This window comes from Sphingobium sp. C100, assembly GCF_000508185.1.
In the GTDB taxonomy this organism is placed as follows: domain Bacteria; phylum Pseudomonadota; class Alphaproteobacteria; order Sphingomonadales; family Sphingomonadaceae; genus Sphingobium.
This window is the reverse complement of record NZ_AYOY01000113.1, coordinates 1-57,671: the sequence shown is the minus strand read 5'-3', so window position 1 is coordinate 57,671 and position 57,671 is coordinate 1. Positions and strand designations below refer to the sequence as shown.

The window sequence follows — 57,671 nt, the reverse complement described above, 5'->3', positions numbered from 1 at the left end:
TGCCGGTGAAGTCATACACGCCCTGTTTCGGGCTGTGATAGCCCCAGTCGAAATAAAGGGCGACGGTGTTGAAGCCGCTGGCCTTCATCTTTTGCAGGATGTCGCGCCACAGGTCGGGCGAGGGCAGGCGGAAGGGGTGAAATTCGCCGCCCCAGATGATCATCCGCTTGCCGTCGATCATCAGTGAGCGGGCGTCATAGGAGACGCGGCCGAATGTCTTGACCGGGGCGGAGAGGTTGGCGGTGGGCTTGGCCTCCTGCGCGAGGAGGGGCGGGGCCAGCATGGTGCCCAGCGCCAGAGCGGCGATGAAGGAGCGCATGGGAAGCCAGCTCAATCCATGTGGAACAGCAGCGGAAGCGGCCATTCCTTCGGCTGGTTGCCGGGCTGCACCTCCATCAAGGGGGCCATATGGTCCCACCAGCGCTTCATCACGGGATGATCGGGCAGGGCGTCGCGGCGATTGTCATCGCGCAGCTTGAGCACCGCGAACAGGCTCAGCGTGTCCTCGTCCAGGAAGATCGAATAATCGTAAATGCCCGAATCGGACAGCAAAGCCGACAGCTCCGGCCAGATGTCATCATGCCGCTTACGATATTCCTCGATCACGCCGGGCTTGAGCTGCATCTTGAAGGCGTGGATCGTCATGACTTCCTCCCGTGGACCATATTATGGAACGTTAGACCTATATTTGGTAACAGTGTCCCATATGTTCGTCAATTGCCCAGTGGCGCATCGCGGCGGCTCATCCGCATCGGCTCAACTGCCGGCGGGGCGCTCATCGCTGTGTATCAGGCTGGGGACGATCGCGACGGTGGCGGCCGAGGGCGGATGGTTCGGGTCGAAGGCGGGGGCAGTCACATGGCGTGCCAGATCCGGCACAGCCGCCCCGATCCGCTGCGCCACCGCGCGGGCCAGCAGCCATGCGCCATAGTCATTATGATGGGTCTTGTCCCGGCCACCATCGTTGAAGGCGGTGGGCGCGACTTCGGGGCCAAGCGCTTCATAGATGGCGCGGCTGTCGGCGTTGAGGTCGATCAGCGGCACATTATCTTCCCGCGCCACCTGGCGCACGGCGTCCGCATAGGCGCCCAGCGTATCCTCTATCCTGCCGCGCGTTTCGAAATTGCGCCGTTCGGGCGATGTCACCAGCACCGGATGTGCGCCGCGTCGCCGCGCTTCGGCGATGTAGGTCCGTAGCCAGGCGGGATAGGTCGTCGCCGGATCGACATAGGTTTGCGGCCATTCCCGCTTCTGGTCGTTATGGCCGAACTGAATGAACAGCCAGTCGCCCGGCTTCATGCCCGACAGCAGCTTGGCCAGGCGCAGGTCGGTGGCGAAGGATTTGAGTGTCGCGCCCGACTTGGCATGGTTGGCGACGGCGACAGCATCGTCCAGCATCGCGGGCAGCATCTGGCCCCAACTGGCCGCCGGCTCGGCGAACTGGTCGGTGACGGTGGAATCCCCAGCCAGATAGAGGGTGGGCGCATGGACGGGTGCGATGGTGATTGACGCGACCTGTGGCTGGCCCAGAAATTCCAGCGTCAGCTTGTCATCCCATGTATATTCCGCCCGGTCGCGCGGCGACAGGCGCACCTGGGCTCCGCCCGGCGCATTGGGCGGCGGTGGCGGCAAGGCGGGCGTGCGGATATTGACCAGGAAGCTGCGTTCGATGAACTGGCCCCGGCGCGTAGAGATGTTGCGCAGCATCAGCCGCCGTGCTTCGGCCTTGACCGTCGTGTTGCCGGCGGAGCGTGGGTTGCCCAGACGCACGCTTACGCGATAATTTCCCTCCGGCAGGGCGATGGAAAAGAGAAAATCCGACGCGGTGCCGCCTGGTTCCATGCCGGAGTGCCCGGTCCGATAGACATGATCGCGATCGCGCGATCCGGCGCTCAGGTCGTAAGTCATGGGAGTCGGCGCCGCAGCAGCGGCAGCCAACAGGACCAGCAGGTTGCTCAGCGGCATCAAGCGACGCGGCGGTTGATGGAGAAAATGGGGGAACGCGCCGGGACCGGCACATTCCCCCAAGCCCGCCGCCCGTGCAGAGGCAGCGATTCCGGCGGCCCACATCGAACCGGACCAAGCGGGGCCACATAATACAAGGGATTCTCCGTCCCGTTAATTAGACTTCTAATCCATATATCGGGATTGACTTGTCGGCAACCCTTTTTGCCCCCCATATTCGATCTTGCTGCCCAGCGGCCCTGCGGACGGGGAAAATGTCCCGGCGGTGCGCCGAGATTGCAGGATGCCCGCGGTCAGGCCCGACGCGGTCCGCTATAGCCGACCGCGCCGCTGATCTGCTCGGCGGCTCGCACCACCTGTTCGGCGAGGCCCGGACGCAGCGCGTCGGTCAGATAATGGGCCGCGCTGGCGATCGAGATGGCGATGCAGATATTGCCCTTGGCGTCGCGGATCGGCACCGCGATGGAACGCACGCCATCGCCCAGTTCGCTGTCGTGCAGCACTGTGCCGCGCGCCTTGTGCTCGCGCATGTCCTTCAGATAGGCATCGATCTGCGCGCGTGAGGGCTTGCCGCCCCTGGCTTCGATATAGAGCCGTTCCCAGCCCGCCTCATCCTCGTCCAGCAACAACGCCTTGCCTAGCCCCGTTTCCGCGATAGGGCGACGGTCGCCGGGCGCGGTGGCGACGCGCAGCCGCTGCGTGCCGGTGACGCGGTCGAGATGACGCGAATATTCGCCTTCGCGCTTGCCGACAAAGACGCAGAAGCCGGTGCGGTCCGACAGCAATTCCATGAAGGGCCGGGCGACGCGCACATAGTCGATCTGTTCGGTCGCCAGCACGCCCAGTTGCAGCAGCTTGGGACCGAGCGCAAAGCCCTCGCGCGTGACCGACAGATAATTGCGCGAACGCAGCGCCTGCACCAGCCGGTGCGCCGTGGTCTTGCTCATGCCCAGCTTCCGGGCGAGGTCCGCAGCGCGGATCGGGCCGTCGATCACCTCGTCCATGATGTCGAGCGCGCGCATCAGCGTCTGCGTGCCCTTGACCCCCTGCTCCTGTTTCTCGTCGCTATCCGCCATCGTCATTCCGTTCATCTGGCGTCCCACATATCGGACGCGTCCCATATATCGGAAACATATCGACCAATTCGGCGGACTTGTCAGCCGCTTTGTTGCGCGCAAGAAAAACCCCGCCGGTCGCTGGGACCGGCGGGGTTTTCCTGACCGCGCAGGCGCGGGATCAATATTGAACGGTCACCGTCACCGCGCGGCGATTCTGCGCCCAGGCGGCTTCGTCGGAACCCAGCGCGGCCGGACGTTCCTTGCCATAACTGACAGTGGTGATGCGGCCGGGATCGATACCGAGCGAGGCGAGATAGTTTTTCGCCGCATTGGCGCGGCGCTCGCCGAGCGCGATATTATAGTCGCGGGTGCCGCGTTCGTCGGCATGACCTTCGATCGTGACGCGGACCGACGGATTTTGTTGCAGCCAGGCAGCCTGGCTCTGCAAGGTCGCCTGATCCTGCGCATCGACATCATATTGGTCGAGGCCGAAGAAGATGCGATCCGACGCGACCGAGGCGAGGAAGTCTTCCTGGCTGCCCTTGCGCGGGCCGGTGGGCGTCATGGGGCCAGTGGGGACGCCGCCGGTGTCGGCGCCGCCCGGCGCGGGGGGGAGTTCGGCCGGCGGCTTCTTTGAACAAGCGGCGAGCGCGACAATCGCGGTTGCCGCCAGCAACGTCCGGGACAATTTCATTGAAGGTCTCCTTGTTGCGCTGTCTGCCGCATGGGAACGGCCACAGGGTCTGTAAACTTCGTTACGCTGTCAAGACGATTGAGTTCCGCCAGGCGCGGGATTCCTCGGCCACCATTACGGGAGCAGCGGACCCCAGGCCGGGTCGGAGCCGCTGAGCGGGGTTGGAATCCGCCGTTCGTTCACGCCGGTCAGATCGACTTGCCACACCTGGCTGGAGCCTTGGCGGCCGGGCGTGGTGCGGAAAAATTGCAGCACGCGGCCATTGGGCGACCAGGTGGGCTGCTCGTCCTGCCAGCCATTGGTGAGGATGCGTTCATTGTCGCCATTGGGCGTCATCACCGCGATCTTGAAATCGCCCGACAATTTGGTGAAGGCGATCAGGTCGCCGCGCGGGCTCCATTCGGGCGTCGCATAGCGGCCGCCGCCATGGCTGATGCGGCGCTGGTTCGACCCGTCGGCATTCATCACATAAAGCTGCTGCCCGCCCGACCGGTCGCTTTCGAACACGATGCGGCTGCCGTCGGGCGAATAGCTGCCGCCCACGTCGATGCCGGGCGAATTGGTGAGGCGGACCGGTGTGCCGCCATTGGCCGAGACGCGATAAATGTCGGTATTGCCCGCGGACGCCATCGAAAAGAGGATGTTGCGGCCGTCGGGCGACCAGCGCGGCGCGAAGGTCGGGTTGTTGCTTTCCGTCACCAGTCGCTGCTGCCCGGTGCCGATGTCATAGATGTAGAGCCGCACCCGGCTGCCCAGATAGCTGACATAGACGATCGACTTGTAATCGGGCGAAAAGCGCGGGGTGAGCGCGATCGATTGGCCGTTGGTGATGAAGCGGTGGTTGGCGCCGTCCGAATCCATGATGGCGAGCCGCTTGGTGCGGTTCCCCTTGGGGCCGCTTTCGGCGATATAGGCGATGCGGCTGTCGAAGAAGGGGCTTTCGCCCGACAGGCGCGCATAGATGGCGTCCGCGCATTTATGGGCGGCCCGGCGCCAGTCGCGCGGGGCGACGACAAAGCCCTGGCGCGTCAGTTCCTGTTTCAACGCGACGTCATAAAGGTAGCAGCCGACCGTAATGTCCGATTCGCCGCCGCTGGTGCGGACGAAACCTTGCACCAGCGCCTGATAGGCGCCCCATTTTTCATATTGGGGGAAGGTGACTTCCGGGAAGGGAATGGCGGGCAGGCCATTGGGACCGGAGGGGTCGAACAGGCCGGAGCCCTTGAGATCCGACGATATGACCTCGGCGATCTTGCGGCCAAGGTCGCTCGCCGATCCGGCGGGGGTGGTCGCCTCCTGCTGCGCGGGCATGGGGGGCACCGCGATCTTGAGATTGCTGTCGATGTCGCCGGTCACATCGACCGACAATTGCGCCATGGCGGGCGCGGACAGGATGGCGGCAAGCGCGACAGTCGCCAGCGACAATGTGCGCAGGAAGTTGGTCTTCATCGGTTCAGCCTCGCGTCAAAGCGGAGTGGCCGGAGCCATTTCCATTGGTCATAATATTCGGCGGGTAAATTCCTGAACGGCGCGGCGAGTTTCACCGCCTGGATCGCGCGTTCGGCGTGGAGCTTGGCCTGCGGCCGGTTGCTGGCGGTGACGCCCAATTGGTCGATCACCTCGGGCGTGCCGACCAGCGCGCCATTCCTGTCAAGCCGCACTTCCAGCAAGGTGACCAGCTGGTCCGCGTCCGCGCCCGAGGGCGGACGCCAATGCGGTTTCAACTGACGGCGTATTTCGGCGTCCAGCGCGGATTTCTGGGCCGGCCCCATGGCGGCGGCCGGCGGCGGAGCGGGCTTGCGCGGTGCATCGGCGTTGGTGTCGATGCCCTTGAGGAAATCCTTGCCCAGCAGCGAACCGCGCGGCTTGTCCGCCTTGCCCGCGCCCGACGCCTTGGCGGGGGCATCGGCCTTCTTCGCGTTCTTGCTGGCGGACTTGGCCGGGGCGGCGGCTGCCTTGGGCTTTTCGGGCCGGGGCTTTGCCTTGGCCGCGGGCTTTTCCGCAGCCGGCTTTGGCTTGGCCGGTGTCTTGGCGACGGCTTTCTTGGCCGGGGCGGGTTTTTCCCTGGCCTTGGCAGGGCTTTCCTTTGGCGCCGGCCGGGGCGGTGTCGGGACGGGTTCGGGCGGCGCGGGCGTGGGTTCAGGCTGCGCGGCAGGCTCCGGCGCGGGCGCCGCATCCTGCGTCGGGCCGGCTTCCGGCGCGACGCTGGGCGGGGGCGGCTGGGTCGATATCTGCGGCGCCATCGATTTCAGCGCCACTTCGTCGACCAGGCTCACATCCATCGGCGGGCTGTTGAGCTTGAGCGGGTTGGGGGTCGAGAGGAAACCGGCCGACAGCAAGCCGAACAGCAGGACATGTCCTGCCGTCGCGACGCCAAGGCCGATCTTTTCCGCGCGCTCCATATGAACGACCTATGGCCCCTATTCTGAACCGTCGCTGGCTGCGCCGGCATCCGCGCCGGTGCTGACCAGTGCAACCTTGTTCAGGCCCGCCCGGTTCAGCTCGCCCATGACCCGCATTACCCGGCCATAGTCGAGCGCGGTGTCGGCGCGAAGAAAGATCTGCGGCGGCTCTGCCTTGCCGGCATTGGCCGAGACGATTTCGGCCAGCCGGTCGGGGAGTTCCGCGTCGCTGATCTGGACGTCATCGATGAACAGGCCGCCATCGCGGTCGATCGACACGATGGTCGGCTTGGCGTCCTGGTCCAGCCCCTTGGCGCGGGTCTCGGGCAGGTTGACCGGCACGCCCGTCACCAGCAGCGGCGCCGTCACCATGAAGATGATGAGCAGCACCAGCATGACGTCGACCAGCGGGGTGACGTTGATGTCGGCCATCGGCGGGCGCGCGCGCCCGCGACGGCCGGAGGGAGGGCCGGACATCGCCATCAGCCAAGGCCCCTTTTTTGGCGGTGCAATGTCATCAACGCTGCGCCTCGAGTTCGCGGCTGAGCGTCGAATAAAAGCCGTCGGCGAAGCGCGTCAGCCCCGATTCCAGCCGGTTGATGCCGTGGCTGAAGCGGTTATAGGCGATAACCGCCGGGATCGCCGCGAACAGGCCGATGGCGGTGGCGAACAGCGCTTCGGCAATGCCCGGCGCGACGACGGCGAGCGAGCTGTTCTGCTCCGCCGCGATCGAGGTGAAGGCGCGCATGATGCCCCACACCGTGCCGAACAGGCCGACGAAGGGTGCGACCGATCCGATGGTGGCCAATATGTTGAGCCGGTCGGACAGGCGGTCGATTTCGGCCGCGATGGTGCTGGACATGACCGTGGACAGCCGATCGCGCGTGCCGTCGCGGTCGATCACTTTCTGCGCAGTCGACCGGCGCCATTCGGTGACGCCCGCGGACATCACCCGGGCGGCGGGAAATTCGGCCTTGCCGCGCGCTTCGTAAAAGCGGTCAATATCTTCCGCCTTCCAGAAGTCCGCTTCGAACTTGCGGCTTTCCTTGCTGGCCTTGCGCAAGGTGAAGCTGAAACCGATGATCATCGCCCAGGTCCAGATACTGGCCAGCAACAGGCCGACCATGACCCCTTTCACGACGATGTCGGCCTGCAGGAACAGGGCGAGCGGGGAAATGGTGGCGGCGTCGGTTATCGCGCCGGCGGGCAGGTTGAGGGTCATGGGTGGATGTCTTCCCCTTGGCAAAGGCGAGTGAAAATGGCGGTCCAGGCCTTGGGCTGCCGCTGCGGACGGCCTTGCGGCGTCAGCCAGGCGACGGTGATGGTGGCGTCGGTCAACTCTTCCCCGACGCGCATGACTGACTGATGAATGGAACAGCTTGCCGCGCGCACGTCGGTGACGCGGCTCACCACCATCAGGTCGTCGTCCAGCCGAGCCGGGCGGCGATACCGGATATTGAGATCGGTGACGGCATAGACACCGCCGCCGCTTTCATGATTTTCGCGCTGGTCGATGCCGGCGATGCGCAGCATGTCGGACCGGGCGCGCTCCATATAGCGCAGATAATTGGCATGGTAGACGAGGCCGGACAGATCGGTGTCCTCAAAATAGATGCGCAGCGGGAAATGATGCACGGCGGCGACGAAGCGTCCGGTCGCCGGCGCTGGCATCAATTCGGAAACGGACATGGCGGGCTTTTAACCATGGCGTCGGCGCCACGCAAAGCAGGAAAATCACGGTGCGCCTTCAATCGACGGTTCGGGAGTCTCATTTCATCGGCCGGATGATTTGACGGAGCAGCCTACTGGCCGCCGCGCGGCAGCGAAGCTAAGGGGGAGGCGACGATTCAAGAGGGAGACGGTTCGACATGACGGACATTCGCACGGTGGGCGTGATCGGCGCGGGGCAGATGGGCATCGGTATCGCCCAGGTCGCGGCGCAGGCGGGCTATGACGTGATTCTCTCCGACATCGACCTGCCTCGCGCCGAAAAGGGGCTGGCGGGCATCGCCAAGCTGCTGTCCCGCGCGGTCGAGAAGGAAAAGATCAGCCAGGCCGACGCCGATGCGACGCTGGCGCGGATCAGGCCGGCCGGCGAGATCGCGCCTTTGGCCGAGGCGCAGCTGGTGATCGAGGCGGCGACCGAGCGTGAAGAGGTGAAGCGCGCCATCTTCGCCAATGTCGGCAAGATATTGGCGGACGACGCCATCCTGGCGACCAACACCTCCTCCATCCCGATCACCCGCCTGGCCCAGGCCGCGCCCGACGCGGGCCGGTTCGTCGGTGTCCATTTCTTCAACCCCGTGCCGGTGATGGTGCTGGTCGAGGTCATTCGCGGCCTTGCCACCACGCCCGAAACCGTTGCGGCGGTGGAAGGCTTTGCGGAGAAAATCGGCAAGACGGTGGTCCACGCCTTTGACGCGCCCGGCTTTGTGGTGAACCGCATCCTGCTGCCGATGCTCAACGAGGCGGTATTCGTGCTGGGCGAGGGCGTGGGCAGCGTGACCGACATCGACCAGGGCTGCAAGCTGGGGCTCAACCATCCGATGGGGCCGCTGACCCTGCTGGATTTCGTCGGCCTCGACACCGCGCTGGAGATTCTCAACGTGTTCCTCAGCACCACGGGCGATCCCAAATATCGGCCCGCGCCGTTGCTGGTCAAATATGTCGAAGCGGGCTGGTACGGGCGCAAGACCGGACGCGGCTTCTACGATTATTCGGGCGCAGAGCCGGTGCCGACCCGCTGAAGCGGGGCGGACGGCTTGCCTTTCTCTTCGCGCCCGCCTAGAGGCTGACGCGTCATCTGGGGAGTAGCCAGCCGTTCGCGCGATGCGAGCGGGCCATATGTCAACATATTTGGCCGAGAGGCCGTGGCATATGGGACGCGGATCAAGCTGTCCGCGTCGGGCGAGACCAATGGCATCGGCGCTTTTCTGTCCGGCCGGGCGGGAAGCAACGATGGCATTGCGTCTGTTCACTTCCGCCCGGCCCCGGACATGATGATGGAAGCCCTGCTCACCTCCTCCGCGCTCGTCGCGCTCGCCGAAATGGGCGACAAGACGCAATTGCTCGCCATGTTGCTCGCCACCCGGTTCAGGAAGCCGGTGCCGATCATCCTGGGCATCCTGTTCGCGACGCTGGCCAATCATTTCCTCGCCGCGCTGGTCGGTCATTCGATCGCGGGCGTGCTGACCCAGGGCTGGTTCCGCTATGCCGTGGCCGCGTCCTTCATCGCCATGGCCGCGTGGACGTTGATCCCCGACAAGATCGACGAGGACGCGCCGCTGAAAGCGCCATCGCGCGCGGGCGTGTTCGTGACCACGCTGATCGCCTTTTTTCTGGTCGAGATGGGCGACAAGACGCAGGTGGCGACGGTGGCGCTGGGTGCGCGTTTCGACAATCTGCTGGCGGTGACGGCCGGCACGACGCTGGGCATGATGGCGGCCAACGTCCCCGCCGTGCTGTTCGGCGAGGCGCTGGCCAGCAAGGTGCCGATGCGCGCGTTGCAGGTCGGCGCGGCGCTGCTGTTCCTGGCGCTGGGCCTATGGATGCTGGCTGACTTGCAGGGCTGGATCGGGTAAAAAAGGAACGGCCGCAGCGTCGGGCGGTTGTCAGCGCGCGGCGGCTGTTGCAAGGGGATCGACAGAGTCATTCCCCCTTGACGAAAGATATGGGACGCGCGTGATGAAGGACAGTCTGGTTACGATCTTCGGCGGCGGCGGCTTTCTTGGCCGACAGGTCGCTCAGGCGCTGATGGCGCGGGGCGCGCGCGTGCGGATCGCGCAGCGCGATCTGGCGACCGCCGTGAAGGTGAAGCCGCTGGGCGCGCTGGGCCAGACCCAGTTCGTCGCGGCCGACATCCGCAAGCCCGAAACGGTGGTCCGCGCGATTGTCGGCAGCCATGCCGTCATCAATCTGGTCGGCATCCTGGCCGGTGACTTCGAGGCGTTCCACCATCAGGGTGCGGCCAATGTCGCCCAGGCCGCCGCAACCGCCAATGTGCAGGCGCTGGTCCATGTGTCGGCGATCGGCGCCGACGCCGAGAGCCCGTCCGCCTATGGCCGGTCCAAGGCGGCCGGCGAGGCTGCGGTCAAAGCAGCCTTCCCTGGCGCGACCATCATCCGCCCCTCGATCATCTTCGGACCGGAAGACCAGTTCCTCAACCGCTTCGCCGACCTCATCCGCAGCGCGCCGGTCATCCCGGTGATCAGCGGGGCGACGAAGTTCCAGCCCGTCTATGTCGCCGATGTCGCTGACGCCATCGCCAACGCGGTCGCGCAACCGGATGTCCATGGCGGCAAGACCTATGAGGTCGCAGGCCCGCAAATCCTGTCGATGAAGGAGATCAACGCCTGGATCGCCAGGGCGATCGGCCGCCATCAGCCGATGATCGACGTGCCGGGCGGTATGGCTTCGCTGCTGGCGATGCTGCCGGGCGGACCGATCACGCGCGATCAGCTCGCGATGCTGGGGCGCGACAATGTCGCAGCGCCGGACGCGGAAGGGCTGGCGGCGCTGGGCGTCGCGCCCACGCCGATGGGCGCGGTCGCCGACAAGTGGATGGTGCGTTATCGCAAGCATGGCCGCTTCGCCGGCCGGATCAGCGCCTGACGCCATTGCAGGATGCAGGCGGGGCGCATCATCAGTCGTCCCGCCTTTCATGCCCCTCCCCGCATCCGGGGAGGATTTTTTATGCCAAGCAATTAGGGTTTCGCCATGGACCTCCATTATCTGACCGTCATCCTGCTCGGCATTGTCGAAGGGCTGACGGAGTTCCTGCCGGTTTCGTCCACGGGGCATCTGATCCTGGCGAGCGAACTGCTGGGCTATGACGCCGCGACCTGGGCGATGTTCAACGTGGTCATCCAGCTGGGGGCGATCCTGGCGGTCGTGGTTCTTTACTGGCGGACTTTCTGGGCGGTCGGCATGGGGTTGCTGCGGGGAGAGGCGGTCAGTTGGCGCTTCCTGCGCAATCTGGTGGTCGCCTTCATTCCCGCCGCGGTCATCGGCCTGGCGCTGCATGACTATATCGAGATATTGCTGGGCGAACCGCAGGTCGTCGCCTGGGCGCTGATCGTCGGCGGCATCGCGATCCTGGCAATCGAGCGGATGGTCAAGCAGGATCTGTTCCACGGTATTGCCGACATCCCGCTGGTGCGCGTCATTGCTATCGGTTTCATTCAATGTCTGGCGATGGTGCCGGGCGTCAGCCGGTCGGGCGCGACGATCATGGGCGCGCTGACCCTGGGCGTGGAGCGGCGCACCGCCGCGGAGTTCAGCTTCTTCCTCGCCATCCCGACCATGTTGGGCGCGACGACGCTGGAACTGCTCAAAAAAGGCGACCAGATCACCAGCGCGACGGTGGGTTGGGACAGTATCGCGCTTGGCCTGCTGGTGTCCTTCATCGTCGCCTTGCTGGTTATCAAATGGTTTGTCGGCCTGGTGTCGAAACATGGATTCGCGCCCTTTGCCTGGTATCGAATCGTGGCTGGCGTCTCGGCGCTCATCTGGTTGGCGATGAGATAGGGCCGAAGCGGACGTTGTATGCGGCGCATGGTTGCGAGGCGTTCGCAAACAAGTGCAAGAATGTGATGTATTAGGTAATACATACTGACCTAAATGGCGAAATCCGCGTGACTCTGCGGGTTTTTATGCTATGGGGCGCCCTGCAAACATAATCAGGGACCGAGTCATGGCCGAAAATCCGATGCTGAAATTTGTGGGCCTGGGCCAGGCCTACCCCGAAAAGCGGCCGGCGGACGATCGCGCCGACGATTTTGCCGAGATCAGCCGCAGCTTTCTGCTGGAGCGCGCGGAGGAGCAGGCGTCGCGCTGTTCGCAATGTGGGGTGCCTTATTGCTCGACGCATTGCCCCCTTCACAATCATATCCCCGACTGGCTGCGTCTGACTGCCGAGGGGCGGTTGCGCGAAGCCTATGAGCTTTCCAACCTGACCAGCACCATGCCGGAAATTTGCGGCCGCATCTGCCCGCAGGACCGCCTGTGCGAAGGCAATTGCGTCATCGAATTTTCCGGCCATGGCGCCGTCACCATCGGCTCGGTCGAAAAATACATCACCGACACCGCCTGGAAGGAAGGCTGGGTCGAACCGCTCGTCCCCGGCGCGGCCACCGGCCAGTCGGTCGGCGTGATCGGCGCGGGTCCGGCGGGCCTCACCACGGCCGAATATCTGCGCGTCGCGGGCTATGAGGTGCATGTCTACGACCGGCACGATCGCGCCGGCGGCCTGCTGACCTATGGCATCCCCGGCTTCAAGCTGGAGAAGGACGTGGTCATGCGCCGCATCCAGCGCCTGAAGGACGGCGGCATCATTTTTCACGAGAGCTTCGAGGTCGGCCGCGATGCCAGCATGGAGCAACTGCGCGAGAAGCATGACGCCATCCTGGTCGCCACCGGCGTCTACAAGCCCCGCGACATCCGCGCGCCGGGCGTCGGCGCGCCCGGCGTGGTCAAGGCGCTGGACTATCTCACCGCCTCCAACAAGGCGGGTTTCGGCGACGCGGTTCCCGAACATGACGACGGATCGCTGCTGGCGACGGGCAAGAATGTCGTCGTCATCGGCGGCGGCGACACCGCGATGGATTGCGTGCGCACCGCCATTCGCCAGGGCGCCAAGTCGGTAAAGTGCCTCTATCGCCGCGACCGCGACAATATGCCGGGATCGCAGCGCGAAGTCGCCAATGCCGAGGAGGAAGGTGTCGAGTTCGTCTGGCTGACCGCACCGATCGCGTTCGAGGGCACGGAGCATGTAACGGGCGTCAAGGTGACGAAGATGCGCCTTGGCCAGCCAGATGCATCCGGCCGCCGCGCGCCCGAACCCGATCCGGGCAGCGAGCACAGCCTGGAGGCCGACCTGGTTATCAAGGCGTTGGGCTACGACCCGGAAGAACTGCCCAAGCTGTTCGGCGCGGAAGATCTGTCGGTCACGCGCTGGGGCACGTTGCGCGTGGATCACAAGACGATGATGACGAGCATGGACGGCGTGTTCGCGGCGGGCGACATCGTGCGCGGCGCTTCGCTGGTGGTGTGGGCGATACGCGATGGCCGCGATGTGACCGAGCATATGCACCGCTATCTGAAGGCGAAGGCCAAGGTGGGCGAGCGAGTAGCTGCCTGATCCATATTTCCCTCCGTTCGGTTCGAGCTTGTCGAGAACGGGGGACAGGTTCTCGACAAGCTCGAACCGAACGGTTTCAAGAGGAAGCGCCGATGACTCACATCAACTTCACCGCCAGCCCCGAAGAGCGCGCACGGATCGCAGCCGAGGGCATGTATCATCCCGATCTTGAATCCGACGCCTGTGGCGTGGGCCTGGTCGCCGCGACGGACGGCCGCCCCTCGCGCCGCGTCGTCGCCTCCGCGATCGATGCGCTGAAAGCCGTGTGGCACCGTGGCGCGGTGGACGCCGACGGCAAGACCGGCGACGGCGCGGGCATCCATGTCGACCTGCCGGTCCGCTTCTTTGATGATGCGATCGCCGATGGCGGGCACAAACCGCTGCCCAACCGGCTGGCGGTCGGCATGATCTTCCTGCCGCGCACGGACCTTAGCGCCCAGGAAACCTGTCGCACCATCGTCGAGAGCGAGATCATCGAGGCGGGCTACACCATCTATGGCTGGCGCCAGGTGCCGGTGGACGTGTCCGTCATCGGGGAGAAGGCGCAACGCACCCGGCCCGAGATCGAGCAGATCATGATTGCCGGGCCGATGCCCGAGGAACGGGACACCGCCGAGTTCGAAAAGGATCTCTACCTCATCCGCCGCCGGATCGAGCGGCAGGTGATCGCCGCCCAGATCAACGACTTCTATATCTGTAGCCTGTCCTGCCGCTCGATCATCTACAAGGGGCTGTTCCTCGCCGAATCGCTGTCGGTCTTTTACCCCGATCTGCAGGATGAGCGGTTCGAAAGCCGCGTCGCTATTTTCCACCAGCGCTATTCGACCAACACTTTTCCGCAATGGTGGCTGGCCCAGCCGTTCCGCACGCTCGCCCATAATGGTGAGATCAATACGATTCGCGGCAACAAGAACTGGATGAAGAGCCATGAGATCAAGATGGCGAGCCTCGCGTTCGGTGAACAGTCGGAGGATATCAAGCCGGTGATCCCGGCGGGCGCGTCCGACACTGCCGCGCTGGACGCGGTGTTCGAGGCGATCTGCCGGTCTGGCCGCGATGCGCCCACGGCCAAGCTGATGCTGGTCCCCGAAGCCTGGCAGGCGGACAGCGCCGAGCTGCCTAAGGCTCATGCCGACATGTATGAATATCTTGCGTCGGTGATGGAGCCGTGGGACGGGCCGGCCGCGCTCGCCATGACGGACGGCCGCTGGGTCGTCGCTGGCGTTGACCGCAATGCGCTGCGCCCGCTGCGCTATACGCTGACCGGCGACAATCTGCTGATCGTCGGCTCCGAAACCGGCATGGTCGTGGTGCCCGAAACGACGATCGTGCGGAAGGGCCGCATGGGGCCGGGGCAGATGATCGCCGTCGATTTGCAGGAGGGCGAAATCTATGACGACCGCGCGATCAAGGACCAGATCGCCGGCGAGCGCCCTTATGGCGAGCTGATCAAGGATTTTCTGATGGTCGAAGACCTGGCCGAAGCGCCGAGCGCGCTGCCGGCCTGGGACAAGGCGGAGCTGACCCGCCGCCAGGTCGCGGCCAACCTGACGCTGGAGGATATGGAGCTGATCCTCAGCCCGATGGTCGAGGATGCGAAGGAAGCCATCGGTTCGATGGGGGACGACACGCCGCTGGCGGTCATTTCCGACAAGCCGCGCACGATCAGCCATTTCTTCCGCCAGAATTTCAGCCAGGTCACCAACCCGCCGATCGACAGTTTGCGCGAACGGCATGTGATGAGCCTGAAGACGCGCTTTTCCAATCTGCACAACATATTGGAGGAAGGGGCGCAGAACAGCCATGTGCTGGTGCTGGAATCGCCGGTCGTCACCAGCGCGGAATGGGCGCGGCTGAAGGCCTATTTCGGGGCCGCCGTGGCCGAGATTGATTGCACCTTCCCAGCCGAGGGTGGGCAGGAACAGCTGCGCGCCGCGATCGCCCGCATCCGCGAGGAAGCCGAGCAGGCGGTGCGCGAGGGGCGCACCGAAATCTTCCTGACCGACGAGCGCGTCGCGACCGACCGCATCGCCATCCAGGGCGTGCTGGCCGCGGCCGCCGTTCACACCCACCTCGTCCGCAAGGGCCTGCGCAGCTATGCGTCAATCAACGTGCGCTGTGCCGAGGCGCTGGACACCCATTATTTCGCAGTGCTGATCGGCGTGGGGGCGACCACCGTGAACGCCTATCTGGCCGAAGCCAGCATCGCCGACCGTCATGCACGCGGCCTGTTCAGCGACCTCAGCTTCGACCAGTGCGTCGAACGCTATCGCGTGGCGATCAACGAAGGGCTGCTCAAGATCATGTCCAAAATGGGCATCGCGGTCATCAGCTCCTATCGTGGCGGCTATAATTTCGAGGCGGTCGGCCTGTCGCGCGCGCTGGTCAACGACCTTTTCCCCGGTATGCCGGCGAAGATTTCGGGCGAAGGCTATCAGTCGCTGCACTATAGCGCGATGCTGCGGCACGAAGCGGCCTATGACAAGGCAGTGGTCCGCCTGCCGGTGGGGGGCTTCTATCGCCAGCGCGACGGGGGCGAGAGCCATGCCTATTCGGCGCAGCTCATGCACCTGCTGCAAAGCTCGGTCGCGACCGACAGCTATTCGACCTATCTGCAATTTTCGCGCGGGGTGCGCGATTTGCCGCCGGTCTATCTGCGCGACCTGATGGAGTTCAACTTCGCCCGAGAAGCGGTGCCGATCGACGAGGTGGAAGCCACGACGGAGATCCGCAAGCGCTTCGTGACGCCGGGCATGAGCCTGGGCGCGCTCAGCCCCGAGGCGCATGAGACTCTGGCGATCGCGATGAACCGCATCGGCGCCAAGGCGGTGTCGGGCGAGGGCGGCGAAGATGCCGCGCGCTTCAAGCCCTATGAAAATGGCGACAACGCCAACAGCGTCATCAAGCAGATCGCATCCGGCCGCTTCGGCGTCCATGCCGAATATCTGGGGTCGGCCGAGGAGATCGAAATCAAGGTGGCGCAGGGCGCCAAGCCCGGCGAGGGCGGGCAGCTGCCCGGCTTCAAGGTGACCGAGTTCATCGCCAAGCTGCGCCATTCGACGCCCGGCGTGACGCTGATTTCGCCGCCGCCGCATCATGACATCTACTCGATCGAGGATCTGGCGCAGCTCATCTACGACTGCAAGATGATCAACCCGCGCGCGCGGGTGTGCGTCAAGCTGGTCAGCCAGGCCGGCATCGGCACGGTCGCGGCGGGCGTGGCAAAGGCCCATGCCGACGTCATCCTGGTCGCCGGCCATGTCGGCGGCACCGGCGCTTCGCCCCAGACCAGCATCAAATATGCCGGCACGCCCTGGGAAATGGGCCTGTCGGAAACCAATCAGGTGCTGACGCTCAATGGCCTGCGTCACCGGGTGAAGCTGCGCACCGACGGCGGCCTGAAGACCGGGCGGGACATCGTCATCGCCGCGATTCTGGGCGCCGAAGAGTTTGGCATCGGCACCTTGTCGCTGGTGGCCATGGGCTGCATCATGGTGCGTCAGTGCCATAGCAATACCTGCCCGGTCGGCGTCTGCGTGCAGGATGAGAAGCTGCGGCAGAAGTTCACCGGCACGCCGGAAAAGGTCATCAACCTCATGACCTTCATCGCCGAGGAAGTGCGCGAGATATTGGCGCGGCTGGGCTATCGCAGCCTGGACGAGGTGATCGGCCGCACCGAGTTGCTCAAGCAGGTCAATCGCGGCGCCGAGCATCTCGACGACCTCGACCTCAACCCGATCCTGGCCAAGGTCGATGCGCCCGACGAGCAACGCCGTTTCTCGCTGAAGGAATGGCGCAACGAAGTGCCCGACAGCCTCGACGCGCAAATGATGAAGGATGCGCGCGCGGTGTTCGAGCGCGGCGAGAAGATGCAGCTCACCTACACGGTGCGCAACACGCATCGCGCCGTGGGCACGCGGCTGTCGTCCGCAGTGACCGAGAAGTTCGGCATGTCGAGCCTGGCGGACGGGCATCTGACCGTGCGGCTGCGCGGTTCGGCCGGCCAGTCGCTGGGCGCCTTCCTATGCAAGGGCATTACGCTCGAAGTGTTCGGCGACGCCAACGACTATGTCGGCAAAGGCCTGTCGGGCGGCATCATCAAGGTGCGCACGACCGTTTCCAGTCCGCTCTCTTCGAAGGACAATACGATCCTGGGCAACACCGTCCTCTATGGCGCTACCAGCGGCAAGCTGTTCGCGGCGGGCCAGGCCGGCGAGCGCTTCGCCGTCCGCAATTCCGGCGCGCAGGTTGTGGTCGAAGGCTGCGGCGCCAATGGCTGCGAATATATGACCGGCGGCACGGCGGTGATCCTGGGGCGCACCGGCGCCAATTTTGGCGCGGGCATGACCGGGGGCATGGCCTTCATCCTAGACGAGGATGGCAGCTTCCCGACCCGCGCCAATCCCGAGAGCATCGTCTGGCAGCGGCTGGAAAGCGCCCATTGGGAAGCCCAGCTCCGGGCGCTGATCGCCGAACATGCGGTGGCGACCGACAGCAAATGGTCGAACACCATTCTCGACGACTGGGATCGCTGGCGCCGCTATTTCTGGCAGGTCTGCCCGAAGGAAATGGTCAATCGCCTGGTCCATCCTTTGAGCGACGCGACGGCAGAGGTCGTCGCGGCGGAATAAGCCGCATCGGGCGTTTCATGCCGCGCCGGATCAATAGGGGCTGGCCGGGCTTTCGGAGGGTGGCGCCCCGGAGGCTTGGCCGGCCCCTTCGTCCGTCATCACGACCCGCATCGGGATCGCCCCTTCGGCTGGCTGGGCCGGAGCAGGCGCGGTAACGGGCCTGGACGCCGGCGAGGGGCCGCGGGCAAATCTGACGATGTTGGGCGGCAATTGGCGGATGACCGGAACCGGCGCTTCGACCGGGGGGAGAGGGTCTGCTTCGGCCAGATAGTCCTGCACCACCGGGTCGCGACTGCCGCTGATCATGCCGTCGCTGTCATAGCCCGTCATGGCCGCCATGCGGCGATCCGCGAGGGTGGGGCCGCAGCCGATGCAGTGGATGGTGCGCGGTCCCCTGTCCGCAGGGCCGGGCACAGGCGTGTCGGTCTGCGCATAATCATAGGGTTCGGGCGGATTTTCCAGCGGCGGGCGCTGCGGACTGGTGGCATAGCCGCCCAGCGCCACCCCCATCGCAATCGCGGTGGTGACTGTCGCTGCCGACAGCATCCAGATTCGCATCGCTCCATTCCTCTCGCCCTGCCCATATTGCACAATCATAACGCTAAGTCAGATCGGTTGTTGCATGGGGCAAAAGCCTTTGCTAAGGGCCGCCTCCTACCAAGGCACCGGCCCCGCCGGTTTCCCTGTTGATGTGCGGTCGTGGCGGAATTGGTAGACGCGCAACGTTGAGGTCGTTGTGGCCGAAAGGCCGTGGAAGTTCGAGTCTTCTCGACCGCACCAATATCCTTTGAGATCAAGGAATAGTTCCAGGGTTTGGCGCCATTTGGCATATTGCCATTCCCCGAAGATGCTGTGAACGGTGCAAAATGCGCGATTGTCTTGGGGTGTCTTAGCGGACGCCTCCACCGCCCGGTGTTCGGAACAAATATACCGGCTCGTCCGCAAAGCGCGTTCATCGTCACGAACTGCTTGGATGTTGATGGCTTTCCATCAGGGGGGCATTCTCGTCACTGAGCCGTCTTCAAGCTCCAGTTCAAGCGCGCCGCATATAACAATGCCATAGTCCAGCGAGTTGGTGCGGTGCATAGGGGAGGCGCTGCCGGGCAGCAGGTCGACCATGCGCAGCACCGTGCACTGGCGGCGTCTGAGACCTGACGGTGTGTCCGCCGCATCGACATGGAGCCAACGGTGGTCGACGGGCATCCCCCGACTGGTCCAAACCAGCGCGAAGCCCGCATCGCCGGACGGAATGAGGGCCGGCACGATATCATCGGCGGCCATGACGCGCGACAGGCCCGCATCGTCATGGCCGGTGACGATCCTCTGAAAAGGCGCGAACATCGCCATTGGGCGTGTCCATTATCGAGCATCTCGATGCCGCGCCGTTCGGCAATGCAACTCGACCCGAACAGGCGAAAATCATCGTTGGAGACCGTGCCCGATCCGATGATGGTGCCGGCGCAGAGCGAACGTGTGCTGGCGGCATGGGCATCAGTTCGTGAAAGCCGAAATCACGGCAAGAAAATGGCGCCCACCTCTCATGCACGCGCGGGCGACGGCGGCCTGCAATGGATGCTCAAGCGCCTTTTGGAGCAGGCTGCCCTCGATCCCTTGCAACGAACGGAGTTGGATGGCTCCGCCGATCCAAGACGTTCTGAAGTATGAACGAATGGCCGATATGCGTGCAGCTTTCCATCATGATGCTCCGACTGAAAACGGGTCAGGCGCGCCCCTCGGGTTCTTTCGTTCGCGTCAGCGCCAGTGCGAACATTTCGACGTGTGGCCGATGCCGGGGTTGAAGGCGTTGCAGGGGTCGAGTTCGCGATAATGATCAACCAGCGCCGGCTTGGCATGGTAGAGATGGCCGACATTATGCTCGGCGGGATATTCGGCCCCGCGATCGTCGAGCAACGTCCACATCCGCTCCTCGAGCGCCACGCAGTCAGTGCCTTTCACCACGATATAATCCTGGTGAAAGACGTGGCAGAAGAAATGGCCGTAATAGAGTGTGTGAAGGATCGGCTTCTCGACATCGGTCGGCAGCGTCTCGAACCATTGCCGGTCGTTGCGGCGCAGCGCGATGTCGAGCGCGACGATATCCTCGACCTCGCGTTCATGGACATTGCGATAGCGGATTGCGGCGCCTGCGGCGGCAAAGCGATGGAGGAAGGCCTTTTCGCCCTCTTGCGGCGTGCATTCGAAGAAGTCGCCCGTGCGCGAGGGGAACATCGCCGACAGATAGTCCCGCGCTTCCCCGATACCGTCGCCGGCCATCTTGAGGATCAGATGATGCTCGAACCGGTCGCGATATGCTCGCATCCGCTTGGGCAGATGCCGGGGAAACAGTCGGCTTCCCGCCTGCATCAGCTTGTCGCTCATATGTTTCGGCAGGAAGGGAATGCGATCGCAAAAGGCATCGACCTTCGCCTTCATCGCGAACATCGCCGGCAGCCGGTCGGTGCCGAGATACTGGATCGCGAGGAACATGTCCTTGCCATAATCTTCGGCGATGTCGAACGCCGTGCGGTGCATATATTCGCCCGACACCGGCAATGAGGCGAACGTGCCGAGAATGTGGCGGCGGATGTCCGCCAGCTCGTCGGGATCGTTAGTGCCGATATAGAAGGTGCCGGTGCGGTCGTCCTTCGCAAAGGTGTCGAGCCGGACGGCGAGCAGCATCACCTTGCCCGCGCTGCCCGATGCTTCGAACAGCCGGTGCGGATCGGCGTTGAAGCGGGCGGGCGTGTCGGCGTCGATCTCGCGAACATGGCTGGCATAGCCATGGTCCGACGCGGCACGTTCCTGGCCGTCGCGCACGTCCGCCTCGCTGAACTCGCCCCGGTCGAGCCGGCCGAGGATCTCGCTCGGATCGCCGCCGAGATCGATGCCCAGATGATTGACCAGGTGGAGCTCGCCGGCGGCGTCGAGCCGGGCATAAAGCGCCATCTGCGTATAGGCCGGCCCGCGCCGGACCAGCGCGCCGCCCGAATTGTTGCAGATGCCGCCGAACACCGACGCGCCGATACATGACGAGCCGATCACCGAATGCGGCTCGCGGCCGATCGGGCGCAGCGCCTTTTCGAGCTGGTACAAGGTCGCGCCGGGCAGGCACACCACCTGCCGCCCGTCGCGGATCAGATGCACGCCTTCGACGCGCATCGTGTTGATGATCACGATGCCGCGATCATAATCCTCGCCATGGGGCGTCGAACCGCCGGTGAGGCCGGTATTGGCCGCCTGCACGATCACGATGCGGCCCGCGGCGAGGGCGGCGCGCAGCACCGCCCATTGTTCGACCAGCGATCCTGGGCGAACCACCGCCACGACCGGGCCGCAGCCGAAGCGGAAGCCGGTGCGATACGGACGCGTGACTGCCGGATCGGTCAGCACATGCGCCTTGCCGACGATGCCGGCCAGCGCCGCGACCAGTTCGGTATCGGTAGACTGCGGCGCGCCTGCTGGTGCGATTCTGTCGACGGGTACATTCTCCATGAGCGTTGGTCCTATGAACAGTCCGTATTCGCCGTTGCCGCGCCCCGAACGACCGCATGTGGCGGGCCGTGACGTTGAGCCTGATGATGTCGGCCAGTTCGCACGATATCGGCAAGCATGCGCTGCTCCGATCAGGCGGTGGCGCGCGTGGTGCGGTTGCGCCTGGTCTGGACGGTGCGGCGCGCTTCCTCCACCGCCCTTTCTTCGGTGGCGAAGAGCAGGCTGTCGAGCACCGCCGACAGATGCGCCCGCATCGCCGCGCGCGCGGCCGCCGGGTCGCGATCCTTCAGCGCCTGCAATATGGCGCTATGTTCATCCACCACCGGCTTGATGTTCGCGGTTCGCGCCTTCTGGTGGAGCAGGGCCGCTTCCGGCGAACTGTCGCGCAACCGCCAGAGTTGTTCGACCGCGTCATAGACCGCCTGATTGCGCGTCGCCCGTGCGATCGCCAGATGGAAGGCGCGGTCGGCTTCCACCGAACCGGCCGGATCGAGATTGTCGCGCGCGATCTGGGCGACCAGCGACTCGATCGCCTCCAGTTCCTGGTCCATGACCTGGGTTGCGGCCAGTGCCGCCGCCTCGCCCTCGAACAATAGGCGCGCTTCGGTCAGTTCGATCGCGGAAATGGCGAAACCGGGGACATCTTCCTTGCCTGGCAGGCGCACGACATAGGCGCCGGACCCGACCCGCACCTCGACCAGGCCCTGCACCTCCAGAGCGATGATCGCTTCGCGCACGGTCGGTCGGCTGACGCCATGCTGCTGCGCCAGTTCACGCTCGGCCGGCAGCCGCGCGCCCACGGGATAATGACCCGCCGCCAATGCCTCCAGCAGGGCGCGCGCCAGATCCTGATAGAGCCGTTCCTGTCCCCGCGCGGTCATCGTCTTTCCTTCCGTGCCGTTTTTTTTGGCATTACCACATGGATGATGCTGCCTTACCAAAAAGCCGGTCAGCGCGCCAATCGTCGCACGATCGCTCTCGCCGCGGCGGTGACATCGGCCCAGGTGACGTCGAAGCCGGCATCCTCGCCAAAATAGGGGTCGGTGACGCCGGTCCCCTCCCGCCCCGGCACCATGTCCATCAACAATTGCAAGTTGGCGGCGCCGTCGGCCGGGCGGATGCGTCGCAGGTCGCGCAGATTGTCCGCGTCCAGCGCGAAGACATGGGTGAAGCGGCGGAAATCTTGCACATGCACCTGCCGTCCGCGATAGCCCGCAATGTCGATCCCCTGCCGCAGGGCGACCGCCTGCGCGCGCGGATCGGGCGGGCTGCCGACATGCCAGTCGCCAGTGCCGGCGGAATCGACGACGAGGTCCAGCCCCGCCCCGGCCGCTTGCGCCCGCAGCGCCGCTTCGGCCAGCGGCGAGCGGCAGATATTGCCAAGGCAGACGAACAGGATGGCGGGCGCGCTCATCCGTCCGCCGCCGCAGTGGAGAGGCCCAGGCCCGGCACGCCGATCGAGCGCTTGCCCGAAAAATCGGTGCGCGCCACGATCACGCCCAGTTTTTCCATATAGTCGATCAGCCGCCGCACGCGGCCGGGCGAACTGGTGCCATAGGCGCGGGCCAATGCGCCATCGTCGGGGTAGGGACGTCCGTCGAGCGCGGCGCGCGCGATCAGCAGGAAGGGGGCCAGCATATCCTCCGGCAACGGCTCGGCCGCGCGGATCGCATCCTGCCAGCGCACATCGTCGGCGTCGGCCATCCCGGCCTGCGCCATGGCGAAGCGCTTGCGGAAGGCGGGCAGGTCGAGCGGCGGTTTTTTCAGCCCCTTCATCCGGCAGCGCACGCCGAAATCCTGATAGAGGGCGGACACCGACGGCTGCGCATCGCCCAGATCGGCGACGATATCTTCCAGCACGGCGATGACGACCGGCTCATTTTCGCCGAAATCCAGTTCCGGCGCGGCCGGCCTGGCCGATGGCGCGTCGGCAAGCTGGCGCATGATGTCCTCGGCCGGGCGCGGCGGCGGATCGGCGCGGGGCGGGGGCGGCGGCGCATCCTCCGGCGCCTTGGCGAAGAGCAGTTCCTGGAAATCCTCCCCGGTGGTGACGGGCGGGGGCATCAGCTTGTGCGTGCCGCCGCGCGTGCCGGTGGTCACCGCGCCGATCTTCACCGCCACCGGCCGCCGCGCGATGGCGGGGCCAAGGCCGAGGAAACGGCCCCGCTCCAGATCGCGAATCTGTTCCGCCTGCCGCCGTTCCATGCCCAGCAGGTCGGCCGCGCGCGCCATGTCGATGTCGAGGAAGGTGCGGCCCATGAGGAAATTCGACGCCTCCGCCGCGACATTCTTGGCGAGCTTGGCCAGCCGCTGGGTCGCGATGACGCCGGCCAGACCGCGCTTGCGCCCGCGGCACATGAGGTTGGTCATGGCCGCCAGCGACAGCCGCCGCGCCTCGTCGGACACATCGCCCGCCGCGACCGGAGCGAACATCTGCGCCTCGTCCACCACCACCAGCGCGGGATACCAATGGTCGCGCGGCGCGTCGAACAGGGTAGACAGAAAGCTTGCGGCGCATTTCATCTGCGCTTCGAGTTCCAGCGCGTCGAGGCTGAGCACCACAGACGCCCGATGTTCGCGGATGCGCGCCGCCATGGTGACGATCTCGCGCTCATTATAGTCGCCCGCATCGATCACCACATGGCCATATTCGTCGGCCAGCGTCACGAAGTCGCCTTCGGGATCGATCACCACCTGCTGCACCATGGCGGCGCTTTCTTCCAGCAGGCGGCGCAGCAGATGCGATTTGCCCGACCCCGAATTGCCCTGAACGAGCAGCCGGGTGGCGAGCAATTCCTCGACATCGACCAGCACGTCCTTGCCGTGATGATCGGTTCCTATGCTGATGCTGGCGGTCACGGGGCGCTTTTGGCGCAGGGGGTGGGGGAGCGCAAGGGTGGTTGCAGCGTCGACGCAAGGGGCAGGAGGATCAGGCATCGGGCGAAGTTCACACCGTTGTCGGGCAAATCGGGCCAATAGTCACGGTGAAGCCCCTGCGACGCTATCGCCAAGTGCGGGCATGGCGACAGCGACGCGCCGATCAGGTCATGGTCGGGCCACGCCGACGCGGCGGTCGGGTCACGCCCAAGCCATGGCGACGCGCCGGGCAGGTAAGGGTCGGGCGACGGAGCAGGCGCGGGGGCAGGCGGGGGCGAGCGGTCGGCAGGCGCTTGCATGGGCTTTAGCGGCGGGCTTGCGGGGTGGGCGAGGCGGCGGGCGAGGCGGCGGGCGGTCCGGCAGGCGGAGCGGGCAGCGGCCGGTCGGGCGCGAACGGATCGGCCATGCGCCTTGCATGATGCGCCAGCGCCCAGTCCCAGCTCCGGTCGAACATCGTGCCCGCCAGGCGACGGCGCAGGCGATGCGCGCTGGTGGGCGACATGCCGACGCTGCGCGCGGCGGCGGCCACCTTGCCGGTGTCGAGCAGGGCGATGAGGAAAAGTCGCTGTTTGGCGGGGGTCCAATGGGCGCGGTCGGGCGCGGCAGGCGACGGCGGCGCGGGCGGTTGGGGTGGGGGCTGTTCTTCCATCCGACAGGATAAACCAGATGAAATCCTATTTTGAAAGGGGTGTGTTGGGGGTGGGTCCGGAGGTGTGATGCTCGGCCGTGCGACACGGGGAGGGAGCCGTGGTGGAAGGACATGGGCCGGCTTGCGCCATCGCCCCTCCACCATGCTGCGCATGGTCCCCCTCCCCACGCCTGCGGCGCAGGGAGGATTTTGAGGGGGGGCTTGGGACCGCTGCCGACTTGCTCCTATTTCCAGGTCGTGCCGGCGCGGGCCGGCACCGCCCATGTTTTTCGACGCTGCGCCGGCAGCAGCGAGATCCCGGCCGACGCTGAGATGACGAAGCGGGTGGTTTGGGGCGGATTCCGCGCAAACCTCGTCACCCCTCCACCGTCATGCCAGCGAAGGCTGGCATCCCGCTTCTTCATCTGCCGCGCGACAGGAAAAGAGATCCCAGCTTTCGCTGGATGACGAAAATGGGTGGTTAGGCGACAGTCATTTTTTGGGAAGAATTCGTCGATAGCAGACGTTACCCACTTATTCGGAAGGGATGCTGGGGATTGCGCCGGATGAAATCCTCAACGTCGCGCAGGCGCTCCGGCATAGCCTCGATATCTCGCCATCGCGTATGATTGATGAAGCGAAATCCCGCATTCCAGAGCGCTCGAACCTTGGCCCATTGCTCAACGTCTGATTTTTGAGGCACCTTAAACGCACGTCCCATCCAATGGAGATCAGCCTTGCATTCAGGGCATATGGCGCTCGCTTCCTCAGCCAGCTTCCACGACTTCCGGCATTCGAAGCAAGCATGTGGCCAGAGGCATTCTGGGCCACGATGCCGAGGCGGCACATATGGCTCATGCACGGCTCGGTTTCCCGACGCTCGCCGCAACTCCATGCGTTCAGATTTGGACAGATCAGCCATGCTCTGAATTTGAACCATGCAAGGAACATCGGCAATCAAGAATTACGGCGCACGGGACAACTGGCAAGAAATGGTCGCAACCGGCTACTCACTATTACCAACGTCATGTCGGCGCGCGCTGGCATCTCAGGCGGAGACGAACGGCAGCAGGGGGGCAGCTTTCCAGCGCCATCCCGCTTTGCCCGAGACCCGTCTTCGTGGGGGGGCAAAAGCGGGGGTGGCCGCGTTCAAGCGATCTTGCACCCCGCTCAACGGTCCGCTCCTGTTCGCTTCCCGTCCTGTCTTTCGTCTGCCGGGCGTGATCCGCCATCCCGCTTTTATCCTGAACAGGCCGCCGGCGCGGGAGCGGGGCGGCGGATCGGGGCGGGTGACGATGGGGGCCAGGTTCAACGCTGGTCCTTGGCGGGAATGGCGGCGTTCCGGGCTGTCGCCAGGGCGGTTTGGTGCCCCCGCTGTGGCGGCTGAAGGGCATCGTTCGCGAACGGCGCTTGACCCTGCTCCTGTTGCAATGCAGCATCCGCCCCATGGCGACTCTTTCCTCCTCCCCGTCCGCCCCTGCGATCACGCAGAATCCCGATATCCGCTATCTGGGGCGGCTGCTGGGCGACGTCATTCGCGCCTATGGCGGGGAGAAACTCTATAGCCAGACCGAATATATCCGGTCCGCGTCGGTCGACCGGGCGCGCGGGGTGCAGGGCGCGGACCTGACCGATACGGGGCTGGATGCGCTCAGCCTAGACGATACGCTGAATTTCACGCGCGGATTCATGCTGTTTTCGATGCTCGCCAACCTGGCCGAGGACCGGCAGGGGGTGGCGGCCGAGCCGGGCGCGGATGTCGCGTCCGCGCTGGCGCGGCTGGAATCGCACGGCATCGACCGCGCGGCGGTGCTGGACCTGCTGGCCCACAGCCTGATCGTCCCCGTGCTGACCGCCCACCCGACCGAGGTGCGGCGCAAGAGCATGATCGACCACAAGAACCGCATCGCCGACCTGATGCACCTGAAGGATGGGGGGCGCACCGAAACGACCGAGGGCGAAAATCTGGACGAGGCGATTTTCCGCCAGATCGCCCTGTTGTGGCAGACCCGCCCGTTGCGCCGCGAAAAACTGTTCGTCGCCGACGAGATCGACAATGTGCTCGCCTATTTCCGCGACACCTTCCTGCCCGCGCTGCCCGCCCTCTATGCCCGCTGGGAACGGGTGCTGGGCGCGCGGCCGCAAAGTTTCCTGCGGGTCGGGTCGTGGATCGGCGGCGATCGCGACGGCAACCCGTTCGTCCAGGCGCCGCAGCTTGAATTCGCGCTCAAGCGCGGGGCGGAGGCGGCGATCGCCTTCTATCTCGACGCGATCCATGCGCTGGGCGCGGAATTGTCGCTCTCGACCGAACTGGCCCATGTGCCGCAGGCGGTGCTGGACCTGGCCGAGGCCAGCGGCGACGCCTCCCCCAGCCGCAAGGACGAGCCCTATCGCCGCGCGCTTTCGGGCATCTACGCCCGGCTGGCGGCGACCTGCGTCCAGTTGACCGGGGCGCAGCCGGCGCGGCCATCCAGCCTGAAGGGCGAGGCCTATGCCAGCCCGGCCGACCTGCGCCACGACCTGGTCATCGTTGCCCAGGGGCTGGCGAGCGAGGGCAATGGCGCATTGGCGACCGGCGGGGCGCTCGGCCGCCTGATCCGCGCGGTCGAGACGTTCGGCTTTCACCTCGCCACGCTCGACATGCGCCAGAACAGCGCCGTGCATGAACGGGTGGTCGCCGAACTGCTGAAGGTCGCCGGGGTGGAGGCCGATTATCTGGCGCTCGACGAATATGCGCGCATCGCGCTGCTGCGCCGGGAACTGGCGAACAACCGGCCGCTGGGATCGCGCTTTTCCGCCTATTCGGAAGAGACGGCGTCGGAACTGGCGATCGTCCATGCCGCGGCGAAGGCGCACCGCATCTATGGCCCGCAATGCCTCACCCACTATATCATCTCGATGGCGCAGAGCGTGTCGGACCTGCTGGAGGTCAATATCCTGCTCAAGGAAGCGGGGCTGTGGCGCGTCGGCGACAATGGCGATCCGCCCAGCGCCGCGATCATGGCGATCCCGCTGTTCGAGACGATCGGCGACCTTGAGGCGGCGCCCAAGATCATGTCCGCCTATTTCGGCCTGCCCGAAATCGCCGGCGTGGTGAAGGCGCGCGGCCATCAGGAAGTGATGATCGGCTATTCCGACAGCAACAAGGATGGCGGCTACATCACGTCGACCTGGGGCCTCTACAAGGCGAGCCAGGCGCTGGAGCCGGTGTTCGCCCAAGCGGGCGCGGCGATGCAATTGTTCCACGGCCGGGGCGGCGCGGTGGGTCGCGGGGGCGGCTCCGCCTTCGCGGCGATCCAGGCCCAGCCCAAGGGCAGCGTGCAGGGCCGCATCCGCATCACCGAACAGGGCGAGGTGATCGCGGCAAAGTTCGGCACGCGCGATGTCGCGATGACCAATTTGGAGGCGATGACCAGCGCCACCCTGCTCGCCAGCCTGGAGCCGGAAGGGATTACGGCGCGCGACGCCGCGCGTTTTTCGGGTGCGATGGACGAGCTTTCCAAGAACGCTTTCGCCGCCTATCGCGACCTTGTCTACGGGACGGAGGGGTTCAAGGAATTTTTCCGCCAGCTGACCCCGATCCAGGAAATCGCCGGCCTCAAGATCGGTTCGCGGCCCGCCAGCCGCAAGCAGAGCAATGCGATCGAGGATCTGCGCGCCATTCCCTGGGTGTTCAGCTGGGCGCAGGCGCGGGTGATGCTGCCGGGCTGGTATGGCGTGGGGCAGGCGATGGCGGCATTCGAGGACAAGGCGCTGCTCGCCGACATGGCGCAGCATTGGTCGTTCCTGAAATCGGCGCTGGGCAATATGGAAATGGTGCTGGCCAAGTCCGACCTGGGCATCGCCGCGCGCTACCTGCCGCTGGTGGAGGACCAGGCGCGCGCCGACAGCATTTTCGGCCGCATCCGCGAAGGATGGAACCAAGCGCATGACGGGCTGCTGACCGCCACCGGCCAGTCGCGGCTGCTGGAAAAGAACCCGGCGCTGGAAACCTCGATCCGGCTGCGCCTGCCCTATATCGAGCCGCTGAACCTGCTCCAGGTCGAATTGCTGAAACGCCACCGCGCCGGCGAGGATGATCCGCGCATCAAGGAAGGCATTGAACTGTCGATCAACGCCATTGCCACGGCGCTGCGCAACAGCGGGTGATGCCAGGGCGGGCGAACCAGCTCTTGGCGAAAGCTTTGATCGCGTGATCCTGCGCTATGGGACGCTGAACGACATCATCCGACGCCCATGAAGCCCAGTCCCGCCAAAGGCGGCGGTTCAATATTGTGGGAAGGTCGGAGTCGGCGTGCGGCGTCACCTTGCCCGGTCATGGGCGGCTATGCATGTCCGATCCACCCCCGCCATGTGAAGGCGGCGAAGAAGAGGCTTGCATCCTTAAATCCGCCATCGCGCAGGATTGCCATATCGTCTTGGGGACTGAGCATATTGACGCTGCTATCGACCGCCGACCGGGCGACCTGGACCTGCGCCGGATCCGCGCCCGCCGCGATGGCGTAGGCCGCGTAGCGATCGAGCCAGAGCGATCGCTCTTCTCCCTGCGGGAAGCTGCCATGCGCGGCTACGAAAGGCGCGCCGGGCTTGAGCCTGCGATGAATGGCGGCGACGGTTTCCCGACGTGGGCCGGCACTGAGGAAGTGCAGCGTCAGTAAACAGCAAGCGGCGTCAAATGGGCCGGTCGGCGCATCATCGATATAGCCTTCCACCAGTTGCACCCTGTCGGCCAATGGCCCCAGCGTCCGTTGCGCAAGGCGCAGCATCTCGACCGCGGGATCGACGCCAACAAATGTCCAGTCCGGATGCATATGGGCCAATGCCTGGAGTTCCAACCCGCCGCCCGCACCCAGGACAAGCACCCGTGCATCGGCAGGCACATCCTCAGCCAGGAGAAGGCCCGTCATGCGATGAAGGGCCTCCAGGCCTGGAACAAAGCGCGTCGGTCCTTCCGAATATTTCGCGACCTGCTCTGGATCGTTGAAGCTTTGCAGGAAAAGATTTTCGGTCTCACACATGTCGGACATGATCGATCCTCAAAAAAAGGGGAGGAATGGGCGCGGCGCGCGGCACATTGAAGGGGCTCAGCCGGCGCAGGGCATTCCGGCTATGCATGGCTTGCCACGACGACCCTCCTATCGTAGAGACGGAGTAATGATATACTATCTCCTAAAAGGCAAGGGTGCGTAATGGCGTCAGCTTCTTCTTCATCAAATCCCTCGATGCGTCGCCTGCCGGTCACCGTGCTGTCGGGGTTTCTAGGCGCTGGCAAGACGACGTTGCTCAATCACGTCCTCGCCAACCGGGAGGGACGCCGGGTGGCGGTGATCGTCAACGACATGTCGGAAGTGAATATCGACGCCGATCTGGTGCGCGGCGGCGGTGCGGCGCTGGCGCGCAGCGAGGAAAGCCTGGTCGAGATGACCAATGGCTGCATCTGCTGCACCCTGCGCGACGATCTGTTGCAGGAGGTGCGTACGCTCGCCGAGACAGGTCGGTTCGACTATCTGGTGATTGAGAGCACGGGCATTTCGGAGCCGCTACCCGTTGCCAGCACTTTCTCTTTCCGCGACGAGGCTGGCATGTCGCTGGGCGATGTGTCGCGGCTGGATACAATGGTGACGCTCGTCGATGCGCTCAACCTGCTCAAGGATTATTCGAGCCAGGATTTTCTGGCCGATCGCGGCGAATCGCTGGGCGAGGATGATAATCGCAGTCTCGTCGGCCTGTTGGTCGAGCAGATCGAATTTGCCGATGTGGTGGTCGTCAACAAGGCAGGCGCCGTTTCCCCCGAGCAACTCGCGATCGTCAAGAAGCTGGTCGCCAGCCTCAACGCCGACGCGCGGATCATCACCTGCGATCATGGCCAGGTGCCGCTCGAGGCCATTTTAAACACCGGCCTGTTCGATGAGGAGAAGGCGGCGCAGCACCCGCTCTGGGCCAAGGAGCTGTATGGATATGCTAACCACCAGCCCGAAACCGAGGAATATGGGATCGAGAGCTTCGTCTATCGCGCCCGCCAACCATTCGAGCCGGTCAAGCTCCATGCCTTTCTGACCACCGATGGCCTGGATCAGGTCGTGCGCGCCAAGGGGCATTTCTGGCTGGCGACGCGGCCGGACTGGGTGGGTGAACTGGCGGTGGCGGGCGCGCAGACGATGACGGCGCGCATGGGCCGCTGGTGGGCGAGCATCCCCAAGCAGGACTGGCCCAATGACGACCGTTTCGAGCGGTTCGTCGCGGGCCATTGGGACGAGACGTGGGGCGACCGTCGGCAGGAACTGGTGTTCATCGGCATCGGCATGGACGAGGCGCGCATCCGGCGGATGCTCGATGCCTGCCTGCTGTCGGTCAAGGCGTTCACGCCCACGTTATGGACAGGGCTGCCTGATCCCTTTCCCGCCTGGGGCGAACCGGCGCTGGAGGCGGCGGCATGACCGTGACCGTCGAAGCGCGTGAAGACGCGGACGTCGAAGGCGCGGGCGGTTCGGTCCTCGACATGATCGGTTATCAAGCGGTGCATCTCGCGCTCTGGAGGAGGAGTCTGCCGACCGCCCTTGCCTGGCTGGAGCGACTTGACCTGGACAGCGTCAAGGATCTCGATTTCGTGGCAGGGGTCGATATGCTTGGCGAGGCAATCGACGAAGGACTGGTTGAAGCCGGATATGCCGCAGGCCCGGACCGCAATGCGCTATGCGCCGAGATCGTGACGTTGGGCAGGCGCGTGGCCGAGATCATGCAAGCCGGCACCTTGCGGATCAGGTTGGAGGTGGTGGAAACCGACGCTTGCCGCAAGTTTCACGCCGACATGGTGACGGCGCGGCTGTTGATGACATTGGTCGGATCGGGCACGCAATGGGTCCATGCCGATCAGGGTGATGGCGTGGTCCACCAACTGAAGGCGGGGGATGTCGGCCTTTTCAAGGGACGGCTGGGGGCAGAGCAGCCCGCCATTCTGCACCGTTCTCCGCCGATCGGCGGAACGGGAGAACAGCGTCTGCTGCTCGTGATCGATCCGCTGGTTCGACCTGCGCCTGCGCCGGTCAAGGGACCACCGGCAGCATAACCGCGCTCGCCGTTGCGCCACCGCGCCAGATGTTCTGGGTCGCGGCCCGATAGTCGCCGGGCTCGGCATACATGATGGTTTTGGAACCAGCGCGCATGAACGCGGGACCGCATAAAGCGGTTAAATCAATAATTTTCCTAGGAATTCTGGAGCGGGCGAAGGGATTCGAACCCTCGACCCCAACCTTGGCAAATCTAGACTAATACTTGGATGGACTACGACGGGCTGCGCCTGACTAAGACAAGTACCTGTTTTATCATGATTCAAGCTGTGCTATGCTTCGCTCGAATTCGACCCAGTTTGCTTGCCCGTGGACCCGCAGTGGTCCCGGCGGTACTACGGGTCCAAACGGAGGCAGGCAAGTGGGCAAGCGATCGACCGCCAAACTGACGCGCGACCTGTGCGATCGTGCGGTCGTTCGTTCCGAGCAGTACGAGCTGTGGGACGCCGAACTCGCGGGCTTCGGTCTTCGCATCATGCCGAGCGGCGTCAAATCCTTCATCGTGCGCTATCGGATCGACGGCGGCGGCCGGACGGCCAAGCGTCGCACTTATACCCTCGGTCGCTACGGTGCCCTGACGATCGACCAGGCGCGCAAACAGGGCAAGGCGGTCCTTGGTGCGGTCGCCAACGGCCAGGACCCCGGCGAGAAGCGTATCGCCAAGCGCGGCGAGTTACTGATTTCGCAGTTGCGCGATCTGTATGAGGAGCGCGGCTGCGTGATCCAGCGCGGCAAGCGCATCGGCGAGCCGATGAAGGCGCTGACCAAGCAATATACGATGGCGCGGATCGATCATCACATTGTCGCCCTTCTGGGGCGCAAGCGGGTCGGGGATGTCAGCATCGCCGACGTCGAGCAGTTCGCGCGCGATGTCGCGAGCGGCAAGACCGCGAAGGATGAGAAGATCGGTCCACGCAAGCGGATCATCGTCCGCGGCGGCGAAGGCGCCGCGCGCAAGGCGATCCGCGATCTGTCGGCCATGTACAGCTTTGCCATGCGGCTTGAGCTGACCGACCGGAACCCTGTCGACAAGGCGGCGGTCCGGAAGACCGACAATCAGCGCGAGCGCTTCCTGACCCTCGAAGAGGTCAAACGCCTCGGCGCCGCCTTTGACCAGCTCGAGGCTAGCGGCACCAACCCGAAAGCGATCGCGATCGCGCGGCTATGGGCGTTGACCGGCTGCCGCCGCAACGAGATCGCCGGCCTGAAGTGGAGCGAAGTCGATCTCGATCGCGGCTTTCTCATGTTCGAAAACACCAAAACGGGGCGCTCGGTCCGGCCGCTTGGGCTGGCCGCGATCGAGATCCTGCGCGGCATCGCGCGCGACGCGGAATCCGCGTTCGTTTTTCCGGCGACCGAAGGCGAGTCCTTCTTCCAGGGGACAAAGGGCATTTGGCCCAAAGTGAAGAAGCTCTCCGGCCTCCATGATGTTACGCCGCATACCCTGCGGCACACCATGGGCTCAACATCGACCTCCGCCGGTCAGGCGCTCGCAATGACCGGTGCCATCCTCGGCCATCGCAGCCCGCGTTCGACCGCGATCTATGCGCATGTCCAGCTTGCGCCCGCGAAGCGGGCAGCCGAACGCGCCTCGGCGAAGATCGCCGTCGCGCTGGGTCGTCCGCCGGTCCAACCGCGCCGCAAGGCCGCCGCAAGTCCCGCGTCATGACGGGTCAGCCGACAGCGCTTCAGGTCTGGTCTGTCCGGCCCGATCATTTCCCCGATTCCTTCCTGGAAGGTTCTCGGCTAAGAGCGAGTGCGTTGCACAGTGCGAATTGCGACACGGGCGGGGGATCGATCATTAGCAGCGCAACGCAACTTTCTGCTTTGACGCGCCTGTTTTCCGCTGCCGTTTTCCGTGAAATGGCCAAAAAGGGTCGCTCTGGCCTCTTTCGTCGTCTTGTCGATCAGACGGACTTGGTCCGCCGTTGCGGCACTGACGCGAGCGTCGGCGACACGTTTGATTCGGCTTTCGAGATTCTGAAGGTCGCCGGACAGCGCGACGAGTACATCTATCGCGCGGCGATCAGCCACAAGATCCTCATGGGCACGCATTCGCTGCGCACTGCCTCGATGCTCAACGAGTTTCGGGCGGGATCGTGCAAAGCCGATCTGGTGATTTTGAACGGCACCGCGACCGTCTATGAAATCAAGTCGGAGCGCGATTCCCTCGCCCGGCTCGCCAATCAGGTCGAGAATTACAAGCGTGTCTTCGCCAAGGTGAACGTCATCGCCAGCGAAGGCCATGTCGAAGGCGTGTGGGCGACGGTGCCCGACGATGTCGGCGTGATGTGCCTGTCGAAGCGCTACCAGATCCAAACCGTGCGCGAGGCGATCGACCGTCCCGAACGCATCTGTCCGGTGACGGTCTTTGAAGCCCTTCGCGCGGCCGAAGCGTGCGCAATCCTGAAGGCGCTCGGCATAGCGGTTCCGCAAGTACCGAACACGCAGCGGCACGCGGCCCTGCGCGAGCTGTTCGTCGGTCTCGATCCGACGGCGGTGCATTTCGAGATGGTGCGAACCCTCAAGCGCACCCGCGACCTTGCCCCGCTCGGCGATCTCATCGACCGGCTGCCGGATTCGTTGCAGGCTGCGGCGCTGTCGATCCCAGTGCGCCGCGGCGACCATGGCCGATTGGTCGAAGCTGTCGCGACGCCGCTCGGCGCGGCCCTGGCCTGGAGCTGATCAACGCATGTATTATCCCTATTTTCGCGGAAAGCAGTTCGAACTCATCACGATCCGCGAAATGGCCCCGCTGCTCGCCGAGAAGGATTTCGTGCCGATCATCGAGCCGGTGCGCGAGGCGCTTGGCGGTCTGAAAAAGACCCTCACCGCGGTTTGCGACGCTGGTGGCAAAGCGATCGTCATCGTCAATCCTCGCCATGGCGATCATCAGGAGGACGGCGCCAGCATCACGGGCTTTCTGCAGGAAGGCTTTCTGGACAACGATGCGATCAGCGCCGGCATTCTCCTCCGCAGCGACATGACCGTCGATGAGGTCATGGCCTGTCATGCCGATCACGCTGATCATAATCCGGTTCTGGTCCATGCGGGCTTCACCGCACCGAAGGATCTTGCCGCAGCGCTCGCAGACGACCTAGCCGACATGACCAACGTCTTCGTCGAGGACCATGCCAAGCTTCTTTATCGCAAGCATTTCGACCAGAGCGAGCGCATCCTCGTGCGCGATGGCTTCAAGCGCCAGCGCAACGCCGACTATCCGCCGATGGAAGAGTTTTCTGACCTCCATGTCACCTATGAAGACCTCGGGATGGCGGGCTTCGGCGACTTCCTGACGGTCGGCGATGTCTATAGCGAGGGCGGCGGGCCGGCCTATGCCGTCGCGATCCATCTGACCTTTATCGACCCCGACAAGGACGAGGTGATGTACATCTATCACTTCGTCTCGGACACGAAGGACACGCCGACCGACCCGGCGGGCAAGTTTGGCCAGGCCCTCGCGAAGCTCGTCGCCAAGTTCGAGAGCGGCACCTCCCATCTCCATGAGACGGAAGCGCTGAAGGAATTTCTCGGGCTGCACGAGAAGGGGCATTTCCCCGGCCTCGGCTATGTGAAGAAGCTCTCGATGAAGCATCATATCGAGACGCTGGCTCACTATCTCGGTTGAGCGGGCATGCCGAAAAAATACTGCTGTCCTGAATGTTTCGATGATCGCGGCCTGCGCGATGACATCTTCCCATCCTTGGATGCGAAACGCGGCACCTGCAGCTTCTGCGGAACGGCCGACACGCTGCTGGTCGAGCCGGCCCAGCTCGCCACATGGTTCGAGCTGCTCGTGAATGTGTACGAGCCCAGCGACGACGGAAAATCGCTGGTCGAGTGGATGAAGGACGACTGGCAGCTCTTCACGCACCCGCACATGGATGTGGCGCACGCCAAGGAATTGCTCGGCGAAATCCTGGACGATGGCGAGATCGTGCGCCGTCCCTTCGCGCCGTCACCAAGCTATATCAGCGAGGGCCTCGCGCTCTGGGAAACCTTGCGCGACGAGATGATGTATAAGAATCGCTGGTTTCTCGATGTCGCGATCGATCGAAACCGGCTGCGCCAGCTCCTCGACCTGCTGCTGGCGCCGCCCTTGCCGCGGCAATGGTATCGCGCCCGCATCCGCACCGACGACGAAACCTTCCCGATCAACAAGATGGGGGCGCCGCCGAAGCGCCGCGCATCGCACGGCCGCGCCAATCCGGCGGGCATCCCCTATCTCTATCTCGGCTCGCTTCCCGAAACGGCGGCCGCGGAAATCCGCCCGCACACCGGCGAAGTTGCCTGCGTCGCCGATTTCACCATTCCGGAGATCCGCACGGTCGATTTGCGCAACCCGCGCAAGCTGGTCTCGCCCTTCATCCTGACTGACGCGAGCGAGATTGGCCAGCTGCGCGCCGATCTGCCGTTCCTGGAGCGCCTGGGTGACGAACTGACGCGACCGGTCCTGCCCTCGGGCGCGGCCATCGACTATATTCCCAGCCAGTATTTGTGCGAATTCATCAAGAAGAGCGGCTTCGACGGCGTCGTCTACCGCAGCTCGGTGAGCGACGGAATCAACCTCGCCCTGTTCGATCCCGGCAAGGCCGCCGGCGGAGCGGTGTCGCTGTTCAACGTGACGAAGGTCTCCGTTGAAGTCGCGGCCGCCTAGGGTGGCGGCATGACCGGCATTTATTCCCGCGGCGTCGCGCGCATCCGGCATGCGACGAGCGGAGAGATATTTGAAATTCCTGCCGACGAATTGGACTGGGCGGAATTCGCGGCGGACGAGCGGCAAATGGGCCAGGAAATCGGCTATTCGGCCGCCCTCGATCATCCCGCCCTAGGCTCGCTGACGTGGGAGCTGTGGGAATATCCGCTCGGCGCCGAGAATATGAGGGAGACCGACGTCAACGGTCACGAGTTGCTCGAGAATATCGATTTCGGCTTGCAGCACCTGCCCGACGATGACGAGCCCGAAGACGAGCCGCTCCCATTGGCACTCCGGTTGGCGCAACTGCCCCGGCAACTCGACGAGCTGGACCGTGCTTTAGCGCAGCTTCGCGAGCGCTCGTCGATGATCGGTCATAACCAGGCCCCCGCCGAATTTCGGTTGGACGTGGACCAAGCGCAGATCGACGCTGCGCGCGATAGCATCACCGACATTCGCCAGGAGCTCAGCAAGCCCGTTCCTAAGGTCGAAGCCAACACGGTCGTTCTGGAGAAGGCGGAGGGCCGACTGCGGCAGCTTGCCAGCATGATTGGATCGTGGCTCAAGTCCGGCGCGCAGGCGCTCGTAAAGGGCGGCGTTGCCGCAATCGGGGGTGCATTGACTATCGAAGTCGTCAGCAAGAACGCCGCCCTGCAAAATCTGCTCGTCACTGTCGCCGACACGCTGAGCGCCTGGATCCAGTTCATTGGATTGCTGTGATCTCACCTTCGATGCTGGCCGTGTCTCGCCCCGGTCTTTGGGCAGCGCGGCATGAGCACGGTACCGAAAAGTTTGAGCGGTGGCATTTTGGAATTTTGCCGCGAGATATCGTCGGAGCGCCCCGTTTTCGTTCGGTCGAAACCTTCCGCTGACGCGCAACAGTCCGCCTGCTTTGACAATGTTGCCCGGAAGATCGCCAGGGCGGGCGGAGAAACCGCGTTCGGCTGGGCGATCTGGCATGTCCCGGGCCTCTATTTCGAGGCGGAGCATCATGGTGTCTGGCGTAACCGGCAGGGCAATTTGCTCGATGTGAGTCCGCAGCTTGGCCAGGTGGCGAAGCTCCTTTTCCTCCCTGACGCCAATGCTGTCTACGAACCCAAGCGCTTTCGGCCGAACCTCCTGAAGCCGGTAGACGACAGCGCATTGGCCGTGGAGTTTGTGGCGCTGGCCAGACAGCGCAACGCCATCATGGACGCCTATCGGACCGATGAATATGTCGTCGCGATGCTCAGCGGCCTGGATCAGGCGCGATTGGGCGAGATCGAGATGAGCCTCAAACAGCTTTGGGCGATCGCAGGTGTGCGGATCTAGTCAGACTGGCAGAACAGCTTCGCGTTAGGGCCCGGCAATCCCGTTCGTCCGGGAGCGGCTCAGGTCTCTGCATCGAGATCGATACCAAAGGCGGCCGCATTGATTGCCCGGAAGCCTTCGCGCTTGTTCCACTCCATATGCCCGCCAAGCCTTTCGACAAGCGCCGAGGCTTCGGTGCGTGCCAGATTGAGCGTGTTCAACGCCTGAAGGGTGACGCGGAGATGGAGAACGGGATGGGCATCGATATGACCGCTTCCTCTGTCGAGGATGTCGGTGAGCATGACGACTTCAACCTCCTCGATCGGCAGGACCGCCAGAAACTCGATCGCGACGCGGACCGCCGCCGAGCAGATGGCGTCGCGATGAAGTTCATAGCGCTTGCCAATGGGTAGTGCTTTGACCGACGCCTTTCCGGATTTCAGCAATGTCACGCTTTCTTCCGGCATATCCTCAAGATCGAGACCGTCGACCACGGCGACGACACGGCCATCTATGAACAGGGTGTCGAGGCCTTCCACGCTGAACGGCAGATCACCCAGCGCACTCTCTTCTTCGAGTGCTTTGACCATGGCGTCAGGATTACGCTCGACCAGGCGCTGTGCGTGGGCAATCCTCCGATTCTCGGCGTCGGCGGCGTCCGCCCGTCGCTTGTGCTCGGCATCGTCGCGCGCGCGCGGCATCAACGGCATCGGCCAGCGCCTGCCGAGCGCGCTCTTCGCGCTTGAGAAGGCGCGTAAACCAGCCTGGCGTGTAGTTTTCGAGTTCGGCGGATGCTGCGCGTTCGGCGTCGTCTGCCCGTCCCGGTGTGGCTACGGCGGGTGCGGTGGCAACCGTCAGCCAGTCCCGGCGGGCAAGCGAAATCCGATGCGCGCCGGTCAGCGCCTCCATAATTGCTTCATATTCCGCGGCGGCCTCTGCCGAGGCATCGAGCAGAGACTGGCGGTGCAGGGCCTGCTGATGCGCTACACGCTGCCGTTCAGCCTGTTTGGCTGCACGGTCCATAGCGCGCATTGTTCGCACCACGCCGCGCCCAACTTGTCTACTCGTCACCATTTCGGCACCCCCCTTTGTCCTTTGCGCGCAGCGATTTATACTTGATTGGAATGAGGAACAAAGAGGAATGACTTCCCTTCTGTTGGCGCTGGCGATGCAGGCGGCCTTTTCGGGCATGACCCAGGTTGTCGACGGCGACACATTGGTGGTCCGCGGCGAAAAGGTGCGGCTATCGGGTGTCGATGCACCCGAACTCGCGCAGCTTTGTGGGCCGCGCCGGGATCATGCCTGCGGCAAGATGGCCGCATCCTGGTTGAAAGCGAGAGTGGAGGGAAAGCGGCTTGTTTGTACGCCGATCCAACGTGATCGATACGGTCGGCTGGTCGCAGTCTGCCGGTTGAATGGCCGAGATATCGGCGCGGATCTCGTCGAAGCGGGATGGGCCACGGCGTATCGACGGTACAGCCTCACCTATGTGCCAGCGGAAACACGGGCGCGGGCAGCGCGTCGGGGCATTTGGGCCCATGGGCTGCAAAGACCCGAGGCCTATCGCAGAACGCAACGCGGCCCCGATCCGGCGCCACCGAATGCCAGTTGCGGCATCAAGGGGAATATCGCTGCGTCGGGGGCGCGAATCTACCATCTGCCTGGATCGCGGACGTACGCAGATGTCAGAATAGACACGTCGAAAGGCGAACGCTGGTTCTGCTCAGCCGCGCAAGCGCGGCGGGCAGGATGGCGTCCCGTGCGCGCGCCCTAGCGCAGCGTTCGCTCCCGCAGAACCGGCGCTTCGGCCGCGGCACCCCCGTCAGGACCACTCATCTCGATCCGTTTCAGCGGTACAGCACCGATCGCTAGCGCCTTCTCGATGTGAAGGCCATCGCCGAGCTTGGCGAGCCGCTTTTCAAGACCGGTGACGTCTCCACACCAGATCGTTTCGGCATCTCGGTCGCGCGACGGCTCCGGGCCATGGCCGTTGATATCGAACGCAACCGGCCGCATCTGGAAGCGATCCGCACCGCTGAGTTCCACGCCATAATCCGGGCGGGCCGCGCTCCGCAGCACCAGTCTTCCTTCGGCGGCCCAGGCCGTGGACATGCCCTCGGACACCTCATAGCCAAGACCGCTCAAGCCTTCCAAAACAGCCGCGCGCCGTGCCTGCACCGCCTTCGCAGTTTGCCGAGCGCGAATCGCTGAAGCCATTTCCGCTTGGCGCGCCTGAACCTGTTCGGCGGCCAACGTCTCGATCTCCGCTTGCCAGTGCGCGGTATCAAGTCCGGCGATGTCAGCTTCGGCGAGCGTCGCATGAAACTCGGACAATGCCGCAGCATGTCGGCGTGCTTCGGTAAGAGCCCGTCCTGTTTCGACCTCCAGCGCATCGAGAATCAGATGGCGGCGATTGGGCGGGGCGTCGACCGCCTCGCTGAGGCGAGTGCGCCAAGCTGATTCTTCAGTGCGGTCGGCAATCTGCGCAATTTCCGCAATTCTCCTGGCAATACGGTCGAACGCAGGCTCCTGAGCTGGAGCGGGCTGCGCACTTGCCCATTCCGCAAAGGACGGCGTTGCCACGCCCTCGCGCAGCTTGGCGGCGAGCGACGCGTCCGACTGGGGTTCCCCTTTGCCGCCGAGGAGCAACAGACCGCGCGCGGTTGCCGCGGAGTCACCTCGCTCGAGACCAGCCACAAGCTCGGTATCGAGCGGAACGGCATCCTTGCGAAGCGCCTTGAGCAAGGCCTTGGCCGCCTCGTGCTCGCGCCGCTCGCGCGATCGGGCGTCGGCCTGAGCGGATGCAACCTTGGCCAAACGTCGCTGAAGGTCATCCCGCAGAAAGGCTTCTTCGATTGGAGCCTGCTTCTGAAGGTCGATGAATCGATCAGACGCGATGAGCGAAGCCAAAGCGTCGCGGCGGCTTTGAGCGGCCGCGATTGCCTCGTCATCGATACAATCATTGCGACGTCCGATGCGAGTCCATTCGGCAAGCGCGGAATCGACGCGGGCCAGCTGACCTCGACAGAGTTCGAGAATCTCCTCGCGGGTGACTATTCGCACGACCTTGGGCCCGCTCATGGCCGCTTCTCCATTGCCGCGCTTACCGCGGCTTTAAGGCGGTCGCGTTCGCGGATCGGCTCATGGAACCAGCGATGGGAGGAGACCCGGTGGATGACGGGAATCGATCGGCGAAGTACGCTCGGGCGCCACATTTCGCGCGCCCGCGCATTCACAAGCAGCCCGTGACGGGGCGCATCACATTCGATACCGATCCCATACAAGCCAGTGCGGGGATCTTCGATCGCGAAATCGAGACCAAAGGCACCGTCATCGCTCACCGGGGCCGGCTTCCATCCCAGGGCTTCGATCTCGGCGGCGACGGCTTCCTCGAGCCCGTCGCCCAGTCCATCATGGCGACCGAGGCTGCGGCGCTGCTCGGGGGTAAGCCTTGTCAGCAGCAGCGCCGCCGCTTCCAGATCGCCGTCTGAAATGCAGCGGGCATATTCGAAATAGGCCTGCAGGAAGTCCCGCGGGCTCACGGCCTGCCGCCGTGTCGACAGTAGGTCCGAAATCAGCGGGATCGGCATCGACGTGACGAGGATGACCTTTTGCCGCGCGCGCGTCACGGCGACGTTCAGACGACGTTCGCCGCCGGTTTGACCCAGGACGCCAAAGAATCGCCGGAAGGTGCCCTGCGCATTGCGGCCGAAGGTGGACGAGAAGATGATCACGTCTCGTTCGTCGCCCTGAACATTTTCGACGTTCTTGACGAAGAAGCCCATATCCTCGCCGCCCTCAAGGCGGTCCCGCTCGCGGGTCAACGCAGTGCGAAAGGCCGCATCTTGTTCGGCGCGATCTTCGAGGACTTCCTCTATCAGGTCAGCCTGCTTGCGATTGAAAGTGACGACGCCGACGGTCGGAAGCTTGGTTGCGCACGGTCGCCACAGGTCGCGAAGGGCGTCTGCGACACGCTCGGCTTCCGTGCGGTTGGTTTGATCCTCGTAGATACCTTCGGCCCGGATCATCTCGATGGGTCGCGCCCGCCTGATCTCCTCTGCGGGATGACGTGCGGGCACGCTGAGTCGGTTGACGTAGAATGAGGCGTTGGAGAACTGGATCAGCTCTCGATAGGCGGATCGATAGTGAATTTGCAGGGTCGTGGAGGGCAAGACGGTCTTGGCAAGCTGAAGTAGATCCGGACAATCCTTGATTTCACGCCGGTTCCAGGTCTCTGCCACCGCGTCGCGCTCTTCCTCGCCAAGTTCGTCACCGGCCTCCTGTCCATCGTAGATTTCGGCTTCGTCGCTTTCGACGCGGCTTGCGAAAAACGCCGTGGGGGGCATCTGCTTTTCGTCGCCACTGACGATCATATTGCAGCTGCGATAGAGCGTCGGCAGCGCATATTCGATCGGCATCTGGGATGCTTCATCGAAGATGACCGTGTCGAAAAGGGCCTTCCGCAATGGCAGGAGCCGACTGGCGACGTCGGGGTTCACCAGCCAGACCGGCCTGAGCTGCATGAGGCCGAGGTCAGCGCCTTTGTCGACAAATTCGCGCAGTCGCTTGGCACGAACACCGCGCAATCGGGTGATGTCCTCCCATTCGCGCAACGGTCGCAACCGGCTGGCGTCGAGGCCTTCAACCAGAAGGCGCCGGTTGAGCGTCCGCATTTCTCCATCGGCTGCTTTGAGAGAAGATGCTTTGGCTTCGAGCTCCGAGGCCTCAAGCAAAAGCGTCGGGTCCTCGGCCTCGAGCCGCATCTTCCACGCCAGGCGGGCTTCTGTTGCCATGACGCGCCGCACGGTCGGTTCGAGCTCTTCCGCTGGCAAAGCTTCAATGCGTTCCCGAATGCGCCCGAACTCTCCGAAGACCGCCATGGCCTCTGCACCCAGCTGGGGAACACGCGCGCGAAAGCGCTGATAGGCAACGACATGCGGCAAGGCTTGTTCAAGCATGCCGACGGGCGTCTCATTGGTCGTGTCGCCGATTATTGCTTTCTGACGATTCTCGACCCAGTCATCTGCCATCCATGGCTTGAGGCGGGCTAGCGCAGCCGCACAGGTAGTTCGCGCCGCATGCCGCGCCAATCCCTGATCAATGCCTTCGATCAGGTCCGCCACTGCTTGGCGGCTCGCTGCCCGCGCCATGGCAAAGGCCGTATTGCGCTCGGGGTACAGCTCAAGACGGCGGACGAGATCCTCGGCCGCCGCGAGTTGGCCCAGCGCTGCGCGAGCGGCGCTGAGCAATTGCGGCACTCTGAGCGGCGGCAATTGCCCGGAGGGCTCGCCGATTTCGTTGACCGCCTCGATGAGGCGCAGGCGTATCGGGCGAAGCGACTCTTCCCGGTGGAGCGCCGCACCGAATGCGACGCCATCAGCGAGCCCCTCGCGTTTGAAAAGCTGCCGCCGACGCCAAGAGGCCATCCAGCGTGATGGGTTCAGGCGTTCGAGAAGGCCCGGCCGCTCGAGCAACCGGTCGGAGACGATTGTCCAGTCCGCAAGCTCTTCGTCGGACATCGCCCGAGCGACCTCGATAGCATCGTCCGGCGCCTCGTCAGAGGGCAAGCGAAGCAAAGACGCTTCGATTTCCATCAGGCCCGCATGCATGGCGGTTTGCCCAGGTGCGCGCTCCGAAGCGCCCGCAAGACGATCGAGCCAGCGCGCGAGGCGATCACGCGACTCCTGCTCGATCGAGAGCAGCGGCGCACCATGCTCGAGCGACCAGGCACGATAGGGCTCGGGGTCGTTGATGGTCAGCGCGTTGGGGGTACGCTCGATGACCGACATTCGCTCGGCTTCGACGCGTGAAAAGGCCCGAACATCTTCAGTGAAAGTCTCGATCGTGCCGTCGTCGACGCCAAATGGACGGGTGTCGGCGAGCGCGCTTTCTTCATAGCGCGCGGGCAGCCAGAGGCGGGCGACCGGCGCACAAACCTCCTGAAGCACAGCCAATTGGCCGGGGTCCAACGTTCCGACCAAGTGCCGCAGGGACGGCAGCGGCGGCGTCTGACCCTCCCGGGCGAGGCCGATCAGGTCCCCTAGAATGAGTCGGTAGGAGAGTCCGGTCTGGGCATCCGTCGCGTGCAGCGCGCGATGCTGCCCATCAAGTTCCTGCTCCAGGGCCTCGATGCGAGCGGCCGTCTGGTGACGCTGCTGACGCCATCCGGTCGCGCCATGGGGGCGTTGAAAAAGGTCGTCCAACTGCTCGCGAATGGCGCGGATCACCGGCTCGCGATCCTTATTGACGTCATTGACCATGACGACACGCTCGCCCAATCCCGCTGCATCGAGACGTTTGTGCACGACTTCGAGGGCAGCCTGCTTCTGGCACACGACGAGCAGGCTGCGCCCCGTGCCGATCGCGTCGGCGACCATATTCACGATCGTCTGGCTCTTGCCGGTTCCGGGCGGCCCTTCGATCAGCAACCCGCGGCCGTTTCGCGCTTCCAGAACCGCCGCTTCTTGCGAAGGGTCGCTATCCGCCGTGAAGTACCGCTCTAATTCCGGGACGCGCACGGGCGCGGGCCGTTCGACATCCTCACCGACGCGGAACGCGGTTTCGAGGCTCGATCCTCCGGGCGGCATGGCCTTGAGCTGCCGCAGATCTTCCATCACGGCCTGACCCAGAAAGCCCAAATGAAACAAGGCTGCTGAACAGACGACGCGGTCGTCCCCCGGCTTTGCTTTTAGATCCTTGGAAGGTAGCGCTACGAGGTCGCGGCCATCCACGGCGGCAAGCTCGCGAAATGCCTCGACCACTTCGGCGGCATTGACCGACGATCGGGAAAGCACCTCGTCGGCCGCCTCGCGCCAACGGCCCGCGCCTTCCATCCCCAGCAGGGTTTCAAAGGCAGGATTGAGCCTGACCTCCTCGCGATCACGATCGAAGGCCAGCGTTACCCGACCTCTTGATCCTACCTCCGGACTGAGCCGGACCGGCCAGAGCAATATCGGCGCGATCCTCGGCCTCGTGCTCGACCTGGCTTCCTGCATCACGAGGAACGGAAAGCCGAGGTAGAGGCCATCGATGCCCGTGTCGCGCCGGTAAAGCGTGGCATGCGCATACAGCGTCCGCAACCGTCGCTCGATACGAGGGTCATCGGTCAGCGGCGCGGGATCGATGTCGATGGCCTGATCATTGCGCAGCAGCACATGGTCAAGCAGTTCGCCGGCGCCGCGGCGGGCGGAATCGAGTTCGACAAGGTCTAGGCGGGCCGTCGTCTTGCCGATGATCATGCGCGTAAGGGGACCGCGCATGATCGAGCCCGTGATGCGACGGGCGAAAAAGTCGAGCAGCGTGGCGACGTAGGATTGCCGGGGTGGCTGACGCCAGCGATCGTCCGCCACTGCCAGTACGGCCAAGGCGCGTGCGATGGGGAGCCGCCGTTCAAGGCGGAACTGGTCAGCCCATTCATCGATGCGCTCGATCCCACAACGCGCGAAACCCTCGGTTCTTGCCTCGATCTCGGCATGAACCTCTCGGCGTGGCAGTGCGAGACGGCTGTGCGCGGCGACAGGATCAAAGTCCTCCAGGCCGGCCCGGCGCGCGACCTGCTCCGCCTCTTCGACGATGGCGTCGGCAGTCCGGAACTGCGACGTTGCAGCACTGAGCAGGAGAATGAGATCCTCCTCCTCGGTGATACGCCGTTCGATGATCGCCAGGAGCCCCGGATGATCCGTGTCGGGAAGGATGCGACGCTGCTCTTCCCACACGCCAGCCAGGCGACTTTTCGAAGTGGAGAGCGCCAATGTTCTGAGCTTCGTGTCGTCGAGTTCGACGTCGAGCTGCCGCGCACGCTCGCGGACTCTGGTCTCGCGCCGTTTGAGACGGGCCAGCCAGAGCTCCGCATCTTCGCGTTCCAGGCGGTCCGGCACCGGGCCGGTGATCAGGGCGTACCCCTCATCAACATGGTCCATTAGCCAGCCAGGCGTGACGATCTCGCCGCGCACGACCAAGGGCATCGAAGGATTGAGCGCCTTCAGCGCCAAGGCGAGACGGAAATCTTCGGCAACGGTCTCAAGAGCGGCAATCTGGCGGATTTCGGCGCGCAGTTCGGGATGAAGGGCGGCTTCCTCCATCCAGGTTGCCAGCTCGCCGCGCAGCAAAAGCGTGCGCGCTTCGTCCCAATGTTCCGCTTCGGCCGCCGCGAGCGCAAACTGGGCGCCACCCGAAAAGCGCCTGCCCGCAAGCGTAATCGAACGCTTCGCATGATCATCTTGCGCGGCGCCCTGTCTCGGAGGGGCTTCTGGAATGTCGCCGTCGAGCCAACGCCGGATTTCCGGCCAGCACCAGCGCGTTCGTCGGTCAGGCGACAGCAGGCCGCGCAGCAGAGCGTCAACTTCCGGCGCAAGGTCCTCGGGAATCGGCGCGCCATTCGTCAGCACATTGATGAGAAACGCCTGGTCGTCGGCGTCGGCGAAACAAGCTCCACGAGTGACCTGCTCGAGGATGAGCATCCCCAAGCTCCACCAATCGCTTGCAGCCGCAACGCCGCCGGCGACCGCTTCGGGCGCCGTGTAGCGGGTGATTTCGAGCGGTGACACGATATCGAGATCATAGTTGGAGAGCCGTGCCGAGCCGAACCCGGTAATGACAAGATCCAGGGGGTCGCGCGATCGCACCATGATCGCTCCGGGCCTCAAATCCCGGTGGCGCAGTCCACATTCCGCAAGCGCAGCGAGCGCACCGCCGACCTCCTCGATGATCCGGGACAGGTTGGCGAGATCGTTGGCGACCAACCCCAGATCGGCGAAGGTGCTGCCGCGCAAATCTTCCGAGACCTCATAGGCCCGGTCGCCATGATGGCCGGTCTCGAGGACCTCAGGGACATGGTCGCGGTTGAGCGTGCGCAGCACGTCATACACTTCGGGGTCGGGTTCGCTGCCTTCCGCGTATAACGTGAGGATCGCTTCGCGCCCGTCGGAATCCCGCAGGACTTCATAGCGCTCACGCACATGGCTGGTCGTGGCCAGCCTTCTGATTAGTCGCCATTCGCCGATGACCGTCTCGGTATCGGCCGGATCGTCCGACGGCGGAACAGCACCCGGAGACTCCGGATCGTTCGCAGGCGTCTGCGACGGGACGGCCGAATTCTCCAGCACGTCGCCCCCACAGGTCGAACATAGGAGATCACCGGCATCAACGGCATGCCCGTTCGCGCATCGTTGCACCGGCAATGGCGATGAAGTCGGGGAAGCGACTTCGGCCGGACGCCAGCCGGGCTGCCGCAAAGGAAGGCTTGATAAAGGCCAGTCGCACAGCGCGCCGTCGCGGTCGCCCTCGCAGAACATCTCCTCGATTGGCCGCTCGGTTCGGCAGCTGGGGCAGAAGCGGATCATGCGCCGAACATCCCGTGCGCATCCGACGTAATCGCGTGATGGCCCGAAGAGGCGAGCGCGCGGCGCAGCCGCCCGATGTCTCCGCGCGCCGGAATTCCGGCAACCCACGCGTCGCCATCCTCATCGAACATGATGTCGAGACGGCGGTCTCCATCGCCCAGCGGTCGGTCGAAGATGCGCAGCTCCCTTCCGAGCGGGGAGAGGACATGGAGCTTCTGATTGTCACTGCCGCGCAGGGCGACTGTCTGTGCGAGGTCCGAACGGAACGGACCGGTAATGATCGCGTCGACAAGACCGGGGTTGATCGCAAGCCAGGCCTCGACCTCGTGCATTTCGCGTCCGGTGAAGACAAGCACCGACCGTTTCGAGACACCGCGCCACGCGGCGAGAATCGCTGCCAGTGCCTCTGGTTGCTCGAACGGTTCGCCGCCGGAAATGGTAAGGCCATCGGCTTCACCGGCGAGCGCAGAAATACGCGCAACCACGTCCGCGATCGGCACCAATCCGACGCCCTGCTCCCAAGTGTCGACCGAAATACAGCCCGGACAGCGAATGCTGCATCCCTGGAACCACAGCCCGATGCGACGACCGGTCCCGAGGGACGTAACAGGAAAATGCAGGCGCGAGAGAGACATTTGCATCAGGCGTCACCCAATTCCAGCGTCGTAATCGGGCCCGCTTCGATCCGGCGAATGACAGCCGGTCCGATCCCGTCTCGTTCAAACAGTGCGCGGGCCAAGGGGTTGATCAGATGGGCCTCAATCTTGTTGCGAATGCCGCGCCCCCCATTGGAGAGATCCGCAGTGCAAAGTTTGCGTAGCGTGACATTGGCTTCCGGAGCGATCGCGATCGGGTGTCCCGACGCCGTTGCGTCCTTGAGGACCGAAGCCACCATCGAGTCGAAGATGCTTCCGGCTACTGTCTCGCGGATAAAGTCGAAGACGATGATATTCTCCCCGAAGCGATTCAGAATCTCGGGACGATTCAGCACAAGCTTGAAGTGGTTTTCGATCTCCGCCCGAACCCGGCTCTGGACATCTTCGAATGGCTGGTCGGGGGTGACATTGGCGCGGCGCAGGCCGTCGGGGCCTGTCGAATAGATACCAAGGTTCGACGTGAAAATGATCAGCGCCTCGGAAAAATACACGCGATCGCCGCGGCCGGACGTCAGCACCCCATCGTCGAGGATCTGCAGAAATTTATCGAGGATGCGGGGGTGCGCCTTCTCGATTTCATCGAACAAGACCACACTGAAGGGCCTCTCGCGCACCGCGTTGGTAAGCTCGCCACCCACGTCGTAGCCGACATAGCCCGGGGGCGCGCCGATCAGCCGCTGGTCGGCGTGCTCGGCACTGAATTCAGACATATCGAACCGGATGTATGCGCTCTCGTCGCCGAACAGCAATTCCGTGATCGTCTTGGCGAGTTCGGTCTTGCCGACCCCGGTCGGCCCGGCGAGAAAGGCGATACCGCGCGGGCGCCCACCTCGTTTCCCTCCGCCAATGCCCGTCGCTGCGCGCTTTACGATGTCGAGCAAATGGACCACCGCATGGTCCTGACCGACGACCCGCCGCCGAATGGTGTCGGCGCCCGCCAGAATACGGCTGCGCTCGATCTGTTTCCAGGCGTCTTCGGTGACGCCGACTTTGTATCTCCGGACTGCCTCGGCGACGTCTCCGATCAACACGCCCTCGGCGCGGGCGAGCTGCGAGACGGCATTGAGGTCGACCAACAGCATGCCCTCTGTGGCATCGACCAGCTCATCCTGAGCTTTTTCGAGTTCGTCGGGCGAGGCTTCGCGCCCGCCGGGCATCCCCCTGACAAGCGACGGCGCTACGGCTCGGCGGGACGCGCGGTCCGGCGGCGCGATGGGAATGTGGCGTAGCCGCGGATTGTCGATGGTCAGCCAGTCGGGAAGATCGCCCTCCTTTTCGACGATCCAAATGACGCAATTGAAGCGCGGCGTACGATCGGGGCCGACCGGTCTCGCCTCAGCGGTCTGACTTGTGACAAGTGCGCGTGTGAACAATTGCTGCTCGGCGGGTGCGAGTGCGTCGCTTCGGACGATCAGCCGCGAGGCAAAATCGACAATAAGCGCGAGCGGCTCGCCATCGAGTGCGGCCAATCGTTGCAGGGTACTCGACAAGAGATCGGAGCCACCCGCCGCGCGCCCGTCTGCAGGGGTGAGCCCTAGACGGACCAGCGGGGCATCGGGATCGACCGAGGGACCGTCGGGACCGGGATTTACTGCGAAGCCATGAACCGGATCATAGCGGACAATATCGGGATAACCGGCCTCGCTAAGTGTTGCAGCCAATACGTCGTTGAGCGAGGCGGCGGCCGCACGGTCGCCGATTACCCTGATTTGGAGGTCGCGCACGTTTCCGGTAAGCACGAACTGGCTTTTCAGCGGAAGAAACCGCGTTAGGTCACGCACCCAACGTGGCCTCTTGTCCTCACCGATCACGTCACGAATCCCCCTTTGCGGACAATGTCCTACTCTGGCGTGCCAGGTCAAAGTATTCGGTTAAGGAGCGGGGTCAATGTCGGCGTGATGTCTCCTCGGCGTTTCCTTCCGCCGCAATTCTTAGAAATCGCTGGCAGACTGATGTTCGAATTCGTCAAACGCGACGGAACGACAAGTATTTCCTCAATCAACCCGGTGCAAATTCGTCATCAAATACGACAAATCACGACGCTTGCGGTCGGCGATCGTGGATTGGATTTTACAACCGTCAGAGAAAGCAGGCGCAGGCGCCCTGCTTGCGAAAATACGCTGACGCTCCATTGGTGTATTGTTTAGACGCCGGCCTGCACTTGGTAAGTTCTAGGCCTATCCGGACCGATGCAGGCGCCCAAGGCCCTTTTCCGCGCGCCGCTCGGTCAGTCCGTTGGGACTCATAGCTTCAGTGAAGTGGAGGCGAAAGCAGTTCACGGTTGATGCTTTGGAATCGAAACCACGTAGTCCATATCTTCGATCTGTCCCGCCTCTAATTGGGCATAGAGTCGCTGCGCCGCGTCCGGACTGGCGCAAAAGGCCTCAATATCAAACTGAAATTGAGGCAACGAGGGACCGAGTTTTGCATCCTGTTGCACAGCCTGCGAAAACAGAGAATGCACCGTGTCGAACAGCGCGTCCTGGCGATCCGCGATCTGGCGAAGACGCACTTCGATGAGATGACAAAGCCGAGCGGACAGTTGGGCCTTATGCTGGGCTCTTACGGTATAGACGCCCAGTTGTTTCTGACCGCGCGTGAAACTGAGAATGACAGCTTCTCGAACCAACGGACCATCTTGCAGATCATCCCCACGCCCGAAATGGCCGATCGCGCTGTTTCGAAGGAGCTTCACCTCATCATGAGTCGCGCGGTCTTCCTCAGAGAGACCGGATTCCCCGAGAAGCCCGGGCCGCTTGCCCGTCGTGAACGTCGCGCGCGCATATAGAATGATGGCTTGGGTGAACAAAGCGCCGGTCACGGTCGTTTCGTCACTCATGTCTCGCACACTCTCGCGCGACGCTTCTCCCTGCATCTTCTCGACAAGGCGCAGCGACGCCAGTGCGGCGCGAAGATCCTCGCGGATCGATCCGGCTGCGGCGGCGCGAGCAATCGCCTTGACCAATTCGGGATGCCGCCCCTCCTCAGCCAGCTGCGCCGACAGCTTGACCAAGTCGAGACGGACCGCTCCTCTCATTCCGTTTTTCGGGGTGAGCGCTTGGGCGTTGACCGTCGCCCCGCGCGTGTGCGGCGACCGCGCGCCGGGCGCGCGGCGTCCGCTGCATCGCGGGGCGCATGCTTTTCGCGGAGCTGGGCCATCACACCCAACCAGAGGTTGGGCGGCAGTGGCAGGCGATAATGCCGGCAAGCCAGCGCGAGGACAGGCCAGTGCCCAAGGCGGATCGCAGAGAGCTGCATGAAGGGCGCCGCCGACGAGCATTCGGTTTCGAGGATTCCCATCAGATCGGCACCATCTTCCGTGATCGGCAGACTGCCGAGGGATATGCCGTGATGGGTGTCGCCCATGTAGAAGCGGTCTTCGGTGTCGGCATCTGCCATCCAGAATTGGGCGTTGCAGTGCCCGAGGAACTTGGCCGCAAATTTCGCGAGGTGCGCCGCGCCCTTCTCACTCCCGAGCGATGAAGCCCATAGCGATAGCAATGGAAAAAGCGTGCTTCCCTTCGTCTCGGCACTACGGAACTCGTCGGTCCTTTCACGCGGATGCTCGACCAGCGTCCGATAGTCGCTGTGGATCGTCGGATATCGATTCTGGGTGCGAAACGCGAACGTCGTGCGCTCGACGAGGGCTTCGGCATAGTTGCGCGCTGCCGGATTCCACTGCTCGATCATCGAAAGGAAGAGCAGGGTTGCAGCAATATCGACCACCTGCTCGTCGGTGATCGGGGTCAACAAGATCGGGTTATTGCGGATGAGATGGACGATCTGCTGCGCCAGCGCGCTGGCTTCCGGCGATTCCCAGTCGTCACGTAGGTCGGGAAGTGGCGCGGATCCTGCCTTAAGCCACAGATGCCAAAGGCCGCGCATGGCCATGCGTCCTAAGGTTTCAAAGAGCCTCAGATTGACATCGACCGAGGCGGCAGAATCCACAGCGACCGAGATCGCATGCTGCCTTTCGACAAAGGGCAGGATCTTCTCGCCGATCAAGGCGTCCCAGATCGTGAAATGAAGGCCAACCAGGTCGGAATACGCGAGCCCGATCTCCTGGCTGGCCTTGGTCGTGCGCTCGACGTCGTCGGAAATGAGTGCCCAAGCCTGCAGCAGCATCCGCTCGCTGGCGCGATAGGGCGCCTCGATATTTCCGGTGTCGCGTGCCCAGGCAAAAAAGACCCAAAGGCAGATATAGAGCTGGCGCAAGATCGTCGTGCGCTCGCGCGGCGAGGCCCCGGTCACGGAACACAAGCCGGCGATAAGCGCCAAAAAATGCGTGAAGGCCACTTCAGGCTCGTCGACCATCGCCACGGCTTTCTGGAAATGCGTCCGTAGCTCCGGACGAACCAGTTGCTCGCGCAGCACACCTTCGACGAGCAGGCCTGCCAGATAGTCGCCATTCCATTCTTCGAAGGACAGGCCGCTCTGTGTCCGTGCATTGGTGAACATGGTCACATTGTCACGGACACTTTCCTGGACATCGCCGCCGAAACAGAGGCAAATCACGATCTCATGCTTGCGATGGGCCTGAGCGACGCGCGTCGGAATATAGACGTCTATGATTTCGTTGATCGAACTTCGAAGGGCCTGCGGGGTCCCGTCCCAGTCGGCGCGCGTCAGGTCGCCCTGTTTGAGCGAAAAGAGAAAGAGCTTGCGTCCTCCGTTGCTGTGGGGCGGGCTCAGGGCGGCGACATCAACCCCATACTGGCGCGTGCCGATCGAGGGTCGGGAAATCACAGTGTAGCCGAGCTCGCTCAGCAAATCGGGCAGTACCGCATCGAGTTCGCGGCGTTCCCGCAGCGATGCGAGATATTGACGAAAGACCAGCTTCATTGCGGGCGGTCCTCGCCGCGAAAGTGGACCAGCATCATCTGCAGGCCTAGCGGATCAACGATTTCGACGCGCGGCATCTCGAACGAGTGGCTGATGCTGCCCATGGGGGTCTCGATCCGCCGGCGCGCGTCATCATGATCTGCAAACCACGAAACGGCGCGTGTCCCATAGAGAATAAGCGACTCGGTCGCGATCGATGCGAAAATCGATTTCTTTCGTGCGGCGCGCCACGCATCGGCCATGCTGTCCGAGTGTCGTTGCCATTCGAGCCGGCGCTCGCGCTCCGAAGGATGCAGCTCCGGCACCCGTCCGATCGACCTTAGCCCGGCAAGATAGGCGTCCTGGCCATCCAACGCCCGCTGCACAGCCGTTTGGGCGGGATCGGCTGCATTATCAGCGATGGGCTGCAGATATTCGTCCCGAATGCCCGCGTAGTTTATCAGGATGGGGTCGATCACCAACTCGACAATCGCTTCGGTAGCAGCGGGCGGAGCCGTGCGCAGCAATGACACAAGAAGTGACGTCATCACGCTTTGCTTGAGGAAGAAGGTCGCGATCGCCTTGCGCGCCAGATAGGCATAGTCGACTTCGCGAAGTCCGAAGCGGGTGAAATCAATGTCGAATATGAACTCATCCGAGCCCGCGCCGAACAGCGCATCGTTGAGGGCGCCGCACAGGGCGTAGTCTCCGTCAAGCAACCAGGCGACGATCCAGTCTTCGAAAACTTGGCCGCCGGCCTCGCGAAGGGCGTAGCAGAGCGAATCGAGTTGCTCCAATTCGATGGGATCGTCCTCGCGCCGCAGCAATGTCTCCAGACAACGCCTCGTCCGCGCGGCATGGCCTTGCTTCAGCAACTTCATCAAAGCCAGGTCGAGCATTTCAACCGTGCCTTTGTTGGCTCCTTTTATGGCGAGGAGCGCGTCCAGCAGGGCGTCGATAAGGGTGAGGGAGAGATGCTCGGGATCGAAGGCGAGCGTGCGAGCGGCGGTGTCGAGAGTGAAATCGCCAAGCGGCGCAACTGCAGCGATACCAAGCGCGGTCAGGCGATCCTGGCGCTCTTGTGAAGCACCATCGAAGCGCCTCGCTATGGCAGTGAGCAACGGGGACCGGATTGAATCGCTGGCCTCTGCACTGAGCAGATCGGCGAAGGCTTCCAGCAATCGATCCCAGTCTTCATTGGTTGATAGGGGGACTTGCCCGAGCGCATTGATTGCGGACTGCTTCTCGGTTTCGGTCCCGCTGGTCAAAAACGCATAGGCGCGATCCATGAAATAGGCCTTGTCCACTGCGACGCCATTTTTGATGGCGATCGTCAGGAAGCGGTCTGCGTTTGGCACCTTGCGATCGACTAGGCCGAGTAATTCGGCCGGACGTGATGGATCGAGAGCGCACCATTTTGCGAATTCCTCCACCGGCATGCCAGCGGCGAAGTCCTGCCCTGCTGCGTCGATGAGGATCTGTATGACGCTGAGCAGTGCTTCCGCCGACGCCTCGAGCTGGCTGATCAACGCGCGATAAACTTGTTGACCCTGCCAGAAGAGATGCCCTTGAAAGGCGCTAATCGAACTCTTGGTAACGATCGCCAAAAGGTCGATCTCGCCGGCATTATGAAGCTCGGCGAGCGTTGACAGCGTCGGATCGGTGTCGTCGCGCCAGCTCCGTCCATAGTCATTGAAGATGGCATCGAGAAGCGAGCCGCCCGCTGCGTGACCAAGAATTTCAGTGCGGATGGCGTCGCTCATCGCGTTACCCACCCGCCCGATTGAGGGACACCGGCGCTCCGATTTCGAGCTTCGCCGAATCATGTACCGTTCCAGACACCCAAACCTCCTCGCCGTCGGAACGAACGTAGAACAAGCGGCTGTTCAGATAAAGCCACAGCCGGATAATTGACGTTACGGCCCATCATCGCCGCCGCGCAGCAAATCGTAGCCCGAATTGTTCGACAGCAAGCTCTTCACGACTTCAAGCGAGGCCAGGGATTCCCCGCGACGCTCGGTAAGCCATACCGAGATCGTGGCCTTGGTATCGCGGATCGGCCGCATGACGTTCCAGTCTGACGCCACCGCCAGCGACTGTGGCAGAAGCCCGGCGCAGTGGCCCGATGCCACCATCGCGTAGATCATCGCCAGGCTGGCGAAACGCGAACCCGATGCCCGCTGTCGCTGGGTGGATGTGAGCAAGGCGCCGATCTGATGACTGAGACCGGGCAAATGTTCAGGGTCAGGCAGCACGAAAGGGACATCGATGCTCGCCAGCCGGATCGGTCTGTTATCATCGCCACAGGATTTGGGCAGGATAACAGCCAATCGTTCCTGCCAAGCAAGCGATGAATCGGTGTCCACGGTGGCGGCTTGTTCAGGCGCCAGAATGGCGTCGATCGCACCCAGCCCGAGCATCCGCACCATCTCTCCCAGATTGCGCTCGACGAGCCGAATACGAAGATTGGGGTGACTGACCGTTGCCGCCCGAAGCATGTCACCAAATGGCATGCCTGCAAGACCTTCGGCAAAGCCCATGCGGACGATGTCTTCGCCCGGCGAACGTAGCCCGGTGATCGAAGTGTCAAGGTCGAGCAGAATCCGGCGTGCGTCGCGCAGGAATTGCTCGCCTGCAACGCTCAGCCAGGTCGCCCGCGATGTCCGATGGAGAAGCTGGACACCGATATGTTCTTCCAAGTCCCGAATTTGCCGGCTTAGCGGCGGCTGTTCGATGCCGAGGCGGGCGGCGGCGCGGGCGAAGTGGAGTTCCTCGGCGACCGCGACGAAGTAACGCAGATGACGTAGTTCCATAGACGCGTAACGGCAGAGCCCTCCCTGAACACGGCCCCCTTCGTTGACGCGCCAGCGCCTGTGATCGTCGGGTGAAAGTCTCCGATATGGAGCTATCGTGCCTCGACGGGACGCAGCACCAGATCGCGCTGAACGAGGACGTGCATCGGGAATCCGGGCCGGATCGTCAGCGTGGGCTGCACGTCGAGATTGCGGCGGGTGATCTGCTGGCCCACCTCGCTCACCACCTCTTGCGCGCTGTCGCGTGTCGCGATGATGACCTGGCCGTCGCCGCTGGACCGATTGGGCGCGGCGAGTTCGGCGCCGACGCCCAACAAGGTCGCCAGCGCTGCGCCGCCGATCAGCCGATCGAGATGCTGGTCGACCCGGTCGTGCAGGCCAGCCTGCCCGCCGGCGTCCACGCCGGGCAGATTGTCGAGCAGGATCGAGCTGCCGTCGGGAAAGATAAGACGCTCCCAGACCAGCAGCAGCCGGGACTGGGCATAGCCGATGGCGCTGTCATAACGGCCGATCAGGCGCGCGCCCTGCGGGATCAGCATATGGCGTCCGCTGACGCTGTCATAGACATTGGCGGTGACCGTCGCGATCGCCTGGCCGGGGAGATCGGAGTTGATGCCGGTCACCAGCGCGGCGGGAATGACGCTGCCTGCCATCAGCTGATAGGGTGAGCGCGGCTTCTGTAAATCCGCACTTCCGTAAATCCGCCGATCCGGCTCGGCGGAAATGAACGCGCGCTTGGCGGCTTGGCTGCCGTTCGCCGGCACGGCCGACGCCGCAGGCGGAATCTCGGTCTGCGGCGGGACCGCGTTTGCCGACACCGGCGCGGCGGGCATGGCGGCTGCAGCGCCGTCATCGGCGAAGAAAACATCCGACCTGGCCATCGCCTCGCGCTCGCGGCGCAGCTGTTCGGCGCGGGCGCGCCGGGCCTCGGCCGCGGCGTCGCCGGGGCGCTGTGCCGCATCCGGGTCCATGCGGCCTTCCTCCTGCGCCCGGAGCATCGGGCGTCCAAGATCGCCGGGCATCGGCGCACCGAGCTGCGGAACATCGCCCATCGCGCCATAGTCGGCGGGCAGCCCTTCGAGCCCTTCGCTGCGGGCGATCCGATCGACATTGAAGAGTTCCTCGCGCGGCGGGCCGTCATGGCGCCCGCCCTGCAGCGACCAGATGGCCGCCGCGGCGAGGCCGATCCCGGCGACGCCGGCGAGCAGACCGATCATGGTCCGGCTCATGCGCACCACGGGGCGCGGGCGCGTCCGGATCGCAAGCCGTTCGGGCGGCTCTTTCGGAGGCACGGTGCCGGGGCGTTCGAGGTCGTCGGTCATCGCCGGCCTCGCCGCGCGCCATCGTCGCGCTCAATGCGCACGACATCGGCCTTCTTGCCACCGAGGCGCAACTCTGCCGCGCCGAACATACGATCGACGATATAATAGGGTGAGCGAACGCGGTAGTTGACCAGCTCGGTGTCACCGTTTGCGCCGATCACGAACAGCGGCGGCAGCTCGCCCTGCGCGATGCCGGCGGGAAACTGCACATAGACCCTGGTCCCGTCGTCGAACGCGCGCAGCGGCCGCCATGACGGTCGGCCGCCCGAGATCGAGTAGCGGAAGCTGAGCTGATCGAGCGTGAGACCCGTCGCGATCGGCGCGGCGGAGTCCGCCTCGGCCGTCCCGCGGCGCAGCGCGAGCAGACGGTCGCCGGGATAGGTCCAGGAGACCGACGCCATCCAGCTATCGGGCGCCGAGGACAGTTCGAGGTGATAGGTGCGCCGGTCGGTGTTGATGACGAGATTCGTGCCCAGCCCGTTCGCGGTCGGCTTTGCCAGGATATGGACCTGCGCCGCCGCGCCCGACCCGCTGGTCGTGTCGCCGACGATCCAACGCACCGTGTCGCCCGCCGAAACCGACACCAACTTCTCGCCCGGTTCGAGCGCGATGTCGGTGACGTGACCGGGGCTGGTGTAGAGCTGGTACAGCGCCCCGGCGCTATAGGGCCAGACCTGGGTCGCGTTGATATACAGGTCGCCCACCGGCTCGATCCGCGCGGCGGCATTGGCACGGGCGATGCGCTTGCGCGGATCGGCGGGCTCGGGCGCGGCTGCCGCC

General features: G+C 64.1%; 46 protein-coding genes, 1 tRNA gene, 1 pseudogene and 1 riboswitch (1 of these 49 running past the window's edge). Of the genes and pseudogenes, 18 read left to right on the top strand and 30 right to left on the bottom strand.

Going from position 1 to position 57,671, the window contains the following annotated elements; all coding sequences use genetic code 11:
* From C100_RS33100 to C100_RS33055, 10 genes are all read right to left on the bottom strand, one after another.
* A protein-coding gene (locus tag C100_RS33100) for a glycoside hydrolase family 35 protein (RefSeq protein ID WP_024019326.1) crosses the window boundary here: on the bottom strand, positions 1 to 319 show its start. It extends 2,687 nt beyond the left edge of the window; only the first 319 of its 3,006 coding nucleotides appear in the window; the start codon lies at positions 317 to 319; its stop codon lies off the left edge, out of view.
* A gap of 11 nt (positions 320 to 330) precedes the next feature.
* Positions 331 to 645: an L-rhamnose mutarotase gene (locus C100_RS33095; RefSeq protein WP_024019325.1), complete on the bottom strand. Its 315-nt coding sequence runs from the start codon at positions 643 to 645 to the stop codon at positions 331 to 333.
* A gap of 111 nt (positions 646 to 756) precedes the next feature.
* Complete coding sequence (locus C100_RS33090) at positions 757 to 1,965, bottom strand: rhamnogalacturonan acetylesterase (RefSeq protein ID WP_024019324.1); 1,209 nt, start codon at positions 1,963 to 1,965, stop codon at positions 757 to 759.
* 293 nt (positions 1,966 to 2,258) lie between these two features.
* Complete coding sequence (locus C100_RS33085; RefSeq protein ID WP_235219042.1) at positions 2,259 to 3,056, bottom strand: IclR family transcriptional regulator; 798 nt, start codon at positions 3,054 to 3,056, stop codon at positions 2,259 to 2,261.
* Positions 3,057 to 3,201: 145 nt separating this feature from the next.
* Positions 3,202 to 3,717: a peptidoglycan-associated lipoprotein Pal gene (pal, locus tag C100_RS33080; protein ID WP_024019322.1), complete on the bottom strand. Its 516-nt coding sequence runs from the start codon at positions 3,715 to 3,717 to the stop codon at positions 3,202 to 3,204.
* A gap of 114 nt (positions 3,718 to 3,831) precedes the next feature.
* Positions 3,832 to 5,166 carry a Tol-Pal system beta propeller repeat protein TolB gene (gene tolB / locus C100_RS33075; protein WP_024019321.1) on the bottom strand — a complete coding sequence of 445 codons (1,335 nt, stop codon included), beginning with the start codon at positions 5,164 to 5,166 and terminating at the stop codon, positions 3,832 to 3,834.
* Positions 5,163 to 6,119, bottom strand: coding sequence for a cell envelope integrity/translocation protein TolA (locus C100_RS33070; protein WP_024019320.1), 957 nt, complete (start codon positions 6,117 to 6,119; stop codon positions 5,163 to 5,165). Before C100_RS33070 ends, tolB begins: the two co-directional genes overlap by 4 nt.
* 18 nt (positions 6,120 to 6,137) lie before the next feature.
* A complete protein-coding gene (tolR, locus tag C100_RS33065) occupies positions 6,138 to 6,602 on the bottom strand; it encodes a protein TolR (RefSeq protein WP_024019319.1) in 465 nt (154 codons plus the stop codon).
* 34 nt (positions 6,603 to 6,636) lie between these two features.
* Positions 6,637 to 7,341 (bottom strand): protein TolQ, encoded by a 705-nt coding sequence (tolQ, locus tag C100_RS33060; protein WP_024019318.1) that lies wholly within the window; start codon positions 7,339 to 7,341, stop codon positions 6,637 to 6,639.
* Positions 7,338 to 7,808: a YbgC/FadM family acyl-CoA thioesterase gene (locus C100_RS33055; RefSeq protein ID WP_024019317.1), complete on the bottom strand. Its 471-nt coding sequence runs from the start codon at positions 7,806 to 7,808 to the stop codon at positions 7,338 to 7,340. The genes tolQ and C100_RS33055 overlap by 4 nt, the downstream gene beginning before the upstream one ends.
* Positions 7,809 to 7,987: 179 nt before the next feature.
* Between C100_RS33055 and C100_RS33050 the strand changes: the two genes are divergently transcribed.
* From C100_RS33050 to gltB, 6 genes are all read left to right on the top strand, one after another.
* A complete protein-coding gene (locus C100_RS33050; protein ID WP_024019316.1) occupies positions 7,988 to 8,866 on the top strand; it encodes a 3-hydroxybutyryl-CoA dehydrogenase in 879 nt (292 codons plus the stop codon).
* A gap of 45 nt (positions 8,867 to 8,911) precedes the next feature.
* Positions 8,912 to 9,024, top strand: a riboswitch (yybP-ykoY riboswitch).
* 97 nt (positions 9,025 to 9,121) lie between these two features.
* On the top strand, positions 9,122 to 9,700 hold the full coding sequence (locus tag C100_RS33045; protein ID WP_031309103.1) for a TMEM165/GDT1 family protein: 579 nt from the start codon (positions 9,122 to 9,124) through the stop codon (positions 9,698 to 9,700).
* A 103-nt stretch (positions 9,701 to 9,803) separates the two neighbouring features.
* Positions 9,804 to 10,730, top strand: coding sequence for a complex I NDUFA9 subunit family protein (locus C100_RS33040; RefSeq protein ID WP_024019314.1), 927 nt, complete (start codon positions 9,804 to 9,806; stop codon positions 10,728 to 10,730).
* 105 nt (positions 10,731 to 10,835) lie between these two features.
* Positions 10,836 to 11,645: an undecaprenyl-diphosphate phosphatase gene (locus C100_RS33035; protein WP_024019313.1), complete on the top strand. Its 810-nt coding sequence runs from the start codon at positions 10,836 to 10,838 to the stop codon at positions 11,643 to 11,645.
* A gap of 166 nt (positions 11,646 to 11,811) precedes the next feature.
* Positions 11,812 to 13,257: an NAD(P)-dependent oxidoreductase gene (locus C100_RS33030; protein WP_024019312.1), complete on the top strand. Its 1,446-nt coding sequence runs from the start codon at positions 11,812 to 11,814 to the stop codon at positions 13,255 to 13,257.
* A 92-nt stretch (positions 13,258 to 13,349) separates the two neighbouring features.
* Positions 13,350 to 17,888 (top strand): glutamate synthase large subunit, encoded by a 4,539-nt coding sequence (gene gltB / locus C100_RS33025; protein WP_024019311.1) that lies wholly within the window; start codon positions 13,350 to 13,352, stop codon positions 17,886 to 17,888.
* Between the two features lie 30 nt (positions 17,889 to 17,918).
* Here gltB and C100_RS0124420 read toward each other — a convergent pair whose 3' ends face one another.
* Positions 17,919 to 18,446 carry a hypothetical protein gene (locus C100_RS0124420; protein ID WP_052028250.1) on the bottom strand — a complete coding sequence of 176 codons (528 nt, stop codon included), beginning with the start codon at positions 18,444 to 18,446 and terminating at the stop codon, positions 17,919 to 17,921.
* A gap of 135 nt (positions 18,447 to 18,581) precedes the next feature.
* Here C100_RS0124420 and C100_RS33020 point away from each other — a divergent pair.
* Positions 18,582 to 18,668 (top strand) — tRNA-Leu (locus C100_RS33020).
* A 210-nt stretch (positions 18,669 to 18,878) separates the two neighbouring features.
* Here the strand turns inward: C100_RS33020 and C100_RS48590 are convergent.
* The 7 genes and pseudogenes from C100_RS48590 to C100_RS0124415 all read right to left on the bottom strand — a co-directional run bounded on the left by C100_RS48590 (position 18,879) and on the right by C100_RS0124415 (position 24,906).
* Positions 18,879 to 19,235: a hypothetical protein gene (locus C100_RS48590; protein WP_024019309.1), complete on the bottom strand. Its 357-nt coding sequence runs from the start codon at positions 19,233 to 19,235 to the stop codon at positions 18,879 to 18,881.
* An 8-nt stretch (positions 19,236 to 19,243) separates the two neighbouring features.
* Positions 19,244 to 19,398, bottom strand: a pseudogene (locus C100_RS49100) (fumarylacetoacetate hydrolase family protein); the annotation flags it as partial.
* Between the two features lie 242 nt (positions 19,399 to 19,640).
* Positions 19,641 to 21,380, bottom strand: coding sequence for a D-lactate dehydrogenase (dld, locus tag C100_RS33010; RefSeq protein ID WP_024019308.1), 1,740 nt, complete (start codon positions 21,378 to 21,380; stop codon positions 19,641 to 19,643).
* 131 nt (positions 21,381 to 21,511) lie between these two features.
* Positions 21,512 to 22,261 (bottom strand): FadR/GntR family transcriptional regulator, encoded by a 750-nt coding sequence (locus C100_RS33005; RefSeq protein ID WP_024019307.1) that lies wholly within the window; start codon positions 22,259 to 22,261, stop codon positions 21,512 to 21,514.
* A 68-nt stretch (positions 22,262 to 22,329) separates the two neighbouring features.
* Positions 22,330 to 22,794, bottom strand: coding sequence for a low molecular weight protein-tyrosine-phosphatase (locus C100_RS33000; protein ID WP_024019306.1), 465 nt, complete (start codon positions 22,792 to 22,794; stop codon positions 22,330 to 22,332).
* Complete coding sequence (locus tag C100_RS32995; protein ID WP_024019305.1) at positions 22,791 to 24,239, bottom strand: ATP-binding protein; 1,449 nt, start codon at positions 24,237 to 24,239, stop codon at positions 22,791 to 22,793. The genes C100_RS33000 and C100_RS32995 overlap by 4 nt, the downstream gene beginning before the upstream one ends.
* Before the next feature lie 322 nt (positions 24,240 to 24,561).
* Positions 24,562 to 24,906 (bottom strand): hypothetical protein, encoded by a 345-nt coding sequence (locus C100_RS0124415; protein ID WP_024019304.1) that lies wholly within the window; start codon positions 24,904 to 24,906, stop codon positions 24,562 to 24,564.
* Positions 24,907 to 25,432: 526 nt separating this feature from the next.
* Between C100_RS0124415 and C100_RS48580 the strand changes: the two genes are divergently transcribed.
* Together C100_RS48580 and ppc are read left to right on the top strand one after the other, a co-directional pair.
* Positions 25,433 to 25,576 (top strand): hypothetical protein, encoded by a 144-nt coding sequence (locus C100_RS48580; RefSeq protein WP_024019303.1) that lies wholly within the window; start codon positions 25,433 to 25,435, stop codon positions 25,574 to 25,576.
* 755 nt (positions 25,577 to 26,331) lie between these two features.
* Positions 26,332 to 29,034, top strand: a complete 2,703-nt coding sequence (gene ppc / locus C100_RS32990) for a phosphoenolpyruvate carboxylase (protein ID WP_031309075.1) — start codon at positions 26,332 to 26,334, stop codon at positions 29,032 to 29,034.
* Positions 29,035 to 29,210: 176 nt separating this feature from the next.
* Here the strand turns inward: ppc and C100_RS32985 are convergent, their stop codons facing one another.
* The gene (locus C100_RS32985; protein WP_024019301.1) at positions 29,211 to 29,912 is read right to left on the bottom strand and encodes a class I SAM-dependent methyltransferase; all 702 of its coding nucleotides are present in this window, start codon (positions 29,910 to 29,912) and stop codon (positions 29,211 to 29,213) included.
* Positions 29,913 to 30,107: 195 nt separating this feature from the next.
* Here C100_RS32985 and C100_RS32980 point away from each other — a divergent pair, with 195 nt between their 5' ends.
* The 8 genes from C100_RS32980 (at position 30,108) to C100_RS47445 (ending at position 37,959) form a co-directional block, all read left to right on the top strand.
* Positions 30,108 to 31,322 carry a GTP-binding protein gene (locus C100_RS32980; protein WP_024019300.1) on the top strand — a complete coding sequence of 405 codons (1,215 nt, stop codon included), beginning with the start codon at positions 30,108 to 30,110 and terminating at the stop codon, positions 31,320 to 31,322.
* Entirely contained in the window at positions 31,319 to 31,951 is a 633-nt protein-coding gene (locus C100_RS32975; RefSeq protein ID WP_024019299.1) for a DUF1826 domain-containing protein, read from the top strand. Before C100_RS32980 ends, C100_RS32975 begins: the two co-directional genes overlap by 4 nt.
* A gap of 362 nt (positions 31,952 to 32,313) precedes the next feature.
* Positions 32,314 to 33,621: a site-specific integrase gene (locus tag C100_RS32970; protein WP_024019297.1), complete on the top strand. Its 1,308-nt coding sequence runs from the start codon at positions 32,314 to 32,316 to the stop codon at positions 33,619 to 33,621.
* A gap of 158 nt (positions 33,622 to 33,779) precedes the next feature.
* Positions 33,780 to 34,637, top strand: a complete 858-nt coding sequence (locus tag C100_RS32965) for a sce7726 family protein (protein WP_024019296.1) — start codon at positions 33,780 to 33,782, stop codon at positions 34,635 to 34,637.
* Between the two features lie 7 nt (positions 34,638 to 34,644).
* Positions 34,645 to 35,580 carry a sce7725 family protein gene (locus tag C100_RS32960; RefSeq protein ID WP_024019295.1) on the top strand — a complete coding sequence of 312 codons (936 nt, stop codon included), beginning with the start codon at positions 34,645 to 34,647 and terminating at the stop codon, positions 35,578 to 35,580.
* Positions 35,581 to 35,586: 6 nt separating this feature from the next.
* Positions 35,587 to 36,609, top strand: a complete 1,023-nt coding sequence (locus tag C100_RS32955; RefSeq protein ID WP_024019294.1) for an RES family NAD+ phosphorylase — start codon at positions 35,587 to 35,589, stop codon at positions 36,607 to 36,609.
* A gap of 9 nt (positions 36,610 to 36,618) precedes the next feature.
* Positions 36,619 to 37,368, top strand: coding sequence for a hypothetical protein (locus tag C100_RS47450; protein WP_024019293.1), 750 nt, complete (start codon positions 36,619 to 36,621; stop codon positions 37,366 to 37,368).
* A gap of 51 nt (positions 37,369 to 37,419) precedes the next feature.
* Positions 37,420 to 37,959, top strand: coding sequence for a hypothetical protein (locus C100_RS47445; RefSeq protein WP_152536433.1), 540 nt, complete (start codon positions 37,420 to 37,422; stop codon positions 37,957 to 37,959).
* A gap of 59 nt (positions 37,960 to 38,018) precedes the next feature.
* On the opposite strand, the gene C100_RS32945 is transcribed toward C100_RS47445, so the two are convergent.
* A complete protein-coding gene (locus C100_RS32945; RefSeq protein WP_031309068.1) occupies positions 38,019 to 38,648 on the bottom strand; it encodes a hypothetical protein in 630 nt (209 codons plus the stop codon).
* Between the two features lie 431 nt (positions 38,649 to 39,079).
* On the opposite strand from C100_RS32945, the gene C100_RS32940 reads away from it, so the two are divergent.
* Positions 39,080 to 39,712 (top strand): thermonuclease family protein, encoded by a 633-nt coding sequence (locus tag C100_RS32940; protein WP_024019290.1) that lies wholly within the window; start codon positions 39,080 to 39,082, stop codon positions 39,710 to 39,712.
* Here C100_RS32940 and C100_RS32935 read toward each other — a convergent pair.
* The 10 genes from C100_RS32935 to trbG all read right to left on the bottom strand — a co-directional run.
* On the bottom strand, positions 39,709 to 41,019 hold the full coding sequence (locus C100_RS32935) for a hypothetical protein (protein WP_024019289.1): 1,311 nt from the start codon (positions 41,017 to 41,019) through the stop codon (positions 39,709 to 39,711). The two genes, C100_RS32940 and C100_RS32935, sit on opposite strands and share 4 nt — an antisense overlap.
* Positions 41,016 to 47,279: an AAA domain-containing protein gene (locus tag C100_RS32930; RefSeq protein ID WP_024019288.1), complete on the bottom strand. Its 6,264-nt coding sequence runs from the start codon at positions 47,277 to 47,279 to the stop codon at positions 41,016 to 41,018. Before C100_RS32930 ends, C100_RS32935 begins: the two co-directional genes overlap by 4 nt.
* On the bottom strand, positions 47,276 to 47,920 hold the full coding sequence (locus C100_RS32925) for a 4Fe-4S cluster-binding domain-containing protein (RefSeq protein WP_024019287.1): 645 nt from the start codon (positions 47,918 to 47,920) through the stop codon (positions 47,276 to 47,278). The genes C100_RS32930 and C100_RS32925 overlap by 4 nt, the downstream gene beginning before the upstream one ends.
* On the bottom strand, positions 47,920 to 49,746 hold the full coding sequence (locus C100_RS32920) for an AAA family ATPase (RefSeq protein ID WP_024019286.1): 1,827 nt from the start codon (positions 49,744 to 49,746) through the stop codon (positions 47,920 to 47,922). The genes C100_RS32925 and C100_RS32920 overlap by 1 nt, the downstream gene beginning before the upstream one ends.
* Before the next feature lie 464 nt (positions 49,747 to 50,210).
* Positions 50,211 to 50,948 carry a hypothetical protein gene (locus C100_RS32915; RefSeq protein WP_024019285.1) on the bottom strand — a complete coding sequence of 246 codons (738 nt, stop codon included), beginning with the start codon at positions 50,946 to 50,948 and terminating at the stop codon, positions 50,211 to 50,213.
* A 20-nt stretch (positions 50,949 to 50,968) separates the two neighbouring features.
* On the bottom strand, positions 50,969 to 52,777 hold the full coding sequence (locus C100_RS32910) for a hypothetical protein (RefSeq protein ID WP_024019284.1): 1,809 nt from the start codon (positions 52,775 to 52,777) through the stop codon (positions 50,969 to 50,971).
* A complete protein-coding gene (locus C100_RS32905; protein ID WP_024019283.1) occupies positions 52,774 to 54,519 on the bottom strand; it encodes a hypothetical protein in 1,746 nt (581 codons plus the stop codon). The genes C100_RS32910 and C100_RS32905 overlap by 4 nt, the downstream gene beginning before the upstream one ends.
* 153 nt (positions 54,520 to 54,672) lie before the next feature.
* Entirely contained in the window at positions 54,673 to 55,569 is an 897-nt protein-coding gene (locus tag C100_RS49095; protein WP_024019282.1) for a LysR family transcriptional regulator, read from the bottom strand.
* Between the two features lie 92 nt (positions 55,570 to 55,661).
* Entirely contained in the window at positions 55,662 to 56,891 is a 1,230-nt protein-coding gene (locus C100_RS32895) for a TrbI/VirB10 family protein (protein ID WP_024019281.1), read from the bottom strand.
* On the bottom strand, positions 56,888 to 57,671 hold a 784-nt coding region (trbG, locus tag C100_RS32890; protein WP_024019280.1), incomplete at its 5' end, for a P-type conjugative transfer protein TrbG. The genes C100_RS32895 and trbG, both read right to left, overlap by 4 nt.

Bases quoted from the DNA above. Each gene is read 5' to 3' on its own strand.
- ppc (WP_031309075.1), top strand. From the start codon at position 26,332: ATGGCGACTCTTTCCTCCTCCCCGTCCGCCCCTGCGATCACGCAGAAT.
- C100_RS48590 (WP_024019309.1), bottom strand. From the start codon at position 19,235: ATGGCGATGTTCGCGCCTTTTCAGAGGATCGTCACCGGCCATGACGAT.
- C100_RS32940 (WP_024019290.1), top strand. From the start codon at position 39,080: ATGACTTCCCTTCTGTTGGCGCTGGCGATGCAGGCGGCCTTTTCGGGC.
- C100_RS32930 (WP_024019288.1), bottom strand. From the start codon at position 47,279: ATGATCCGCTTCTGCCCCAGCTGCCGAACCGAGCGGCCAATCGAGGAG.
- C100_RS33090 (WP_024019324.1), bottom strand. From the start codon at position 1,965: ATGCCGCTGAGCAACCTGCTGGTCCTGTTGGCTGCCGCTGCTGCGGCG.
- gltB (WP_024019311.1), top strand. From the start codon at position 13,350: ATGACTCACATCAACTTCACCGCCAGCCCCGAAGAGCGCGCACGGATC.
- tolB (WP_024019321.1), bottom strand. From the start codon at position 5,166: ATGAAGACCAACTTCCTGCGCACATTGTCGCTGGCGACTGTCGCGCTT.
- C100_RS33030 (WP_024019312.1), top strand. From the start codon at position 11,812: ATGGCCGAAAATCCGATGCTGAAATTTGTGGGCCTGGGCCAGGCCTAC.
- pal (WP_024019322.1), bottom strand. From the start codon at position 3,717: ATGAAATTGTCCCGGACGTTGCTGGCGGCAACCGCGATTGTCGCGCTC.
- C100_RS32975 (WP_024019299.1), top strand. From the start codon at position 31,319: ATGACCGTGACCGTCGAAGCGCGTGAAGACGCGGACGTCGAAGGCGCG.
- C100_RS32960 (WP_024019295.1), top strand. From the start codon at position 34,645: ATGTATTATCCCTATTTTCGCGGAAAGCAGTTCGAACTCATCACGATC.
- dld (WP_024019308.1), bottom strand. From the start codon at position 21,380: ATGGAGAATGTACCCGTCGACAGAATCGCACCAGCAGGCGCGCCGCAG.
- C100_RS33000 (WP_024019306.1), bottom strand. From the start codon at position 22,794: ATGAGCGCGCCCGCCATCCTGTTCGTCTGCCTTGGCAATATCTGCCGC.
- C100_RS33045 (WP_031309103.1), top strand. From the start codon at position 9,122: ATGGAAGCCCTGCTCACCTCCTCCGCGCTCGTCGCGCTCGCCGAAATG.
- C100_RS48580 (WP_024019303.1), top strand. From the start codon at position 25,433: ATGCTGGGGATTGCGCCGGATGAAATCCTCAACGTCGCGCAGGCGCTC.
- C100_RS33035 (WP_024019313.1), top strand. From the start codon at position 10,836: ATGGACCTCCATTATCTGACCGTCATCCTGCTCGGCATTGTCGAAGGG.
- C100_RS0124420 (WP_052028250.1), bottom strand. From the start codon at position 18,446: ATGCGAATCTGGATGCTGTCGGCAGCGACAGTCACCACCGCGATTGCG.
- C100_RS33095 (WP_024019325.1), bottom strand. From the start codon at position 645: ATGACGATCCACGCCTTCAAGATGCAGCTCAAGCCCGGCGTGATCGAG.
- C100_RS47450 (WP_024019293.1), top strand. From the start codon at position 36,619: ATGACCGGCATTTATTCCCGCGGCGTCGCGCGCATCCGGCATGCGACG.
- C100_RS33085 (WP_235219042.1), bottom strand. From the start codon at position 3,056: ATGAACGGAATGACGATGGCGGATAGCGACGAGAAACAGGAGCAGGGG.
- tolR (WP_024019319.1), bottom strand. From the start codon at position 6,602: ATGGCGATGTCCGGCCCTCCCTCCGGCCGTCGCGGGCGCGCGCGCCCG.
- C100_RS32895 (WP_024019281.1), bottom strand. From the start codon at position 56,891: ATGACCGACGACCTCGAACGCCCCGGCACCGTGCCTCCGAAAGAGCCG.
- C100_RS33055 (WP_024019317.1), bottom strand. From the start codon at position 7,808: ATGTCCGTTTCCGAATTGATGCCAGCGCCGGCGACCGGACGCTTCGTC.
- C100_RS33070 (WP_024019320.1), bottom strand. From the start codon at position 6,119: ATGGAGCGCGCGGAAAAGATCGGCCTTGGCGTCGCGACGGCAGGACAT.
- C100_RS47445 (WP_152536433.1), top strand. From the start codon at position 37,420: ATGAGCACGGTACCGAAAAGTTTGAGCGGTGGCATTTTGGAATTTTGC.
- C100_RS32910 (WP_024019284.1), bottom strand. From the start codon at position 52,777: ATGAAGCTGGTCTTTCGTCAATATCTCGCATCGCTGCGGGAACGCCGC.
- C100_RS32905 (WP_024019283.1), bottom strand. From the start codon at position 54,519: ATGAGCGACGCCATCCGCACTGAAATTCTTGGTCACGCAGCGGGCGGC.
- C100_RS32985 (WP_024019301.1), bottom strand. From the start codon at position 29,912: ATGTCCGACATGTGTGAGACCGAAAATCTTTTCCTGCAAAGCTTCAAC.
- C100_RS33005 (WP_024019307.1), bottom strand. From the start codon at position 22,261: ATGACCGCGCGGGGACAGGAACGGCTCTATCAGGATCTGGCGCGCGCC.
- C100_RS33040 (WP_024019314.1), top strand. From the start codon at position 9,804: ATGAAGGACAGTCTGGTTACGATCTTCGGCGGCGGCGGCTTTCTTGGC.
- tolQ (WP_024019318.1), bottom strand. From the start codon at position 7,341: ATGACCCTCAACCTGCCCGCCGGCGCGATAACCGACGCCGCCACCATT.
- C100_RS32945 (WP_031309068.1), bottom strand. From the start codon at position 38,648: ATGCCGTTGATGCCGCGCGCGCGCGACGATGCCGAGCACAAGCGACGG.
- C100_RS33050 (WP_024019316.1), top strand. From the start codon at position 7,988: ATGACGGACATTCGCACGGTGGGCGTGATCGGCGCGGGGCAGATGGGC.
- C100_RS32925 (WP_024019287.1), bottom strand. From the start codon at position 47,920: ATGCAAATGTCTCTCTCGCGCCTGCATTTTCCTGTTACGTCCCTCGGG.
- C100_RS32980 (WP_024019300.1), top strand. From the start codon at position 30,108: ATGCGTCGCCTGCCGGTCACCGTGCTGTCGGGGTTTCTAGGCGCTGGC.
- C100_RS0124415 (WP_024019304.1), bottom strand. From the start codon at position 24,906: ATGGAAGAACAGCCCCCACCCCAACCGCCCGCGCCGCCGTCGCCTGCC.
- C100_RS49095 (WP_024019282.1), bottom strand. From the start codon at position 55,569: ATGGAACTACGTCATCTGCGTTACTTCGTCGCGGTCGCCGAGGAACTC.
- C100_RS32955 (WP_024019294.1), top strand. From the start codon at position 35,587: ATGCCGAAAAAATACTGCTGTCCTGAATGTTTCGATGATCGCGGCCTG.
- C100_RS32935 (WP_024019289.1), bottom strand. From the start codon at position 41,019: ATGAGCGGGCCCAAGGTCGTGCGAATAGTCACCCGCGAGGAGATTCTC.